General features: G+C 72.8%; 53 protein-coding genes (1 of these 53 only partly in view). 18 read left to right on the top strand and 35 right to left on the bottom strand.

Features of this window, described 5'->3' with window-relative positions:
* The 3 genes from nrdR to QOZ86_RS15295 form a co-directional block, all read right to left on the bottom strand.
* On the bottom strand, positions 1 to 464 hold the 5' portion of the coding sequence (nrdR, locus tag QOZ86_RS15305) for a transcriptional regulator NrdR (RefSeq protein WP_284492841.1). The gene continues 91 nt to the left of window position 1, outside the view; the window shows 464 of its 555 coding nt (coding positions 1-464); it begins with the start codon at positions 462 to 464; the stop codon falls past the left edge of the window.
* Between the two features lie 389 nt (positions 465 to 853).
* Positions 854 to 1,600 carry a hypothetical protein gene (locus QOZ86_RS15300; protein ID WP_284492840.1) on the bottom strand — a complete coding sequence of 249 codons (747 nt, stop codon included), beginning with the start codon at positions 1,598 to 1,600 and terminating at the stop codon, positions 854 to 856.
* 126 nt (positions 1,601 to 1,726) lie between these two features.
* The gene (locus QOZ86_RS15295) at positions 1,727 to 2,041 is read right to left on the bottom strand and encodes a LysM peptidoglycan-binding domain-containing protein (protein ID WP_284492839.1); all 315 of its coding nucleotides are present in this window, start codon (positions 2,039 to 2,041) and stop codon (positions 1,727 to 1,729) included.
* A 390-nt stretch (positions 2,042 to 2,431) separates the two neighbouring features.
* Here QOZ86_RS15295 and lexA point away from each other — a divergent pair, with 390 nt between their 5' ends.
* On the top strand, positions 2,432 to 3,193 hold the full coding sequence (lexA, locus tag QOZ86_RS15290; protein ID WP_284492838.1) for a transcriptional repressor LexA: 762 nt from the start codon (positions 2,432 to 2,434) through the stop codon (positions 3,191 to 3,193).
* Between the two features lie 81 nt (positions 3,194 to 3,274).
* Here the strand turns inward: lexA and QOZ86_RS15285 are convergent, their stop codons facing one another.
* From QOZ86_RS15285 to QOZ86_RS15265, 5 genes are all read right to left on the bottom strand, one after another.
* Entirely contained in the window at positions 3,275 to 4,063 is a 789-nt protein-coding gene (locus tag QOZ86_RS15285; protein WP_284492837.1) for an enoyl-CoA hydratase/isomerase family protein, read from the bottom strand.
* Positions 4,060 to 5,895 carry an ABC transporter permease gene (locus QOZ86_RS15280; protein ID WP_284492836.1) on the bottom strand — a complete coding sequence of 612 codons (1,836 nt, stop codon included), beginning with the start codon at positions 5,893 to 5,895 and terminating at the stop codon, positions 4,060 to 4,062. Before QOZ86_RS15280 ends, QOZ86_RS15285 begins: the two co-directional genes overlap by 4 nt.
* Before the next feature lie 55 nt (positions 5,896 to 5,950).
* Positions 5,951 to 7,042, bottom strand: a complete 1,092-nt coding sequence (locus QOZ86_RS15275; RefSeq protein WP_284492835.1) for an ABC transporter substrate-binding protein — start codon at positions 7,040 to 7,042, stop codon at positions 5,951 to 5,953.
* Between the two features lie 62 nt (positions 7,043 to 7,104).
* Positions 7,105 to 8,289 carry an ABC transporter ATP-binding protein gene (locus QOZ86_RS15270; RefSeq protein WP_284492834.1) on the bottom strand — a complete coding sequence of 395 codons (1,185 nt, stop codon included), beginning with the start codon at positions 8,287 to 8,289 and terminating at the stop codon, positions 7,105 to 7,107.
* Positions 8,286 to 9,566 carry a CaiB/BaiF CoA transferase family protein gene (locus QOZ86_RS15265; protein ID WP_284492833.1) on the bottom strand — a complete coding sequence of 427 codons (1,281 nt, stop codon included), beginning with the start codon at positions 9,564 to 9,566 and terminating at the stop codon, positions 8,286 to 8,288. Before QOZ86_RS15265 ends, QOZ86_RS15270 begins: the two co-directional genes overlap by 4 nt.
* 106 nt (positions 9,567 to 9,672) lie before the next feature.
* Between QOZ86_RS15265 and QOZ86_RS15260 the strand changes: the two genes are divergently transcribed.
* Positions 9,673 to 10,428 (top strand): IclR family transcriptional regulator, encoded by a 756-nt coding sequence (locus tag QOZ86_RS15260; RefSeq protein WP_284492832.1) that lies wholly within the window; start codon positions 9,673 to 9,675, stop codon positions 10,426 to 10,428.
* A 3-nt stretch (positions 10,429 to 10,431) separates the two neighbouring features.
* Here QOZ86_RS15260 and QOZ86_RS15255 read toward each other — a convergent pair whose 3' ends face one another.
* From QOZ86_RS15255 to QOZ86_RS15230, 6 genes are all read right to left on the bottom strand, one after another.
* A complete protein-coding gene (locus tag QOZ86_RS15255) occupies positions 10,432 to 11,499 on the bottom strand; it encodes an NHL repeat-containing protein (RefSeq protein WP_284492831.1) in 1,068 nt (355 codons plus the stop codon).
* Complete coding sequence (locus QOZ86_RS15250) at positions 11,471 to 12,193, bottom strand: phosphatase PAP2 family protein (RefSeq protein WP_284492830.1); 723 nt, start codon at positions 12,191 to 12,193, stop codon at positions 11,471 to 11,473. Before QOZ86_RS15250 ends, QOZ86_RS15255 begins: the two co-directional genes overlap by 29 nt.
* A 57-nt stretch (positions 12,194 to 12,250) precedes the next feature.
* Positions 12,251 to 13,714 (bottom strand): GTPase HflX, encoded by a 1,464-nt coding sequence (hflX, locus tag QOZ86_RS15245; protein WP_284492829.1) that lies wholly within the window; start codon positions 13,712 to 13,714, stop codon positions 12,251 to 12,253.
* 139 nt (positions 13,715 to 13,853) lie between these two features.
* The gene (gene dapF, locus QOZ86_RS15240) at positions 13,854 to 14,726 is read right to left on the bottom strand and encodes a diaminopimelate epimerase (protein WP_284492828.1); all 873 of its coding nucleotides are present in this window, start codon (positions 14,724 to 14,726) and stop codon (positions 13,854 to 13,856) included.
* Positions 14,723 to 15,649 (bottom strand): tRNA (adenosine(37)-N6)-dimethylallyltransferase MiaA, encoded by a 927-nt coding sequence (miaA, locus tag QOZ86_RS15235; protein ID WP_284492827.1) that lies wholly within the window; start codon positions 15,647 to 15,649, stop codon positions 14,723 to 14,725. The genes dapF and miaA overlap by 4 nt, the downstream gene beginning before the upstream one ends.
* A 143-nt stretch (positions 15,650 to 15,792) precedes the next feature.
* Complete coding sequence (locus QOZ86_RS15230; protein WP_284492826.1) at positions 15,793 to 16,518, bottom strand: class III extradiol ring-cleavage dioxygenase family protein; 726 nt, start codon at positions 16,516 to 16,518, stop codon at positions 15,793 to 15,795.
* Positions 16,519 to 16,558: 40 nt separating this feature from the next.
* On the opposite strand from QOZ86_RS15230, the gene QOZ86_RS15225 reads away from it, so the two are divergent.
* Positions 16,559 to 18,019 carry a DUF349 domain-containing protein gene (locus QOZ86_RS15225; protein WP_284492825.1) on the top strand — a complete coding sequence of 487 codons (1,461 nt, stop codon included), beginning with the start codon at positions 16,559 to 16,561 and terminating at the stop codon, positions 18,017 to 18,019.
* A 73-nt stretch (positions 18,020 to 18,092) separates the two neighbouring features.
* On the opposite strand, the gene miaB is transcribed toward QOZ86_RS15225, so the two are convergent.
* Together miaB and QOZ86_RS15215 are read right to left on the bottom strand one after the other, a co-directional pair.
* Positions 18,093 to 19,571: a tRNA (N6-isopentenyl adenosine(37)-C2)-methylthiotransferase MiaB gene (gene miaB / locus QOZ86_RS15220; RefSeq protein ID WP_284492824.1), complete on the bottom strand. Its 1,479-nt coding sequence runs from the start codon at positions 19,569 to 19,571 to the stop codon at positions 18,093 to 18,095.
* A 96-nt stretch (positions 19,572 to 19,667) separates the two neighbouring features.
* On the bottom strand, positions 19,668 to 21,623 hold the full coding sequence (locus QOZ86_RS15215; RefSeq protein ID WP_284492823.1) for an Ig-like domain-containing protein: 1,956 nt from the start codon (positions 21,621 to 21,623) through the stop codon (positions 19,668 to 19,670).
* Positions 21,624 to 21,857: 234 nt separating this feature from the next.
* Here QOZ86_RS15215 and QOZ86_RS15210 point away from each other — a divergent pair, with 234 nt between their 5' ends.
* From QOZ86_RS15210 to QOZ86_RS15190, 5 genes are all read left to right on the top strand, one after another.
* Positions 21,858 to 22,613 carry an amino acid ABC transporter ATP-binding protein gene (locus QOZ86_RS15210; RefSeq protein WP_284492822.1) on the top strand — a complete coding sequence of 252 codons (756 nt, stop codon included), beginning with the start codon at positions 21,858 to 21,860 and terminating at the stop codon, positions 22,611 to 22,613.
* A 23-nt stretch (positions 22,614 to 22,636) separates the two neighbouring features.
* Positions 22,637 to 23,530, top strand: a complete 894-nt coding sequence (locus QOZ86_RS15205) for a glutamate ABC transporter substrate-binding protein (protein ID WP_284492821.1) — start codon at positions 22,637 to 22,639, stop codon at positions 23,528 to 23,530.
* 150 nt (positions 23,531 to 23,680) lie between these two features.
* Positions 23,681 to 24,331 (top strand): amino acid ABC transporter permease, encoded by a 651-nt coding sequence (locus QOZ86_RS15200; protein WP_284492820.1) that lies wholly within the window; start codon positions 23,681 to 23,683, stop codon positions 24,329 to 24,331.
* Positions 24,328 to 25,236, top strand: coding sequence for an amino acid ABC transporter permease (locus QOZ86_RS15195; RefSeq protein WP_284492819.1), 909 nt, complete (start codon positions 24,328 to 24,330; stop codon positions 25,234 to 25,236). The genes QOZ86_RS15200 and QOZ86_RS15195 overlap by 4 nt, the downstream gene beginning before the upstream one ends.
* Positions 25,237 to 25,293: 57 nt before the next feature.
* Positions 25,294 to 25,896 (top strand): hypothetical protein, encoded by a 603-nt coding sequence (locus tag QOZ86_RS15190; RefSeq protein ID WP_284492818.1) that lies wholly within the window; start codon positions 25,294 to 25,296, stop codon positions 25,894 to 25,896.
* A gap of 102 nt (positions 25,897 to 25,998) precedes the next feature.
* Here QOZ86_RS15190 and QOZ86_RS15185 read toward each other — a convergent pair whose 3' ends face one another.
* The 4 genes from QOZ86_RS15185 to QOZ86_RS15170 form a co-directional block, all read right to left on the bottom strand.
* A complete protein-coding gene (locus QOZ86_RS15185; protein ID WP_284492817.1) occupies positions 25,999 to 26,652 on the bottom strand; it encodes a regulatory protein RecX in 654 nt (217 codons plus the stop codon).
* A 4-nt stretch (positions 26,653 to 26,656) separates the two neighbouring features.
* Positions 26,657 to 27,694 carry a recombinase RecA gene (gene recA, locus QOZ86_RS15180; protein ID WP_284492816.1) on the bottom strand — a complete coding sequence of 346 codons (1,038 nt, stop codon included), beginning with the start codon at positions 27,692 to 27,694 and terminating at the stop codon, positions 26,657 to 26,659.
* 175 nt (positions 27,695 to 27,869) lie between these two features.
* Positions 27,870 to 28,064 carry a DUF3046 domain-containing protein gene (locus QOZ86_RS15175; RefSeq protein ID WP_284492815.1) on the bottom strand — a complete coding sequence of 65 codons (195 nt, stop codon included), beginning with the start codon at positions 28,062 to 28,064 and terminating at the stop codon, positions 27,870 to 27,872.
* A gap of 181 nt (positions 28,065 to 28,245) precedes the next feature.
* A complete protein-coding gene (locus QOZ86_RS15170; RefSeq protein WP_284492814.1) occupies positions 28,246 to 29,523 on the bottom strand; it encodes an MFS transporter in 1,278 nt (425 codons plus the stop codon).
* Between the two features lie 87 nt (positions 29,524 to 29,610).
* Here QOZ86_RS15170 and QOZ86_RS15165 point away from each other — a divergent pair, with 87 nt between their 5' ends.
* The 4 genes from QOZ86_RS15165 (at position 29,611) to QOZ86_RS15150 (ending at position 36,254) form a co-directional block, all read left to right on the top strand.
* The gene (locus QOZ86_RS15165; RefSeq protein WP_284492813.1) at positions 29,611 to 34,227 is read left to right on the top strand and encodes an ATP-dependent helicase; all 4,617 of its coding nucleotides are present in this window, start codon (positions 29,611 to 29,613) and stop codon (positions 34,225 to 34,227) included.
* 135 nt (positions 34,228 to 34,362) lie between these two features.
* Positions 34,363 to 34,593: a hypothetical protein gene (locus QOZ86_RS15160; RefSeq protein ID WP_284492812.1), complete on the top strand. Its 231-nt coding sequence runs from the start codon at positions 34,363 to 34,365 to the stop codon at positions 34,591 to 34,593.
* On the top strand, positions 34,583 to 34,900 hold the full coding sequence (locus tag QOZ86_RS15155) for a type II toxin-antitoxin system PemK/MazF family toxin (RefSeq protein ID WP_284492811.1): 318 nt from the start codon (positions 34,583 to 34,585) through the stop codon (positions 34,898 to 34,900). The genes QOZ86_RS15160 and QOZ86_RS15155 overlap by 11 nt, the downstream gene beginning before the upstream one ends.
* Positions 34,901 to 35,396: 496 nt before the next feature.
* Complete coding sequence (locus tag QOZ86_RS15150) at positions 35,397 to 36,254, top strand: DNA-formamidopyrimidine glycosylase family protein (RefSeq protein ID WP_284492810.1); 858 nt, start codon at positions 35,397 to 35,399, stop codon at positions 36,252 to 36,254.
* Positions 36,255 to 36,314: 60 nt separating this feature from the next.
* On the opposite strand, the gene QOZ86_RS15145 is transcribed toward QOZ86_RS15150, so the two are convergent.
* Positions 36,315 to 37,151, bottom strand: coding sequence for a PspA/IM30 family protein (locus tag QOZ86_RS15145; RefSeq protein ID WP_284492809.1), 837 nt, complete (start codon positions 37,149 to 37,151; stop codon positions 36,315 to 36,317).
* Positions 37,152 to 37,279: 128 nt separating this feature from the next.
* On the opposite strand from QOZ86_RS15145, the gene QOZ86_RS15140 reads away from it, so the two are divergent.
* Together QOZ86_RS15140 and QOZ86_RS15135 are read left to right on the top strand one after the other, a co-directional pair.
* Positions 37,280 to 38,293 (top strand): PfkB family carbohydrate kinase, encoded by a 1,014-nt coding sequence (locus tag QOZ86_RS15140; protein WP_284492808.1) that lies wholly within the window; start codon positions 37,280 to 37,282, stop codon positions 38,291 to 38,293.
* The gene (locus QOZ86_RS15135; RefSeq protein ID WP_284492807.1) at positions 38,290 to 38,784 is read left to right on the top strand and encodes a GNAT family N-acetyltransferase; all 495 of its coding nucleotides are present in this window, start codon (positions 38,290 to 38,292) and stop codon (positions 38,782 to 38,784) included. The genes QOZ86_RS15140 and QOZ86_RS15135 overlap by 4 nt, the downstream gene beginning before the upstream one ends.
* Before the next feature lie 30 nt (positions 38,785 to 38,814).
* Here QOZ86_RS15135 and QOZ86_RS21250 read toward each other — a convergent pair whose 3' ends face one another.
* The 7 genes from QOZ86_RS21250 to nthA form a co-directional block, all read right to left on the bottom strand.
* Entirely contained in the window at positions 38,815 to 39,666 is an 852-nt protein-coding gene (locus QOZ86_RS21250; RefSeq protein WP_284492806.1) for a helix-turn-helix domain-containing protein, read from the bottom strand.
* A gap of 6 nt (positions 39,667 to 39,672) precedes the next feature.
* Positions 39,673 to 40,335 (bottom strand): CDP-diacylglycerol--glycerol-3-phosphate 3-phosphatidyltransferase, encoded by a 663-nt coding sequence (gene pgsA, locus QOZ86_RS15125; RefSeq protein WP_284492805.1) that lies wholly within the window; start codon positions 40,333 to 40,335, stop codon positions 39,673 to 39,675.
* Positions 40,336 to 40,340: 5 nt separating this feature from the next.
* Positions 40,341 to 41,807 carry a MiaB/RimO family radical SAM methylthiotransferase gene (locus tag QOZ86_RS15120; protein WP_284492804.1) on the bottom strand — a complete coding sequence of 489 codons (1,467 nt, stop codon included), beginning with the start codon at positions 41,805 to 41,807 and terminating at the stop codon, positions 40,341 to 40,343.
* A 135-nt stretch (positions 41,808 to 41,942) separates the two neighbouring features.
* On the bottom strand, positions 41,943 to 44,456 hold the full coding sequence (locus tag QOZ86_RS15115) for an FtsK/SpoIIIE family DNA translocase (protein WP_284492803.1): 2,514 nt from the start codon (positions 44,454 to 44,456) through the stop codon (positions 41,943 to 41,945).
* Between the two features lie 380 nt (positions 44,457 to 44,836).
* Positions 44,837 to 45,199, bottom strand: coding sequence for a nitrile hydratase accessory protein (locus QOZ86_RS15110; RefSeq protein WP_284492802.1), 363 nt, complete (start codon positions 45,197 to 45,199; stop codon positions 44,837 to 44,839).
* Positions 45,199 to 45,831: a nitrile hydratase subunit beta gene (gene nthB / locus QOZ86_RS15105; RefSeq protein WP_284492801.1), complete on the bottom strand. Its 633-nt coding sequence runs from the start codon at positions 45,829 to 45,831 to the stop codon at positions 45,199 to 45,201. Before nthB ends, QOZ86_RS15110 begins: the two co-directional genes overlap by 1 nt.
* Positions 45,828 to 46,475, bottom strand: a complete 648-nt coding sequence (gene nthA / locus QOZ86_RS15100; RefSeq protein WP_284492800.1) for a nitrile hydratase subunit alpha — start codon at positions 46,473 to 46,475, stop codon at positions 45,828 to 45,830. Before nthA ends, nthB begins: the two co-directional genes overlap by 4 nt.
* Before the next feature lie 339 nt (positions 46,476 to 46,814).
* Here nthA and QOZ86_RS15095 point away from each other — a divergent pair, with 339 nt between their 5' ends.
* Positions 46,815 to 48,752, top strand: a complete 1,938-nt coding sequence (locus QOZ86_RS15095) for a S9 family peptidase (protein ID WP_284492799.1) — start codon at positions 46,815 to 46,817, stop codon at positions 48,750 to 48,752.
* Positions 48,753 to 48,879: 127 nt separating this feature from the next.
* Here QOZ86_RS15095 and QOZ86_RS15090 read toward each other — a convergent pair whose 3' ends face one another.
* The 5 genes from QOZ86_RS15090 to thyX form a co-directional block, all read right to left on the bottom strand.
* Positions 48,880 to 50,580 carry a ribonuclease J gene (locus tag QOZ86_RS15090; RefSeq protein ID WP_284492798.1) on the bottom strand — a complete coding sequence of 567 codons (1,701 nt, stop codon included), beginning with the start codon at positions 50,578 to 50,580 and terminating at the stop codon, positions 48,880 to 48,882.
* 14 nt (positions 50,581 to 50,594) lie between these two features.
* Positions 50,595 to 51,491 (bottom strand): 4-hydroxy-tetrahydrodipicolinate synthase, encoded by an 897-nt coding sequence (gene dapA, locus QOZ86_RS15085; RefSeq protein WP_284492797.1) that lies wholly within the window; start codon positions 51,489 to 51,491, stop codon positions 50,595 to 50,597.
* Positions 51,488 to 52,021 carry a dihydrofolate reductase gene (locus QOZ86_RS15080; protein ID WP_284492796.1) on the bottom strand — a complete coding sequence of 178 codons (534 nt, stop codon included), beginning with the start codon at positions 52,019 to 52,021 and terminating at the stop codon, positions 51,488 to 51,490. The genes dapA and QOZ86_RS15080 overlap by 4 nt, the downstream gene beginning before the upstream one ends.
* A 73-nt stretch (positions 52,022 to 52,094) precedes the next feature.
* The gene (locus tag QOZ86_RS15075; RefSeq protein ID WP_348637982.1) at positions 52,095 to 52,901 is read right to left on the bottom strand and encodes a thymidylate synthase; all 807 of its coding nucleotides are present in this window, start codon (positions 52,899 to 52,901) and stop codon (positions 52,095 to 52,097) included.
* Between the two features lie 77 nt (positions 52,902 to 52,978).
* Complete coding sequence (thyX, locus tag QOZ86_RS15070; RefSeq protein WP_284492795.1) at positions 52,979 to 53,731, bottom strand: FAD-dependent thymidylate synthase; 753 nt, start codon at positions 53,729 to 53,731, stop codon at positions 52,979 to 52,981.
* Positions 53,732 to 53,770: 39 nt separating this feature from the next.
* Here thyX and QOZ86_RS15065 point away from each other — a divergent pair, with 39 nt between their 5' ends.
* On the top strand, positions 53,771 to 54,202 hold the full coding sequence (locus tag QOZ86_RS15065) for a YkvA family protein (protein WP_284492794.1): 432 nt from the start codon (positions 53,771 to 53,773) through the stop codon (positions 54,200 to 54,202).
* Here the strand turns inward: QOZ86_RS15065 and QOZ86_RS15060 are convergent.
* Entirely contained in the window at positions 54,165 to 55,388 is a 1,224-nt protein-coding gene (locus QOZ86_RS15060; RefSeq protein ID WP_284492793.1) for a winged helix-turn-helix domain-containing protein, read from the bottom strand. The genes QOZ86_RS15065 and QOZ86_RS15060 overlap by 38 nt on opposite strands.
* Before the next feature lie 65 nt (positions 55,389 to 55,453).
* On the opposite strand from QOZ86_RS15060, the gene QOZ86_RS15055 reads away from it, so the two are divergent.
* Both QOZ86_RS15055 and QOZ86_RS15050 read left to right on the top strand, forming a co-directional pair.
* Positions 55,454 to 56,023, top strand: coding sequence for a GNAT family N-acetyltransferase (locus QOZ86_RS15055; RefSeq protein WP_284492792.1), 570 nt, complete (start codon positions 55,454 to 55,456; stop codon positions 56,021 to 56,023).
* Complete coding sequence (locus QOZ86_RS15050) at positions 56,020 to 56,712, top strand: DUF2461 domain-containing protein (protein ID WP_284492791.1); 693 nt, start codon at positions 56,020 to 56,022, stop codon at positions 56,710 to 56,712. Before QOZ86_RS15055 ends, QOZ86_RS15050 begins: the two co-directional genes overlap by 4 nt.
* On the opposite strand, the gene QOZ86_RS15045 is transcribed toward QOZ86_RS15050, so the two are convergent.
* A partial coding sequence (locus QOZ86_RS15045; RefSeq protein WP_284492790.1) for an IS1634 family transposase occupies positions 56,686 to 57,186 on the bottom strand: 501 nt, incomplete at its 5' end. The genes QOZ86_RS15050 and QOZ86_RS15045 overlap by 27 nt on opposite strands.

The raw sequence follows: 57,186 nt of genomic DNA, 5'->3' as shown, positions 1-57,186 counted from the left end.
GGCGGCGTGCCGGCGGTGATGTGCCGGTCCCGGAGCTCGGAGATCTCCTTCTCGAAGTCCTCGAGCGAGGTGAAGGCGCGGTACACGCTGGCGAAGCGCAGGTACGCCACCTCGTCCAGCTCGCGCAGCGGCCGCAGGATGGCCAGCCCCACCTCGTGGCTGGGCACCTCCGCGGCGCCGGTGGCGCGGATGGCGTCCTCGACCTGCTGGGCGAGCAGCTTCAGCTGGTCCTCGTCGACGGGGCGCCCCTGGCAGGCGCGCCGTACGCCGGCGACGACCTTGCTGCGGTTGAAGGGCTCGCTGACGCCGTTGCGCTTGACGACGGCGAGCACCGCCTCCTCGACGGTGGTGAACCGCCGCCCGCAGCTCGGGCAGGACCGGCGGCGCCGGGTGGTGGCGCCCTCGTCAGCCTCCCGGGAGTCGATGACCCGGCTGTCGGGGTTGTGGCAGAACGGGCAACGCACGGTGGTTCACCTCCCTCCGGGTGCCCCGCCCACCGGCCGGCTGTGGACCCCCCTGGGGACATCCGGTGGATGCTCGGGGGAGAACCTGAGGAACGGCCTGTGGACGGGCTTACAGCTCTGTAACTACTAGATGTAGGGGAACCCTAGGACGGCCTACACAAGATGTGCAAGTGATCGTTTTATCGGCGTGTTCCGCCTCGACCCGGCCGTACGCACGCGGAACACCGGTCCCCACCAGTCACAGGACACGCCGGGACGACGCGCCGAACAGTCGCCGGAGAACGGGCCTGGTCCACATCTCGCGCCGGTCGCGCCCGGGCACGCCGACGGCGCCGGACCCCGCGGGGTCCGGCGCCGTGGAGATGCTCCAGGGGCGGCGCCGCGTGGCGTCAGACGCCGCTGAAGGAACCGTTCAGACGGGGCCGGCGGGAGTGCGGCAGCTGGTCGCCCAGCCGCATGGGACGGGTCAGCAGGTCCGCGTCCAGATCGGCCGGCGGCGTCCAGCCGCGGCCCCCCGACGCCGTCTCGGGGGCCGGCGTCGGACGAGCTGACGGGACCGACCAGGCGATGGTCTCGGGGAACTCGTCCCGCGGTACGGCCGCCACCTCGGCTCCGCCCCCCACGGCCGGGAACATTCCCGTGTCAGCAGCCCGGTGCCGCCCGGCGGCACCGTCCACCGCCTCGTTGCGGGCGCGGTGGCGACCCGGTGCGGGGGCCTGCACCGAGGCGGCCAGGACCATCTGGACATCGGCGCTCTCCGGCGCACGCCGGCGACCGCCGGCGCGGGCCGGAGCGGGCCGCCGGAGGTGATCCCGCTTCAGGGGGAGGCTGGCGGTGGTGTCGGGGTCGTGTGCCGAACCGGCGCCGCACGGGGTGGGCGCCGCCCGCGGCGCCGTGGCCACCGGGACACCTCGAGAGGCAGGTGAGCGCTCGGGCAGCCGCAGCGTCGCGAGGTCGGTCCACGACGTCTCCTCGGCCCCGTCCACGACCATTCGCACCCATACCTGGCAGGCGCCGGTGTCGTCGTGCCGCCATCCCAGCAACTCTCCCGCCGACCAACCCCCCGCCTGGTACACCTCGACGACCTGGGGCTGACTGGTGAACACGGCTGCTCGGTTCTCCATGACGCTCGACACGGGACGACCGTATGTGGCCCTTCACAACGGAGGGTGAACGTGCCCACACTCAGGGTTGACGAAGTCGGCCGGGCGCATTGTGAACCTGTTGTCGCGAGGCCCAGCCACTGCTCATCGGCCGGGATCTCACGGAAGCTCGAGCACCTGACCCGGCTCGATGGATGCACTGTCCAGACCGTTGAGCAACTGGATCCTGTCGATCACCTCGCGCACGTCCCGCTCCCCCGCCATCCCGCTCGCGATGGACCAGAGCGTGTCGCCCGGCACCACGACGACGCTGCTGGTCCTCATGAGGTCCAGGCCCTCCGCGCCGTGACCCAGAAGCGCGTCGACTCCCGCAGCCACGCCCATGGCCACCAGGAGCAGCAGGACCACGACCACGCGCCGACCCCGTGCGGTCAACCGCAGCGGCGCCGGCGAGCCGGCCTCCCGCCGTGGCACCGGCCGGACTATCTCGGAACCCGACGACAGGGAGGGTGCACGACCAGGTGGTGCCGCGGCGACCGCGTACGCCTGGGGCGGCGGCAGCACCCGGAGGTGACGCGCCGCGGGGGCGCAGCCCGCTGTGCCGCCGCCCGCCCGCACCTCACCATCGCGTGCCGACAGTGCAAGATTGCTCGCCATCGCTGCCCACCCCTCACCGGCCGGCGCCTGCCGACCCGAACACACGTTCGATTCGAACGCTTGTCCGATGTCTACCCGATGCCACCGACAGAAGCGACGCGACACGGTCATCTTCGAACACGTGTTTGAACTGGCTGGCGATCGGCGCTACGGTTCCTCCGACGAACAGGGCTGAGCAGCTGCACGGGCAGCCGGCGAGGAGGAGACGTGACGGACTCGAGCGGGACGTCCGGCGGCCGACGCGGCACCGCGGGCACCACAGCGGACCCGGCCGGTGATTCGGCGTCGGTGCGCACGTTCCCCGACCGGAGCCCCGACGGTGACGGCCTGACCCAGCGGCAACGCCGGGTGCTGGAGGTGATCCGCGACTCGATCGAGCGCCGCGGTTACCCGCCGTCCGTCCGGGAGATCGGTGAGGCCGTCGGCCTCTCCTCCGCCTCCTCGGTCGCCCATCAGCTGTCGGTCCTGCAGAAGAAGGGCTGGCTGCGCCGCGACCCCAACCGGCCTCGAGCCCTCGACGTACGCCTGCCCGGCGAGGCCGGGCGCACCGCGGTCGCCGAGCCGCCGGCCCTCGACGAGGGCGAGCGGGCGTCGGCCCCCGCCTACGTGCCCCTGGTCGGGCGGATCGCGGCCGGCGGCCCGGTCCTGGCCGAACAGGCGGTGGAGGACGTCTTCCCGCTCCCGCGGGAGCTCGTCGGCGAGGGCACGGTCTTCATGCTCAAGGTGGCCGGTGACTCGATGGTCGAGGCGGCCATCTGCGACGGCGACTGGGTCGTGGTGCGTCAGCAGCCGACGGCGGAGAACGGCGAGATCGTGGCCGCGATGATCGACGGCGAGGCGACGGTGAAGACGTACAAGCGCCGGGACGGGCACGTGTGGCTGATGCCGCACAACCCCGCCTACGGGCCCATCCCGGGCGACGAGGCGACGATCCTCGGCCGCGTCGTGTCGGTGCTGCGCCGGGTCTGATACGGCAATGCCCACGTCGGGCACGATCAGCAATCGTCGTGCCCGACGTGGGATGCGCGTCGGCGTGACGCCGGTGACCGGTCAGCGGCGCTGGTAGTCCCCGTCGCGCTTCTCGAAGAACGCGCGCAGCGCCTCCTGGTGGTCCTCGGTCCGGAACATCTCCAGGAATCGCTTGGTCTGCAGCGCCTGCCCCTGGGCGAAGTCCATCTCGAAGGCCCCCGTCACGGCCGCCTTCGTCACCTCGACCGACAGCGGGGCGCGCGTGGCGATGCGCTGCGCCTTCGCCAGCGCGGCAGGCATCAGATCGGCCGGCTCGTGGACTTCGGTCACCAGTCCCCAATTGAGCGCCTGCTGGGCGGTGTAGCGGGCGCCGGTCAGCAGGATCTCCTTGGCCGGCCCCAACCCGATGACGCGCGGCAGGCGCCAGAAGCTGACGATGAGACCCACGTTCACGCCGGCGGCCACGAAGAACGCGTCCGTGGACGCGATGCGGATGTCGCAGCAGAGGGAGAACTCCAACCCACCGCCGATCGTCGCCCCGTTGATGGCCGCGATGACCGGGGCACGGAAGTTCTGCACGCCGTTGAGCACCCGGCTGAACTCGGCGAGGTAGTCGGTCAGCTGCTCGTCGCTCATGGACTGGTCCTCGCCCAGGTGTGCTCCCGCGGTGAAGGCGCGGCCCTCACCGGTGATCACCAGGCACCGGACGTTCTCGTCGGCGTCCAGGATGTCCAGCGCCTTCATGAAGGACCGCCGGCTCTCCCAGCTGAAGGTGTTGGAGGGAGGACTGTCCAGGGTGAGGACAGCGATGTGCGGGGTCTCGTAGCGCAGGTGGACGCCGCTACCGACATCGGTGGTGGTCACGGTCATGCTGCTTCCTCCGGGGGTGTGTTGAGTGCGACGGACGGGGAACGGCGGGACCGCCGGGGGGACTCGCCGGGTTTGCGGTCGAGCAGCCGCATCGCGACCACGGTCACCACGATGTTGATCAGGAGGATCACCACGGAGAGCGCGCCGACCCGCTGGTACAGCGACTCGCTGGCCAGGTTGTAGAGCACCGTGGCGACCGTCGGATTTGCGCCGGTGTAGAGGAACACCGACATCTCGAGCTCCCTGAAGAGGAGCACGAAGTTGAGCAGTCCCGCGGCCAGGAGGGAGGGTCGCAGCAGCGGGACGGTGATCCGCCGCCAGGTGCGCGCCCAGGAGGCGCCCAGGCTGCGGGAGGCCTCCTCCACCTCCGCACCGATCTGACCCATGCCGGCGTGGACGTAGGCGAACGTCAACGGCAGTGCGCTGCCCGTGTAGGCGATCAGCAGGATCGTCAGCGTCCCGCCCAGCCCGAACGGCTGGGCGGCGTAGGCGATGATCAATCCGATGCCGAGGACCGCCCCCGGGAAGGCCAGCGGCGCGGCCATGGCACCGACGATCACCGCGTTGCTGCGTGCCTTGGTGCGGTGCACCAACCACGAGGCGAGCAGCGCCACGGCCAGGGCCAGCAGGGTGCCGCCGATCGCCAGCGCGAAGCTGTTGCCCATGGCGGCAGCGATGAGGGGCCGGCCGAAGACCTCTTCGTAGTTGCCGGTCAGGGTGAAGTTGTCCCACCCGAGAGGACGGCCCAGGGCCTTGCGGAAGGACGTCACCAGCAGCATGCCGAACGGCATGACCAAACTCAGCACCACGACGGCCACGCAGAACGCCACCGCCGGGTAGCGACCGGCTCCCAGGTGCGTGACGTCCTGCCGGCCCGGCTTGCCCCCGATGACGGTGAACTTCCTGCCGCCCACGAGCTTTCGCTGGATGAGCAGCAGCGCCGCGATGATGACGAGGATCGGCACGGAGATCACCGCGGCCACCTCGATCCGCGGCGGGAACTGCATGAGGCTCAGCAGCACGGTCGGGATGGTCTGGAAACCGGTCGGTGCGCCGAGGATCGCCACCGGGCCGAAGATGATCGCCGAGGAGACGAACACCAGGATCGAGCCGGCGATCAGGGCCGGCGCGATGACGGGGAACGTCACCGTCCGCAGCACCCGCCAGCGTGAGGCGCCGAGGCTCGCCGCGGCCTGTTCCAGTGCGGGGTCGATGCCCTCGAGGGCCGCTGACACGGGCAGGAAGACCAGCGGGTAGAGGAACAGCGACAGGACGAAGATGATCCCCCACGGGGTGAAGATGTCGAACGGTGACTCCTCCAGGCCGAAGATCGACATCAGCGTGGTGTTCAGGACGCCGTTGCGCGGCCCGAGCAGGAGCACCCACCCCAGCGCGGCGATGAAGCTGGGTGCCGCGAAGGTGAGGACGGCGCTGCCGCGGAAGAACCGCCGCATCGGCATGTCCGTGCGCACGGTGAACCAGGCCAGCGGCAGGCCGATGAGGAGGCTGCCCAGCACCGTGCCGCAGGCGATCCAGAGCGAGTTGCGGATGGCCTCGAGCAACAGGGGTTCGGTGCCCAGCAACGCGTAGTTCGACAGGGTCAACCCGCCGTCGTCGGCCACGAAGCTCTGCCCGAACACCTGCGCGATCGGGTAGCCCACCAGGGCCAGCAGCGCCAGCACCCACACCAGGCGCATGGCGCGCTCGAAACCGGTCGACCGACGTCGGCGCGGCGCCCGGCCGGGGGGTGGCCCCCCGGCCGGGCCGGACGCCGACCGCTCGCGCGGATCGGCGCCCGGCACCGTCGACGTCGCGGGGCCGCTCAGGGTCACGGCCCGCTCCCTTCGCGCGGGCCGGCGAAGGCGCCGGCCCGTACCGCGTCCGCGCTCACCGGTTGAACAGTTCGGCGAAGCGGGCCACCACCTGGTCTCCCCGGGCAGCGATCTCCTCGAGATCGGCGGGAAGGAGCGTGGCGTCGGAGAGGTCGGCCCCTTCCACCGGCTGCGGAGCACCCTCCAGCACGCTGCGCCCGCCGAGCTCGACCAGCGCGTTCTGGAAGTCCTCGCTGAGCTGGTACTGCATCAGGAGCTTCGCGGCGTTGGGCCGCGGGGCGTCGGTCAGCATCGCCAGCTCGCTGGTGAAGGTCGGCACGCCGTCCTCCATGAAGGCGATCTTCAGCGGCTCGCCCTCCGCGGCCGCACTGAGCACCGCGGACTCGATCGCCGGGACACCGATGTCGGCCTCGCCGGTGAGCACCAGCTGCGCGAGGGCCAGGCTGCTGTCGGTGACGATCACGTCGCGTTCGGCCAGCTGCGCGAGCCACTCCTCCCCGTAGAGGCCGGTGAGCGTCGTGTAGAACGCGAGCGCGGTACCCGACGCCCCCGGGTCGGAGCTCACGATCGTGCCCTCCGTCGAGGAGGCGAACTCCTCCCACGTGGTGGGCAGGTCTGCGGGGTCGGTGCTGGCGCCGTTGTACATGATCCCGAGCGGCACGAGGCTGTAGGGCACCTGCGGGTTGTCGGGGTTGTCCAGGCCGTCGATGATCTCGTCGGCGTTGGGGATCTCGGGCTCGGTGATGATCCCCTCGTCCGCCCACTGCTGCAGCGTGTCGGGATCGGTGAGGCTGACCACGTCGGCGTTGAGAGAACCGCTCGCCAGTTCGGCGGAGATGGAGTTGGCGACCGAGCCGGAGTCCTCGCGAGTGAAGGTCACGTCGATGCCGAAGAGTTCCTGCATCCGCTCCTGGAGCAGTTCGACCCCCGGACGGGTGTGCCCGCCGGCGTAGATGACGACTCCACCCTCCTCCTGGGCAGCGGCGATCAGGTCCTCGCTGATGCCTTCGATGCCGGCGGCTTCGCTCACCCCCTCACCGCCCTCGGCGGCCGGCTCGGAGCCGTTGCCGCACCCGGCGAGAAGGACGGCGGACAAGGGAACGGCGAACAGGGCGTTCCTGCGGCGGGCGGTGGGACGAATCGACACGGTGCCTCTTCTCGGACGGACGTGCGTGGACGGTGGACGAACGGTGGAGCGACGGATCCCGGTCACGCGGCGGACCGCCCGGCCGGAGCTGGGGCGGGCGAGGCGCCCGCGTTGGCCGATGGCCCCGGGTGGTGGCCGTCATCGCCGGGAACGGAGGCCGCCGGTCCATCGCCGACGATGGCGACCGCGGTGCCGTCCACCTCGATCACGACGTCCTGGCCGACGTCGAAGCGGCCCAGGCTGGGACCGGTCGCCTTCAGCGGCTCGGCGAGCCCGGGCAGGTCGACGGCGTACTGCACGTGGTCCCCGAAGAACAGCGCCTCGCTGACCCGAGCGGCCCCCGCGGCGCTGGAGGTCCCGGAGGTGAGCCGGAGATCGACGGGACGGATCGACACGGCCACCTCGTCCCCCGCCTGCACGGCCACGTCCGCCGGCGGTGGGGCGGTCACCGTGATGCCACCGGGCAGCCGGAGGGGCACGCCGTCGGGGGACGGCGGACCGCACACGGTGGCGGGCAGCAGGTTCGTCGCGCCGAGGGCCCGGGCGACGAAGCTCGTCCTCGGGCGCCGGTAGACCTCCTCCGGGGCGCCGACCTGCACCACCCGGCCCGCGTGCATGACGACGAGCCGGTCCGCGAGCGACAGCGCCTCGGCCTGGTCGTGGGTGACGTAGACCATCGTCACCCCGAGCGAGCGGTGGATGCGCTTGATCTCCGAGCGCATCTCCTCCCGGAGCCGGGTGTCGAGGTTGGACAGCGGCTCGTCCAGCAGCAGGAGTGCCGGGTCGTTCACCAGGGCCCGGGCCAGCGCGACGCGCTGCTGCTGGCCACCGGAGAGCTGGTGGGCGTAGCGGTCGGCCAGACCGTCCAGCTGCACCATGGCCAGCGCCTCGTCGGTCCGGCGCCGGACCTCCGCACGGCTCGCCTTCGCCGTCGTCGGCCCGTAACCGACGTTCTCCCGCACGCTGAGATGCGGCCAGAGGGCGTAGCTCTGGAACACCACCGACATCTGACGGCGCTCCGGCGGGACGAACATGCGCGGCCCGGCCAGCACCTTGTCCCGCAGCCGGATCTCCCCTGCGTCCGGGCGCTCGAAGCCGGCGATCATGCGCAGGCAGGTGGTCTTGCCGCAGCCGCTGGGCCCGAGCAGGACGACGGCCTCCCCCTCCTCGATGGAGAGATCGACGTGGTCGACCACCGGTGCGGCGCCGAAGCTCTTGGTCAGTCCGGACAGGACGAGGTGGGTCACGCGGGGACCTCCGTCGAATCGAGGGGGCTGGCTGCCGCACCGGTCGTGCGGGCGTGGTCGTCAGGCGTCACCAGGACGCCGGCGGAGACGAGTTCCTCGATCTCCGCGGCGGACATCCCGGCCTCCGCCAGCACCTCGCGGCTGTGCTCGCCGAGCAGGGGCGCCGGGCGACGGATGGCTGACGGGGTGCCCGACAGCTTCACGGGGGCGCCGATGTGGCGGACGGTGCCCATGCGGGGGTGCTGCGTCTCGACGAGCATCTCCCGTGCCTGCACGTGCGGGTCCGCGTAGACCTGCTCGATGTCGTAGAGCGGCCCGCTCGGCACCCCGGCCGCGTGCAGGGCCTCGAGCCACTCGGCCGTCGTCCGCTGCCGCAGCGTCGCCGCCAGCTCCCCGGCCAGTTCGAACCGGTACGTCATCCGGGCGGGGTTGTTCTCGAACCGCGGATCCTGCAGCAGCCGCTCCATCCCGAGGCCGGCGCACAACCGCGCCCAGTTCCGGTCGTTGGCTGCCCCGATGGCGATCCACCCGTCGGCCGTGGGCAGCGCCTCGTAGGGGGCGGACAACCGGTGCGCCGATCCCATCGGGCTGGCCACGTCCCCCAGGCTGAAGAACATCGCCGTCTCCCAGACCGTGTAGGCGATCCCCGCCTCGAGCAGCGACGTGTCGACGAACTGCCCCTCCCCCGTCTTCAGCCGGTGGATGTAGGCCGACAGCACGCCGTAGGCGCCGAACACGCCGGCGTTGAGGTCGCAGATGGGGACGCCGACCTTGGCCGGCGGCCGTCCAGGCTCACCGGTCATGCTCATCAGGCCGCTCATCGCCTGGGCGATGAGGTCGTATCCGCCGCGACCGGCGTACGGACCGGTGGCGCCGAATCCGGAGATGGAGCAGTAGACGAGAGCCGGGTTCGCCGCCCGGAGCGCCTCCTGTCCCAGTCCGAACCGGTCCAGCAGGCCGGGACGGAAGTTCTCCACGAGCACATCGGCGTCCTCGGCCAGCCGCCGGACGACGTCCGCGCCGCGTGGGTCCTTCAGGTCGACGGCGATACCGCGCTTGTTGCGGTTCATGGCGTTGAACGCCGGCGAGTGCTCGACGTCCGGGCCGCGGGACATCCGGCGGGTGTCGTCCCCGCCCTCGGGCCGCTCGATCTTGATCACGTCGGCACCCATGTCGGCCAGCAGCATGGAGCAGTACGCCCCCGCCATGACCTGGGTGAGGTCGAGGACCCGCACGCCGGTGAGAGCGCCCTGGGGGACCTGGTCTGACACGTACATCTCCCGACTGCCTTGCCGCCTGTGCCACTGTGTGGCACGCTTTGCCGTGCAATGGCACGCTGTGGTGCGCGCCACAGTAGGGGCGGCGAAAGGTGACGTCAACCACATGAGGTCGGTTTCCGTGGCACTGGCCGTGCTGGAAGCGGTCTCCGAGCAGCAGCCCGTCGGCGTGAGCGACCTGTCCCGGGCGATGCAGCTGCCGAAGTCCACGGTCCAGCGGATGCTGTTGACCCTCGGGGAGCTGGGCTGGATCCGGGCGGGTGCCGAGGAGCCGACGCGGTGGTCGCTCACCGCGAAAGCGCAGGCGATCGGTTCCCGGCACCGAGCGGACGAGGAGATCCGCCGCGTCGCGCTACCGGCCATGCACCGGCTCTCCGCGGCGACCGGCGAGACGGTCCACCTCTCGGTACCGGAGGAGCGGCGGATCGTCCTGCTCGACAAGATCGAAGGCGCCCACCCGGTCCGGACCCATGCCTCCGTCGGGAACGGCGCCCCCCTCCACACGACGGCGTCCGGGAAGGCCGTGCTGGCCGCCATGCCCGAGCCACGAGCCGCCGCGCTGCTGCGCGCCGCCCCGCTGGAGGCGCTCACCCCCCACACCGACACCGACCCCGAGGGCGTGCTCCGTGAGCTACGACGGGTGCGCCGGCAGGGCTACGCCGTCTCCGTGGGCACGCGGCACCCGGACATCGCCGCGGTCGGGGCGGCGATCCTCGACCGCGGGGGCATGCCCGTGGCCACGTTGAGCCTCTCGCTGCCCACTTCCCGGCTCCCCCGGCGCCTCTGGGCCGGCTACGGGGCGCAGGTCACCGCAGCTGCCGAGGAGTGCAGCCGGCAGCTGGGATGGCGGTCCGCTCCCTGATCCTCAGGGCCGGCGGCGCAGCCGGCCGCCGAGCCACACGACGAGGGTGGCGACCGAGGCGGCGATGAGCGCGGCCGGGAAGGGCGATCGGTCCGAGCGGGTGAGGTCGGCGAAGGTGGGCAACGGCTCGCCGGGCGGCGGGGCGGTGGTCGCCGGCACGGCCGCGGACGGGAGCGGGACGACGGTGACCTCGCTGGGCAGGCCCTCACTGGCGATCACGAGCCCCCGCGAGTCCGCGGCGAAGCTGATCGCCTCACCCTGCGGCGACTCCGGCAGCGGGAGACGCACGGGGTCCGCGGCCAGTGCGCCGGCGACGTCGGAGCCCTCCAGCGGCCAGACGTAGGCGTCGGTGTAGGTGCGCAGCGCCAGCGCGCTGCCGTCCGCGGCGACCGCACCGCCGGTGATCATCAGCTGTCCGGCCCGGCCGACCGGGCCGCCCGGCGTACCGGTGAGCGTGACGTTCACGCTGCCGACCCGCTCCAGCGGCACCGTGCCGCCGTCGACCAGGGCACCGGCGGGCCGGTACACCCCGCTGGCGCCGAGGACCTCCTTGGTCACCACGTAGGGACTGCCGTCCGGCGCCATCAGCAGGGCTTCGGCGTCGTGCGCACCGTCGGGGTAGGTCAGCCGGTGCAGCGACGCCGTGCCGTCGGGCCGCAGCACGTGCAGGGCCACGGTCGCGCGATCGCTGTTGTTGTCGCCGATGTCCGCGACCCACACGGTGCCGTCCACTCCGACGGCGAGGTCCTCGGGGTCGTAGGGATCGACCGGAGCCGTCTGCACGTCGGCCACCGCGCACGTCCCGTCGAGACCGAAGACGGCCACCTGGTCGCCGCCGTCGTTCAGCGCCAGCATCTGCTCGCCGACGACGACGAGCCCGGACAGCTCGGCGAGACGCGCGTCGGTGACGGCACAGCGGACGGTCGGCGCGGCGGCCCCGGAGGCCGCTTGCTCCGCAGCCGCCGGGTCGGCGGCGACGACCACGGCCGCCAGCCCGCCGGCCAGTGCGGTCGCCGAGGTCAGCCGACGCGCGCGGGCGTGGCTAAGCGGTCGGTCGGCCTGCTCGGGCACGAACCCAGCGTGACAGAACCAGTGCGTCCAGTGCGTGAACCACGCCCAGCAGCAGAATCCCGACGGCTGCCCCCATGACCGCATCGGTGATCCAGTGGAAGTCCAGCGACACCATCGCCACGCCGGTGCCGATGGGCCCGGCCACGCTCAACCACCAGAAGGTGCGCTGGGCCGCGGCCGGCAGGCCGTACTCGACCGCCTGCCAGCGGGCGACGCCCCACATCAGCACGGCGTTGGCCACGTGCCCCGAGGGGAACGAGGCGCCGTCGGCATGGAAGAAGTACGACCCCGGGAACGCCGGCGCCGTCCGGCCCACGCCGTGCTTGAGGGCATAGACCCCGGCGGTGAGGACGGCGACCGCCAGCACCACCCGGGCGATCGGCAGCCAGGTCCCCCGCCGCCACAGCAGGTACCCCACCAGCCCGGCGAGGACGACGAGGATCGTCACCCGGCCACCGAGCTGGGTGAACAGCCAGACCACCGGGTAGGCGGCGGACTCCTGCAGCCCCCAGTCGCTCACGATCTCCGACAGCCGCAGGTCCAGCCGCTCCAGGGCCCCGCGGGCCAGCAGGTCGGCGGTGACCAGACCACCGACCAGCGTCGCCACGACGAGCAGCCACCACGGGGGGCGGCCCACCGAGACGACCGGCGGGGAGCCGGGCAGACCGGTCTCCCGCACCGCTCCCCTGGTCACGCCGTCACCGTACCGGCCCGTGACCGGATCGTGATCCGGCCGACCGGGCCGGGCACCTCAGCCGACCGGAACCGCGAACTCCTCGAGCGCCGCCGCGAGCGCGCCGTCCACCCGCGCGGTCAGCCGGGTCCCGCTGCCCTCGTGCTGCTCGGCGAGGACCTCGCCGTCCCGGTGGACCCGGGCCACGAGGTCACCCCGCTCGTAGGGGACGAGCACGTCGACCTCCACGTCGGGGTGCGGCAGGCGCTCGGCGATCATCCGGCGCAGGGTCTCCATCCCGGCTCCGGTGCGGGCCGACACCCAGACCGCGCCGGGCAGGGCCTGGCGGAGGGTGAGGATGTCCTCCTCGGTCATCGCGTCGACCTTGTTGACGACGATGAGCTCGGGGACCGCGGCCGCGTCGATCTCCGACAGCACGATCCGGACGGCGTCGATCTGGCCGAGCGGGTCGGGGTCGGAGCCGTCGACGACGTGCACCAGCAGATCGGCGGCGGCCACCTCCTCCAGCGTGGAGCGGAACGCGTCCACGAGCTGGTGCGGCAGGTGGCGCACGAAGCCGACCGTGTCGGTCAGCGTGTACTCCCGGCCGTCCGGTGACTGCGCCCGGCGCACCGTCGGGTCGAGGGTCGCGAACAGCGCGTTCTCCACCAGCACCCCGGCACCCGTGAGCTGGTTGAGCAGGCTGGACTTGCCCGCATTGGTGTAGCCGGCGATCGCCACGCTCGGCACCGCGTTGCGGCCCCGGCTGGACCGCTGGGTGGCCCGCGCCGTCGCCATGCCGGTGATCTCCCGGCGGAGCTTGCTCACCCGGGCGCGGATCCGCCGCCGGTCGGTCTCGATCTTCGTCTCACCGGGGCCACGGGTACCGATACCGCCACCGCCGGCGACGCGACCACCGGCCTGTCGGGAGAGCGACTCACCCCAGCCGCGCAGGCGCGGCAGCATGTACTGCATCTGGGCCAGCTCGACCTGGGCCTTGCCCTCCCGGCTGGTGGCGTGCTGGGCGAAGATGTCCAGGATCAGCGCCGTCCGGTCGACGACCTTCACCTTGAGGACCTTCTCCAGCTGGTTGAGCTGGCCGGGGGTGAGCTCACCGTCGCAGATGACGGTGTCGGCGCCGCTCGCCGCGACGATGTCGCGGATCTCGTTGGCCTTGCCCGAGCCCACGTAGGTGGCCGCGTCGGGCTTGTCGCGGCGCTGGCTGACCGCCTCCAGCACCTCGGAGCCGGCGGTCTCGGCCAGGGCGGCGAGCTCGGCGAGCGAACGGTCCGCATCGGCCTGGGTGCCCTCGGTCCAGACCCCGACGAGCACGACGCGCTCGAGTCGCAGCTGGCGGTACTCGACCTCGGTGACGTCGGCGAGTTCGGTGGAGAGCCCCGCGACGCGGCGGAGCGCGCCACGCGCCTCCAGGGCGTAGGAGCCGGTGGTGTCGTCGGTCTCGTCCCGCTGCGCGGCGGGCGTGCGGCGGGGATCGGGCTCGGTCTGCTCGTCGAACGGCAGGGCGTCGGGGGCGGTCGTCATCGTGCCCAGCGTGGCACGGTCCTGCAGGGAAGGCACCTGAGTTGTCATCGCCGGGTACAACACCGGCACCGCGCCGGTGCATCCCGTTCCGCGCCACGGGCAGAGCGAGGCTGGCACACCCGACCACCCCTGAGCGGGTTCAGCCGGCGAGCCACTCCGGGCACAGCGTGCCGGTGGACACCAGGACCGCCGGCCCGCTGAGGATCGTCGTCCCCGGGGTCACCTGCACCGACAGGCGGCCCCCGGGGACGTCGACGACGACGGTGCCCTCGCGTGCGCCCTCGGACCGCAGCGCGGTGTACGCCGCGGCGCAGGCGCCGGTTCCGCACGACCGGGTCTCCCCCACCCCGCGCTCGAAGACCCGCAACCGGATGTGCGCACCGGGTTCGAGCACGTTCACGATCTCCACGTTGACCCCCTCGGGGAAGAGGTCGGCGTCGAAGCGCGGCGCCCGGGTCAGGTCGAGGATGTCGACGTCGACGTCGGTGAGCGCGGCCAGGTGGGGGTTGCCCATCGATACGGCCAGCCCCGCGAAGCTCCGCCCGTCCAGCTCGGCGGCGCCGCGGCCGAACTCGCGGGCCGGCCCCATGTCCACCCAGTAGCCGCCGTCCGCGGCGGCGCCCACCCGCCGGGGACCGCCACGGGTGCCCACGAGCACGCCGTCCGCGCAGGCGTCCCGGTCCAGCAGGCCCTCGGCGATCAGCGCGTGCAGGAACAGCCGGATGCCGTTGCCGCACATCTCCGCGTAGGAGCCGTCGGCATTGCGGTGGTCCATGAACCACTCGCAGCGGTCGAGATCCTTCCCCAGCACCTGGGTCGCGTCCGGCACGTGGGCGCTGGGCACCAGCCGGAGGACGCCGTCGCCACCCAGCCCCGCGCGGCGCTCGCACAGCCGGCGGACGGTGGCCGGGTCGAGCCGGTCCCCCGCCCAGACCGTGCCGTCGGGGTCGGGCAGCACCACGAAGTCGTTCTCGGTGCCGTGCCCTTTCAGCACGCGCGGGAAGGTGGTCACGCCCCGATCGTACGGCCGGTGATCTCGCCCAGGACCGCGTCGGCCAGGTCGGCGCGGGCGGCGTCGAACCAGGTCATGGCGGCGTCGCGGCGGAACCACGACCGCTGCCGCCGGACGAAGCGCCGGGTGGTCGTGACCGTCCGTTCCCGCGCCTCCTCGGCAGTCAGCGTGCCGTCCAGCTGGGCGAGCACCTGGGCGTAGCCGAGCGCCCGGGACGCCGTCGGGCCCTCCCGCAGCCCGTCCGCGGCCAGCGCCGCCACCTCGTCGACGAACCCGGCGGCCCACATCCGGTCGACCCGCGCCGCGATCCGCGCGTCGAGCTCGGCCGGCTGGCGGTCCACGCCGATGACGACGGCCGGGTAGTGCGGGGCGGGCGCGGGCAGCTGGGCCCGGAACGGGCCGCCGGTGAGCTCGATGACCTCCAGCGCCCGCACGATCCGCCGTCCGTTGCTGGGGAGCACGGCCGCGGCCGCGGCCGGGTCGAGGGCCGCCAGCCGGGCGTGCAGCTCCGCAGGGCCGACGGCGACCAGTTCGTCCTCGAGACGGGCGCGCAGCGCCGGGTCGGTCCCCGGGAAGTCCAGCTCGTCGAGCACGGCGCGGACGTAGAGCCCGGAGCCGCCGACCAGGAAGGGCACCACCCCGGCGGCCCGCAGCCGGTCGATCTCGGCGCGGGCCCGCTCCCGGTACTCCGCCACCGACGCCGGCTGCTGGACGTGCCACAGGTCCAACAGGTGGTGCGGCACGCCACCGCGCTCGTCGAGGCCGGGCTTGGCGGTGCCGATGTCCATGCCGCGGTAGAGCTGCATGGAGTCGGCGTTGACGACCTCCCCGCCCAGCCGCTGCGCCAGGGTCACCGCCAGCGCCGTCTTGCCCGTGGCGGTCGGCCCGACGACGGCGACGACCGGCGGCGCGCTCGTCTCCACCGGTTCGCTCCCGCGGGCCGCTCCGCTCCTCGCTCCGAGGTCCCGGCCGTCTCCGCGGTCGGTCCGCTCCTCGCTCGTCCCTCGCTGCGATGCTCCCTCCCTGTCGACGGCCGCCTCGCTGCGATGCTCACGCCCCTGTCCGCTCACGCCACGATCCACTCGGCCACCGGGTAGGCCACGCCGAGCGGCGCGGCGTCGTGCCGCAGCCGAGCGGTGACGTGCCGGCCGGTGAACGCGGCACCGACCGCCCGCCAGGTGAGCACGCCGGCGGCGAGCAGCCGGTCGCCCTCCACGGCGTCCAGCCCGGCCAGTGCCGCGGCATCGCCCGCGGCCAGGGCAGCGCTCACCACGGCGTCGAAGGGCTCGGCCGCGGGGTCGAGGTACCCGGGCGCCTTCACGCTCCGGCGGGCCGAGCCGTCACCCATCGCCAGGACGCCGACGGGTGCGGGCAGATCCCGCAGCAGCTGGCCGAGGTCGGCCGGACCCACGCCGATCCGGGTTCCGGCGAACGACGCCTCGTCCAGCAGCCAGGCACCGACCGTGTGCGCGAGCGGCAGCCGGCGGCCACCGGGGCGCACCCGCCCGTCGAAGCCCAACTCCAGGTCAACGCCGTGGCCGCGCAGGTCGCCGCCGTCCCCGGGCCCGTACCGCTCGCCGGGGGCGGCGCCCGGGCCGACGACGACCACCACCTCGGAAGCCGCCGTGAGCAGCTCGGTGACCGCCTCGGCGCAGGCCGCGCGCAGGGCCTGGGTCTCCGGCGCCGGCCGCCCCTCCACCGCCGGGAGCAGCAGTGGCGGGCACGGGCAGAACGCGACGGCGGCCGACGGGCGCGCCGTCCGGACCGGGAGGCCGCCGGGGACGATGGTCACCGCAGCAGTGTCGCCGATGCGACGTGGAACACTGCGGGACGTGTCGAGCACGGACGACCCCGGCAACGGGGTGCAGCAGGCCGCTCCGCCGATTGCGGAGACCCCCGAGACCACCGCCCCCGAGGCGGCGCAGCCTTCCGGCAGTTCGGACGCGGTGACCCCCGCGGCCGGCACGCCGGCGGCGCCGACCCCCGGGGAGGCGGCCCTCGCCGACCCCACGGAGGGTGCACCGGGAACCGCGGCGCCGGTGTCGCCGGCGCCCGTCCCCGCGCCGCCCGCCGCCCTCGTGGTCAGCGACCCCGCGCAGTGGGGACGGGTCGACGACGAGGGCACCGTGTACGTGCGCACCCCCGACGGCGAGCGCGAGGTGGGTTCGTGGCAGGCCGGTGACGCCGAGGCCGGGCTGGCCCACTACGGCCGCCGGTACGACGACCTCGCCACCGAGGTGTCGCTGCTGGAGGCCCGGCTCAAGGCGCACACCGGCAACCCGGCCGAGATCAAGAAGAAGGCGCAGGAGCTGGCGGGGTCCGTTCCCTCCGCCGCCGCCGTCGGTGACCTCGAAGGGCTCGCCGCCCGGGCGCGGGCCATGGTCGAGACCGCCGAGGCCGCGAACGCGGAGTTCCGCGCCGAGAAGGCCGCCGCGCGCGCGGCCCAGGTCGCCCGCAAGGAGGCGCTGGCCACCGAGGCGGAGCAGATCGCCGCCGAGTCGACGGCGTGGAAGGCCGCCGGCGACCGCCTCAAGGCGATCGTCGAGGAGTGGAAGACGATCCGCGGTATCGACCGGAAGACCGACGAGGCGCTGTGGTCCCGCTTCGCGGCCGCCCGCGACGCCTTCGGCCGGCGCCGCGGCACCCACTTCGCGCAGCTGGACGCGCAGCGCGGTGAGGCCCGCGCCGCCAAGCAGGAGCTGATCAAGGAGGCGCAGCAGCTGTCGACGTCCACCGACTGGGGTCCGACCAGCGCCGCCATGCGTTCGCTGATGGACCGCTGGAAGGCCGTGCCCCGCACCGGCCGGGACGGCGACGACGACCTGTGGAAGGAGTTCCGCGCCGCCCAGGACGCGTTCTTCGCCGCCCGCGCCGAGCAGGACAAGGCGCGCGACGCCGACCAGGAAGCGAACCAGCGGGCCAAGGAGGAACTGCTGGCCGAGGCCGAACAGCTCGACCCGTCGAAGGACCTCCGCGGCGCGCAGAACGCGCTGCGCAAGATCCAGGAGCGCTACGACGCGATTGGCCACGTGCCGCGCGGGTCCATGCGGTCGCTGGAGGACCGCATGCAGGCCGTCGAGCAGAAGGTGCGCGGCGCCGCCGACGCCGGCCGGGTGCGCACCGCGCCGGAGAACCCGATGGTCACCTCGATGCGGGCCGCCGTCACCAAGGCCGAGGAGCAGCTGGCCAAGGCGGAGGCCGCCGGCGACCAGCGCCGGATCGGCGAGGCCACGGCGAACCTCGCCACCCGGCGGGAGTGGCTGGCCGAGGCGGAGAAGTCCGCCCGCCGCTAGCCCCCCAAGGCATAGGAAGCTATGCATACGGTTTGCCGCGCAATTCCGTATGCATAGCCTCCTATGCCGTGGTTCAGCAGCCGCTGGTGAGGACCGGCAGCGGCTCGGGGACGCCGATCCGCGGCATGCCCAGCGAGACCCCCGGGGTCGTCGGCCGAATGCCCGCCTCGCTCGCGTCGCCGGCGCGGGTGCGCCGGTGCGACAGCAGCGCGCCGTCGGCGACCAGGTGGTGCGGCGCCACCTCGGTGATCACGGTCTCGACGACGTCGCCGGGCCGCACGCCGTCGGCTCCGACTCCCCCGCCCGCCCGAAAGTGAACGAGCCGGCCGTCGCGGCCGCGTCCGGAGAGCCGTCCGCGCTGGGCGTCCTTGCTGCCCTCCCCCGCCGCAACCAGCAGTTCGACCTTCCGGCCGACCAGCTTCCGGTTCTCGTCCCAGCTGATCTGGTCCTGCAGCGCGGTCAGCCGCAGGTACCGCTCCTGGACGACGTCCTTGGGCAGCTGACCCGCCATCTCGGCGGCCGGGGTCCCGGGGCGCTTGGAGTACTGGAAGGTGAAGGCGCTGGCGAACCGGGACTGCCGGACGACCTCGAGGGTCTGCTCGAAGTCCTCCTCGGTCTCGCCGGGGAAGCCCACGATGATGTCGGTGGTGATGGCCGCATCCGGCATGGCGGCGCGCACCCGGTCGATGATGCCGAGGTACCGGTCCTGCCGGTAGCCGCGGCGCATCCGGCGGAGCACGTCGTCCGAACCGCTCTGCAGCGGCATGTGCAGCTGGTGGCAGACCGCCGGGGTCTCGGCCATCGCCTCGATCACGTCGTCGGTGAACTCGCGCGGATGCGGGCTGGTGAAGCGGATCCGCTCCAGCCCCTCGATCCGGCCGGCGGCGCGCAGCAGGTCTGCGAAGGCACCGCGGTCGCGGAACTCCACGCCGTAGGCGTTCACGTTCTGACCGAGCAGGGTCACCTCGAGCACGCCCTGGTCGACCAGCGCCTGCACCTCGGCCAGGATCTCGCCCGGCCGGCGGTCCTTCTCCTTGCCGCGCAGCGCCGGGACGATGCAGAACGTGCAGGTGTTGTTGCAGCCGACGCTGATCGACACCCAGCCGGAGTAGGCCGAGTCCCGCTTGGCCGGCAACGTCGAGGGGAAGACCTCGAGGGACTCGACGATCTCGACCTGCGCATCGGCGTTGTGCCGGGCCCGGTCCAGCAGCGCCGGCAGCGAGCCGACGTTGTGCGTGCCGAAGACGACGTCCACCCACGGAGCCCGCCGGACGATCTCGCCGCGGTCCTTCTGCGCCAGGCAGCCGCCGACGGCGATCTGCATGCCGGGGTGGGCGTCCTTGACCGGCCGCAGGTGGCCGAGGTTGCCGTAGAGCCGGTTGTCGGCGTTCTCCCTGACCGCGCAGGTGTTGAGGACGACGACGTCGGCGTCGTCGCCCTCCGCGGCGGCGGTGTAGCCGGCGTCCTCGAGCAGGCCGGACAGGCGCTCGGAGTCGTGCACGTTCATCTGGCACCCGTAGGTGCGCACCCGGTAGGTCCTCGCCGCTGACACCCCTGCATCGTACGGAGCGCCGGCACGCGCCCCGGCCGATCGCGCGGGCTCCCCGCCTCCTGCCCGCCCCCGTCGGTGCGGGCAGGAGGCGGCAGCTCACCGCAGGACGGTGAAGCCGTCCACGAGGACGGCGGACGTGCCGTCGGGGTTGATGACCGCGACGTCCCAGGGCCGGTCCTTCCGCGGACCGGACGTCCTGCCGATCTGGAAGGTCGCCGTGAGCGACGTGCCGTCCGAGGCGACGCTCACGCCGGAGACCACCGGCTCGGTGCCCTCCCCGTTCCGGAGGTCGACCGTGGCGCCCGAGGCGAAACCGGTGCCGGTGATGGTGACCTGCACCGTCGTGTTCTGGTTCCCGGAGCTGGGGGTCACCGAGGCGACGGTGACGTTGTCCACCGTCACCGACCGGGAGTCGCTGCTCTGCTGGCCCGCGGTGTCGACCACGGTCGCGGTCAGGATGTGCGCCCCTTCCGCGTCGCCGACGGTGTCCCAGGACCAGGTCCAGCCGTCCGCCGAGGTCGTGTCACTGACGGCCAGTGCCCCGTCCAGGAAGAAATCGACGCGCGCCACCCCCTCGGTGCCGGTCGGGTCCGCGGTGACGTCGACAGGCCCCGTGAGGGTGGCCCCGTCGGGCGGATCGGTCAGCGAGACGACGGGATCGGCGACGTTGTCCACGGTGACGGCGATGCTGTCCGTGGCGGTCGACGTCCCATCGGTCGAGGTGGCGGTGATCGTGTGGGATCCCTCGGTCGCGGTCAGCGTGTCCCAGCTCCACGACCAGCCGTCGCCCGCCGTGGTGTCCGTTGCGGCGACGTTCCCGTCGAGGGAGAAGGTGACGCCGGTGGCGCCGGGCGCGTCGGCGGCCACGGTGACGCCTCCGGTCACCACCGCGCCCTCGGCCGGGCTCGTGACCGACACCGCCAGGGTCGCCATCTGCGCCGCGACGGCGTCCCGGATGGTGGGGAGCTGGGCGTAGAGGCGCTCGCCGGGGCACTCCGTCGACGTCCAGTCCCGATGACCGGAGATCATGTCGACCTGCTTGCTCGCGCCGTCCACCGGGTTCACGTAGTCGATGACGGCGTGCGGGTCCAGCTGATGGCGGGAAGCGAACTCCGCGAGCAGGCTCTCCAGGGCGCCGACGGCCGGACCGGCCGGCTCGGCGCCGTTCTTCCGGTGCGTCGTGAAGTCCCCGAGCAGGGCGGCGCCCATGTTGCCGGAGTTGTAGCCGCCGGTGTGCCCGGCGGTGACCAGCCCGTTCCCGCCGTCGTGGGCGAAGTCGCCGCCGTCCCCGCCCGTGGCGCACGGCTCGGAGCCCGTCTGCGGATCCGCCCCGGACCAGCGCCCCTCGTACACGAAACCCGCCTCGTCGATCAGGTAGTGGTAGCCGATGTCGCCCCACCCCCGGTCGACGGCGTGGTACCGGTAGATGGCCCGGACGGTGGCCGCCGGGTCCGGGTCGTCGTTCTTCGTGGCGGTGTGGTGCACCGTCATCGTCTGGACCGGGTAGAACTCCGTCGGCCAGATCTCGTTCCCCTGGTCGTCGAACCGCAGGTTCTCGTCCGCCAGCCATTCCGCCCGGGAGACGCAGTCGTCGACGGCGGACGCGGCGCCCGCCGGGCGCCGCCCGATCTCGACGAGGGGACCGTCGGTGGTGTTCAGGGCGACGGCCCGCGGGGCGACGGCACCGGCGGGGATGCCCCGAACCTGGTATGCCTCGGCGTCACCACCCGGGACGAGCGCGCTGGCCCACTGCCCCTCGGCGTGCGCGCCGTCCTCGGCCAGCGGCTGCCACGCCGTCCAGACGCCGTCGACGCGGAAGCGTGCCGCGCCGTGCTCCTCGGCCTCCTCGTCGGCATGGCCGACGTCGCCCCGCGTCTCCCACAGGACGCCGAGGTGGTCGATGGGGAACCCGGGTTCCACCGGGCCGACGCCCACCGGGCGCCGGTCGGCCAGCGTCTCGGGGACCTCGAGGGCCTGTGACACCGGCAGGTGGACGACGGTCACGCCGAGGAAGACGGCTGACACCGTCGCCAACCGGAGGAGGGAGCGCATGGGTGGATTCCTGCTGTTCCGTGTTCACGGTCCCCGGCCCGAGGACATCCGCGCCGTCCGTCGACGGCCGCGCCAGCATCGTGGATGCGAGCCTTCCGGACAAGGCTGCGGCGGGTCGGCGCGCCGGGGCCCTCGCCGGTCGGATGCCCGAACGAGGGATCCCGGACCTGTTCGTTACGCCTTCGTGATCCCACGGTGCGGGAACTGCGACCTCGGGCCCTTAGTGTCGCCGGAGTGACCAGCCGCCCGAACGGAGAGCCCCTCGTCCGCCTGTCCGGCGTCAACAAGTGGTTCGGCGATCTGCACGTGCTGCAGGACATCGACCTCTCGATCGACCGCGGCGAGGTCGTCGTCGTCATCGGACCGTCGGGATCGGGCAAGTCCACGCTGTGCCGCACGATCAACCGGCTGGAGGGCGTCGACAAGGGCGAGATCACCATCGACGGTGAGCGGCTGCCCGAGGAGGGGAAGGCGCTGGCCCGCCTGCGCGCCGACGTCGGCATGGTGTTCCAGAGCTTCAACCTCTTCGCGCACAAGACGATCCTCGAGAACGTCACCCTGGGTCCGGTGAAGGTCCGCCGGAAGGCCAGGGCCGACGCCGAGAGGCGCGCCCGGGAGCTGCTCGACCGCGTCGGCATCAGCGCCCAGGCCGACAAGTACCCGGCACAGCTGTCCGGTGGGCAGCAGCAGCGGGTCGCGATCGCCCGAGCGCTGGCCATGGACCCCAAGGTCATGCTCTTCGACGAGCCGACGTCGGCCCTCGACCCGGAGATGATCAACGAGGTCCTCGAGGTCATGACCTCGCTGGCGCGCGACGGCATGACGATGGTCGTCGTCACCCACGAGATGGGCTTCGCCCGCCGGGCGGCCAACCGGGTGGTCTTCATGGACGGCGGGCGGGTCGTCGAGACGGCGACGCCCGAGGACTTCTTCACCCGCCCGGAGTCGGAGCGGGCCAAGGACTTCCTCTCCAAGATCTTGAACCACTGATCGTTCCCAACGAAAGGACCACCATGCGCATCACCCGCTACGCCGCGACCTTCGCGGCCTTCGGCGTCGTCCTGGCCGGCTGCTCCAGCGAGGCCGGCAACGAGGTCGAGGACGCCGCCCAGGAGACCCAGGACGTCGCCGAGGACGTGCAGTTCGACGAGGGCACCACGATGGCCGAGCTGGCCGAGTCCGGCGAGATCACCATCGGCACGAAGTTCGACCAGCCCGGGTTCGGCCTGCTGAACCCGAACACCGAGGCCCCCGAGGGCTTCGACGTCGAGATCGCCGAGCTGATCGCCGCCGAGCTCGGCATCGCGCCGGAGTCGATCAACTGGGTCGAGACCGTCTCGGCCAACCGCGAGCCGTTCATCCAGAACGGGCAGGTCGACATGGTCGTGGCCACCTACACGATCAACGACAAGCGCAAGGAGGTCGTCGACTTCGCCGGGCCGTACTACGAGGCCGGGCAGGACATCATGGTGGCCGCGGGCAACCCCGAGGGCATCGAGGGCCCCGAGGACCTCGCCGGCCAGAAGGTCTGCTCGGTCGAGGGTTCGACGCCGGCGCAGAACATCCGGGACAACTTCCCCGAGGCCGAGCTCATCACCTACGACGTGTACTCCAAGTGCGCCGACGACCTGGCGAACGGCAACGTGCAGGCCGTCACCACGGACAACGTCATCCTCACCGGCCTGGTGGCCGGTAGCCCCGACGAGTTCGAGCTCGTCGGCAACCCCTTCACCGAGGAGCCCTACGGCATCGGCCTGGAGAAGGGTGACGAGGAGTTCCGTTCGTTCATCAACGACGTCCTCGAGGAGTCGTTCGAGAACGGCGAGTGGGCGGCGGCCTGGGACCGCACCGCCGGTGCCATCACCGGCGAGGAGGCCCCCGAGCCCCCGTCGGTCGACCGCTACTGATCGCCGGCGGGGGGGGGGGGGGGGGGGGGGGCGCCCCCCCCCCCCCCCCCCCGGGGGGCCCCCGGCTCTGCGCGGGGGGGGGGGCGGGGGGGGGGGGCCCCCCCCCCCCGCGCCCCCGCCGCTCCCGTCCGGACCTCGGAAGGAGGCACGGTGCAGTTCCTGATCGACAACTTCCCGCTGCTGCGCAGCGCCTTCCTGACGACGCTGTCGCTGGCCGTCGCCAGCGGGCTCTTCGCGCTGGTGCTGGGCACGATCCTCGCCGGCATGCGGGTGAGCCCGGCCCCGACGCTGCGCGGACTGGCCACCTTCTACGTCGAGGTCTTCCGGAACACCCCGCTGACCGTCGTCTTCTTCTTCCTGTTCTTCGGCATCGTCGAGATCGACCTGCAGTTCCCCAGCCGGTTCATCGCCGCGGTCGCCGCCCTGGGCCTGTACACCGCGGCCTTCGTCGCCGAGGCGCTGCGGTCGGGGATCAACGCGGTGCCCACCGGCCAGGCCGAGGCAGCCCGCGCCATCGGGCTGGACTTCGGGCAGAGCCTGCGCACCGTCGTGCTGCCGCAGGCATTCCGCACCGTGGTGCCACCCCTGGGCAACGTGTGGATCGCGCTGGCGAAGAACACCTCCATCGCCGCGGGCTTCGCCGTCACCGACCTCACCGCCGCGCTGCAGCGGCTGGCCAACGTCAACGCCGACCAGATCCTCATGGTCTTCTTCGCGATCGTCCTGGGCTACCTCGTCATCACGCTGCCCTCCGCGTGGGCGTTCCGGGCGATCGAGACCCGGGTGGCGATCGTCCGATGAGCACCTCCACCGTCCTGTTCGACCTGCCCGGCCCCCGGGCACGCCGGCGGCAGCGGATCGGCACCGTCCTCGGTGGCCTGCTGATCGCCGCGCTCGTCGGCCTCGCCCTGTGGCGGCTGGGCATCAACGGCCAGCTCGACCCGGCCCGCTGGGCCGTGCTGTTCGACCTGCGCGCCGGCGTTCCCCAGGCACTCGGCGAGGCGCTGCTCAACACGCTCGAGGTGGCGGCCGTCGGCATGGTGGCGGCCACGCTGCTGGGGGCTCTGCTCGCAGCCGGGCGGCTCTCCGACCACATCTGGGTCCGGATCCCGGTGACGGCGATCATCGAGTTCTTCCGCGCCGTGCCGCTGCTGGTGCTGATCCTCTTCGCGTTCCTCTTCCTGCCCACCGTGGGCGTGCCGATGACCGCCTTCCGCGCCCTGGCGATCGGCCTGACCCTCTACAACATGGCCGTGCTCGCCGAGATCTTCCGGGCGGGCATCCTGTCGGTCGACCGTGGCCAGCGCGAGGCCGCCTTCGCCCTCGGCATGCGCAAGACCCAGGTGATGACCCTCGTCCTGCTGCCGCAGGCCGTCCGGCGCATGCTGCCGGTGCTGGTGGCCCAGCTCGTGGTCCTGCTCAAGGACAGCTCGCTGGGCTTCATCGTGGGTTACCTGGAGCTGCTCCGGCAGGCCCGCGCGCTCGTCGAGTTCTTCAACTTCCGCTTCGGCGATCTCTACACGTTCCAGCTCTACGTCGCAGCCGGCCTGATCTACATCGTCGTGAACGTGCTGCTGTCCCAGCTCGCGCGGTACGTGGAGAAGCGCACGGCCCGCAGCGCCAAGACGGCGGCGACCGAGCAGGTGGAGGAGCCCGTCGACGTGCAGATGGGGCAGGGTGGCGGCGGCGTGGGAGCCCCGCGCTGATACCCGTCCGCCCCATCTGACCCAGCCCGCGAGTCACGGGCACTCCGTCGGGGGACCGTGGCGAGACTGATCGTCACGATGGAGACGATGCACGCGGTGGGGCGCCGCAACCTGCCCCCGGTCCCCCGGGCCGCCGCCGAGACGATCACGCCCGCCACGGTCGGCACCATCACGGCCGCCGAGACGGTCGCTGTCGTCCCCACGATCGCGCTCGACTCGAGCACCCCCGTCGAACCCGAGGTCGACGCCCAGGTCGACGCCCAGGTCGACGCCGTGGCCGAGCCGGCGACCTCCGGCGCCCTGGACGCCATCGCCCGCATCGATGCCGGCCAGGCTTTCGTCGCCCGGCTGCGGGCGGCCGGCCCGGCGTTCGCCGAGGCCGCCGGAGCCGACAACGCTCTCGTCCGGGAGGTCGTGCCGCCGGCCCGGCACCGCCGTTCCCGTTGCCGGGTGGTGTTCCGCTACGTCGACGGCACGGAGGCGGACCTGACCTTCATCGGGGAACGTCGCCGCCCCGGCACCTCGTCGCAGGGGCTGGGCGAGGAGATCACCCGCTGGCTCGCCAGCGGCCAGCTCCGGGACCCGGCCTGGCTCGTGCCCGACCCGGATGCGCCGGACGGCCTGGCGGTCGACGTGACGGCGTGGCTGGCCACCGGCTGACCACCGGCTGACCACCGTGACACCAGCAGGGACCGGTCCGATCCGGACCGGTCCCTGCGGCGCGTCCGGGCACCTCCGAGCCAGCGGGCACCCGCGAACTTCTCAGGGCAGCGCGCTGTCCTCGTCGAACTCCGGGACGTCGTCGGCGTCCCCGGCGAGGTCGGCCTCGTCCAGCGCCTCCCGGACCACTGCCGCCGCCAGCCCGCCGTTGTAGCCCTTGCGCGCCAGCATCCCGATCAGCCGCCGGGCGGCCGTCGCTCGATCCAGCCTGCCCATCCCACGGGCGCGCCGCTCCACCAGCCGGCGGGCGGCCTCGCGCTCGTCGTCGTCATCGACGACCTGCACCGCCTCTGCGGCCGTCTCGGGGTCCACGCCCTTGGCCCGCAGTTCAGCCGCGAGCGCCCGGCGGGCCAGCCCGCGCCCGGCCTGCCGGCTGCTCACCCAGGCGCGGGCGAACGCCGCGTCATCGATCAGCCCGACATCAGTGAACCGGTCGAGCACGGCCTCGGCCGCCTCGTCCGGCACCCCTCGTCCGGCCAGCAGATCGGCGAGCTGCTGCCGGGTCTTGGGGGCGCCGGTCAGCGCCCGCAGGCAGAGGGCCCGGGCGACCTGCTCGGGGTCGCCCGCTTCGTCCTCGGAGGAACCGGGGGCGACGTCCGGGGTCAGGGGATCGTCGCTCCCGGTCGCCCCCGACCGCCGGCCGGCCCGGGCGGTGCCGGGGCCGCGCCGACGGTTCGACGCCCGATCGTCGAGCACCGGGTCAGAAGTCGGGCGCGTCGACCGGTGCCGGGGCGTCCAGCGTCGGGCCGATGCCCAGCTTCTCCTTGACCTTCTTCTCGATCTCGTCGGCGAGGTCGGGGTTGTCCCGCAGGAAGTTGCGGACGTTCTCCTTGCCCTGGCCGAGCTGGTCGCCCTCGTAGGTGTACCAAGCGCCGGACTTCTTCACGAAGCCCTGCTCGACACCGGCGTCGACGATGCCGCCCTCACGGCTGAAGCCCTGGCCCCAGAGGATGTCGAGCTCGGCCTGCTTGAACGGCGCGGCGACCTTGTTCTTGACGACCTTGATGCGGGTGCGGCTACCGATCGCGTCGGTGCCCTGCTTCAGGGTCTCGATGCGGCGGACGTCGAGCCGCACGGACGAGTAGAACTTCAGCGCGCGGCCACCGGTGGTGACCTCCGGCGAGCCGTAGACGACGCCCACCTTCTCGCGCAGCTGGTTGATGAAGATCGCCGTCGTGCCGGAGTTGCTCAGCGCGCCGGTGATCTTCCGCAGCGCCTGGCTCATCAGCCGGGCCTGCAGACCGACGTGGCTGTCACCCATCTCGCCCTCGATCTCGGCGCGCGGCACGAGCGCCGCCACCGAGTCGATGACGATGACGTCGAGCGCGCCGGAGCGGATCAGCATGTCGGCGATCTCGAGGGCCTGCTCACCGGTGTCGGGCTGGCTGACCAGGAGGGCGTCGGTGTCCACGCCGATGGCGCGGGCGTACTCCGGGTCGAGGGCGTGCTCGGCGTCGATGAAGGCGGCGATGCCGCCGGCGGCCTGGGCGTTGGCGACCGCGTGCAGGGCCACCGTGGTCTTACCGGAGGACTCCGGCCCGTAGACCTCGACGACCCGGCCACGCGGCAGCCCGCCGATGCCCAGGGCGATGTCGAGGGCGATCGAGCCGGTCGGGATGACCTTGATGGCCACCTCGGGGCTGTCGCCCAGCCGCATGACCGAGCCCTTGCCGAACTGCTTGTCGATCTGGGCGAGGGCCATGTCGAGGGCCTTGTCGCGGTCGAGCGTTGCTGCCATGGTGCGTCACCTTCGGTTCGCGAGAAGCGGGTCGGGACCGACGCTAGGGCGAGGCACCGACAGTTTTCGGATTCCGGGCGGAGTGTGGAAGATCGGCCGCCCTGTGGATGCCACAGTAGGACGAACACCTGTTCGATCGCCAGGTCGACACGCCGGTCCTCGCGACGCCCGGGACTCAGCGCTCCTTGGCGGGCACGTCGAACGCCTCGCAGACGGCCAGCCACACCTTCCGCACCGGCACGCCCGCCTCGATCGCATCGGCCGCCGTGCGACCCCCGAGGGCGGCGAAGACGTGGTCGCGGGCCACGCTCTGGGCGCGCATCGCCCCGAACTGGCCGTCGAGCCGGGACCAGAACTCCTGCAGTCGCACCCCTCGACGCTAGCGCGCCGGATCGCGGGCGCGGCGTCGTCCACCGGGACCGGGTGGGTCCCGGACCGGGCTGTCGCCTCCTAGAGTGGCCGCGTGATCCCCGGTACCGGTTCCTCGGAGCTGGACACCATCGGCCAGGTGGCGATCGTCCTGCTCCTGGTCGTGACGATCGTGCTGCTGATCAGGAACTACCGCGGGCGCTGAACCGCGCCGACACCCACACCGCGGCCAGCGGCAGCACCAGGGCCGCCGAGACGCCGGACACCAGGCCGAACCCGCCCCACGCGAGCAGCGGGCCGCCGACGACCCCGGCGAGCGCCGCGCCGAGTCCCATGAGCAGGTCGGTCCCGCCCTGCGCGGTCGGCCGCAGCTCCGCGCCCACGGACGCCGTCACCAGCGTCGAACCGGCGATGAGCCCGCACGACCAGCCCAGGCCCAGGAGCAGCAGGCCGACCCCGAGCTGCACCGAGTCCGCCGGTGCCGCCGTGCCCGCCACCGCCGCGGCGGCCAGCAGGAGCAGACCACCGAGCGCGACGACGGCAGGCGCACCCACCCGGTCGGCGAGGACGCCCACCAGCGGTGAGAACAGGTACATGCCGGCCACGTGCACGCTGATGACCAGACCCACCAGCCGGAGCACCGCGTCGTCGGGGCCGCCGGCATGGCCCATGTGCACCGGGGTCATGACCATGACCCCGACCATCACCGAGTGGGCCACCACGACCGACGTGAGACCCAGGCGCCCCGCCGTCGTCGCCCAGACGACCCGCAGCGCCGCCCCGGTGGCGTGCCGGGGCCGGACGCCGTCGCTCCCACCACCGAGACGCCGGGCCAGCAGCAGTGGATCCGGTCGGAGCAGCGCGAGGAAACCCACGGCCACGAGGGCGAACACCGCGGCCGACACGACGAACACCCCGCCCAGGGCGGGCAGCCCGAGGGCCTCTCCCAGCTCCGCGCCCGGTGCGGCGAGGTTGGGGCCCACCACGGAACCGATGGTGGTGGCCCAGACGACCAGCGCCAGCGCGCGGCCGCGCCGCTCGGGCTCCGCCAGGTCGGCGGCGGCGTACCGGGACTGCAGGCCGGCGGACGTTGCCGCCCCGAAGAGGAACAGGCCGACCAGCAGCAACGCGAGGGACGACGCCGCGGCAGCCAGGACGGTGATCACCGCACCGACGACACTGATGCCGTAGCCGGTCGCCAGACCCGTGCGCCGGCCGGCGGAGTCGCTGATCCGGGCCAGGGGCACGGCGAGGACGGCGGCACCGAGCACCCCGGCGGTCTGGCCGAGCCCCGCGGCGCTGTCGGTACCGGCGACGTCGCGGGCCAGCAACCCGCCGGCGGTGATGCCCACGGTGACCCCGAGCCCGGCCAGGGCGACTCCGCCGCTCAGGACGCCGACGGTGCGGCGGTGGACACGGGCGACGTCGACCGCCGGCTCGATCTGCTGCGGCGCTGCCACGTGCGCTCCTGTCCCCTGCGGGTGGTTCGGACGGCGGACCCCGCCGCCGGCCAGCGAAGTGTCGTACACCGCGGGGACACTGTCCTCGTGTCCGCCCGCGCGTCCGCCCCCACCCCCGGCCGGGGTGCGCTGGCCCGGTTCTCCGAGCCCACCCGGGCGTGGTTCACCGGCGCCTTCGAGCGGCCGACGGCGGCCCAGGACGGCGCCTGGCAGGCGATCAGCAGCGGCGACCACGCGCTCGTCGTCGCGCCCACCGGCTCGGGCAAGACCCTCGCGGCCTTCCTCTGGTCCCTCGACCGGCTGTCCGCCACCCCACCGGCCGACGAGCGGACGCGCTGCCGGGTCCTCTACGTGTCGCCGCTGAAGGCCCTGGCGGTCGACGTCGAGCGGAACCTGCGGGCACCGCTGGCGGGCATCGGCCAGGCCGCCGCACGGCTCGGTCTCCCCCGCCCGGAGATCCGGGTGGGCATCCGCTCCGGCGACACGCCGGCCGACGAGCGGCGAACCTTCGCCCGCCGCCCGCCCGACATCCTCATCACCACCCCCGAGTCGCTGTTCCTCCTGCTCACCAGCGCCGCCCGGGAGGCGCTGCGCGGGGTGGAGACGGTGATCGTCGACGAGGTGCACGCGGTCACCGACTCCAAGCGCGGCGCGCACCTGGCCGTCTCCCTCGACCGGCTCGACGAGCTGCTCGAGCGGCCGGCGCAGCGCATCGGCCTGTCGGCCACCGTCCGGCCGATCGAGGAGGTCTCCACCTACCTCGCCGGCGGCCGCCCCGTGCACGTGGTCGCCCCGGGATCGACGAAGCAGTGGGACCTCTCCGTCGTCGTCCCGATCGAGGACATGAGCGAGCTCGGGCAGCCCACCGGCGAGCTGGAGGGCTCGGCGGCCGGCCACCAGCCGCGCAACTCGATCTGGCCGGCGGTCGAGGAGCGGGTGCTCGACCTGGTGCAGGCCCACCGCAGCACGATCGTGTTCGCCAACTCCCGGCGGCTGGCCGAGCGGCTGACCAGCCGCCTCAACGAGCTGGCCTACGAGCGGGCCACCGGCGAGACCGTGCCGCCCGGGACCAACGCGGCCGCGCTGATGTGCACCCAGGGCGTGTCAGGCGGGGGAACACCCGGGACGGTCGAGCCGGTCGCTGCGGCTCACCACGGTTCGGTCTCCCGCGAGCAGCGGGCGATCGTCGAGGAGGCTCTGAAGTCCGGGCGGCTGCCCGCCGTCGTCGCCACCTCGAGCCTGGAGCTCGGCATCGACATGGGGGCGGTCGACCTGGTGGTCCAGGTGGAGGCGCCGCCCACCGTCGCCAGCGGCCTGCAGCGGGTCGGCCGGGCCGGGCACCAGGTCGGGGCGGCGAGCCGGGGGGTGCTCTTCCCCAAGTACCGGGGCGACCTCGTGCAGTGCGCGCTGGTCGCCGAGCGGATGAAGGCCGGCGCCATCGAGTCGATCCGTTACCTGCGCAACCCGCTCGACGTGCTCGCCCAGCAGATCGTCGCCATCGTCTCCGAGCGGCCGCGCACCGTCGAGGAGGTCGGCACCCTGGTGCGCCGGTCGGCGGCGTTCTCCTCGCTGCCGGAGTCGGCGCTGCACGCCGTCCTGGACATGCTGGCCGGGCGCTACCCGTCCGACGCCTTCGCCGAGCTGCGCCCGCGGCTCACCTGGGACCGCGTCACGGACACGCTCACCGCCCGGGCCGGTGCGCAGCGGCTGGCGGTGACCAGTGGCGGGACGATCCCCGACCGCGGCCTGTTCGGCGTCTTCCTCGTCGGGGGCGAGGGCCCGGGCGGTCGGCGGGTCGGCGAGCTCGACGAGGAGATGGTCTACGAGTCCCGGGTCGGTGACGTCTTCCTGCTGGGCTCGTCGTCCTGGCGGATCGAAGAGATCACCCACGACCGGGTGCTGGTCACCCCCGCGCCCGGGCAGGCCGGGAAGATGCCGTTCTGGCACGGCGACGCCCCCGGGCGCCCGCTGGAGCTCGGCCGAGCGCTGGGCGCCTTCCTCCGCGAGGTGGGCTCGGCGACGCCGGAAGCCGGACTGGAGCGGGCACGCGCCGCCGGTCTCGACGAGTGGGGCGCGGCCAACCTCGCCGCCTACCTGGCCGAGCAGAAGGCGGCGACCGGCCACCTGCCCGACGACCGCACGCTGCTGGTCGAGCGGTTCCGCGACGAGCTGGGCGACTGGCGGCTGGTCGTGCACTCCCCCTTCGGCGCTCAGGTCAACGCCCCGTGGGCGCTCGTGCTGGCTGCCCGGCTGCGGGAGCGCTACGGCGTCGACGTCGCGGCGATGCACTCCGACGACGGCATCGTGCTGCGGCTACCCGAGACGACCGGCGAGCCGCCGGAGGCAGACCTCGCCGTCCTCGATCCCGACGACGTCGAGCGCGAGGTCACCGCCGAGGTGGGCAGTTCCGCGCTCTTCGCCAGCCGGTTCCGCGAGTGCGCCGCCCGGGCGCTGCTCCTCCCCCGGCGCGACCCGCGGCGCCGGACCCCGCTGTGGCAGCAGCGGCAGCGGGCAGCCCAGCTGCTCTCGGTGGCCAGCGAGTTCGCCTCGTTCCCGATCACGTTGGAGGCCGCCCGGGAGGTGCTGCAGGACGTCTACGACGTGCCGGGCCTGATCGAGCTGATGCGGGACGTGCGGGCTCGCCGGGTCCGGGTCGCCGACGTGCAGACCGAGACCGCCTCGCCGTTCGCCCAGTCGCTGCTGTTCGGCTACGTCGGCCAGTTCCTCTACGAGGGCGACGCGCCGCTGGCCGAGCGGCGGGCCCAGGCGCTCGCGCTGGACACCGGGCTGCTCGCCGAGCTGCTTGGGCGCTCGGAGCTGCGGGAGCTGCTCGACGCCGAGGCGATGGCCGAGATCGAGGGGGAGCTGCAGCGGCTCCCCCAGCAGCGGCATCCCCGCGACGTCGACGGCGGCGGCGACCTCCTGCGCGTCGTCGGCGACCTGACCGCCGCCGAGGCCGCCCGGCGCGGCCTGCCCCAGCAATGGCTCGACGAGCTGGTCGCGGCCCGCCGGGCGCTGCAGGTGCGCATCGCCGGCGAGGAGCGCTACGTCGCCATCGAGGACGCCGGCCGGTTGCGCGACGCGCTGGGGACCGCGCTGCCCGTGGGGGTGCCCGAGGTGTTCACCGAGCCGGTGGCCGACCCGCTGGGTGACCTCATCGGCCGGTACGCCCGCACCCACGGCCCCTTCCAGCCGGGCGAGGTCGCCGCCCGGCTCGGCCTGGGCGTCCCGGTGGTCACCGCGACCGTGCAGCGGCTCACCGGCACCGGGCGGCTGGTCACCGGCGAGTTCCGCCCCGGCGGCAGCGGGCAGGAATGGTGCGACGCCGACGTCCTGCGCTCGATCCGGCGGCGGAGCCTGGCCAGGCTGCGCCAGGAGGTGGAGCCGGTCCCGATCGGCACGCTGGCCCGGTTCACCCCGTCCTGGCAGTCGGTCGGCAGCCGGCTGCGCGGTGCCGACGGCGTCCTGGCGGTCGTGGAGCAGCTGGCCGGTGCGCTGGTGCCAGCCAGCGCCCTGGAGTCGCTCGTGCTGCCGTCCCGGGTGCGCGACTACTCCCCCGCGATGCTCGACGAGCTGACCAGCGCGGGTGAGGTGCTCTGGGCCGGCGCCGGTGGCCTGCCCGGGGGCGACGGCTGGATCAGCCTGGTGCCCGCCGACCTGGCGCCGCTGCTGCTGCCGGAGCAGCTGGAGACCCCTGCGGAGGGACAGCCCCTCCTCGATCTCCTCGCCGGCGGCCGGGCCATGTTCTTCCGCAGCCTGTCCGACAGCCTCGGCGCCACCGACGACACCGCGCTGGCCGACCTCGTCTGGGACCTGGTCTGGGCCGGTGCACTCACCAACGACACCCTGGCCCCGCTGCGGACCCGGCTCGGTGGCGGTGGAACCCACCGGCGGCCGGCTGCGGCGCCCCGCGTCCGGCTGGACCGGGCCCGGGCCGGTCGCGGGCGGCTGGGGCGCCCCGCGATGCCCACCCGGACCGGACCGCCCACGGTCGCCGGCCGGTGGTCGCGACTGACCGAGCGGGAGCCCAACGCCACCCGCCGTGGCACCGCACGGGCCGAGGCGCTGCTGGAGCGGCACGGCGTGCTCACCCGCGGTGCGGTGATGGCCGAGCAGGTGCCCGGTGGCTTCTCCGCCGTCTACCCGGTGCTGCGAGCGTTCGAGGACAACGGCCGGGCCCGCCGGGGCTACTTCGTCGAGACGCTCGGCGCGGCGCAGTTCGGCACTCCAGGCTCCGTCGACCGGCTGCGCAGTTTCGCCTCGCCGGACCGGGTTCCCGCCGGCGCGGTGGTGCTGGCGGCCACCGATCCGGCCAACGTCTACGGCGCCGCACTGCCGTGGCCCGACCGGTCCGTACCGGTCGACGGCGACGCGGTCGACCTCGGGGAGGGCACCGGAGCCACCCGCAAGGCCGCCGGGCACCGGGCGGGCCGCAAGGCCGGTGCGCTGGTCGTCCTCGTCGACGGCGAACTGGTGCTCTACGTCGAGCGCGGCGGGAAGACCCTGCTGTCCTGGACCGAGGACGAGCAGCTGCTCAAGGAGGCGGCGACGGCTCTCTCCGGTGCGGTGTCCGCCGGGGCGCTGGGCCGGATGGTGGTGCAGAAGGCCGACGGCGCCTCGGTGCACGAGTCCACCCCGCTGTCGCAGGCGCTGCAGGCGGCCGGCTTCGCCGCGACACCCCGCGGCCTGCGCCTGCGCGGCTGACCCCACGGGCCACCCTGCGGGACGAGGTCGAGCAGCCGGCCGGGAAAACCAGCGGCACCAAGCACAGGGACACCCACTGGCGACCACTGCGGCAGCGGACCTTGAGTCAGTGCGTTTTGTCGCACGATATGCCATATGAGTACGCTGACTATTCACACCGACCCGGCGGTCGAGCGGGCGCTCGAGGCACTGACTCGCGAAGGCATGTCCCGCTCGGAGGCGGCCCGGGCCGCCATTCTGGAAGCTGAGCGGGCGCACCGCCGAGCCCGACTGCGCGCCGAGGCCGACTCGCTGCGAAAGGACCCCGACGACGTCGCGGCCTCTCGTGCGCTGGCGGCAGAGATGGACGCCCTTCGTGCGTGGTGACCTCTACCGACTCAAGGCACCCGAGGCCGCCCGCGGCCATGAGCAGGCCGGGGAACGGTTCGCCGTGGTGGTGCAGTCGGACGACCTCCCCTTGTCGACATGGCTCGTCGCCCCGACGTCGACCGGACGGCGAGAGGCATCCTTTCGGCCGGAGATCGAGGTCAACGGCGTCAAGACCAGGGTCATGGTCGAGCAATTGGCCGTCGTCGACCCACAGACCCGGTTGGGGGAGTTCGCCGGCCGGTTGGACGCCGCCGAACTGCGTGCCGTCGACGTGGCGCTGCTGGCGTTGCTGGGTCTCGACTGACGACCACCCGACGGGCGCGCCAGTGCCAGCCTCATCGCCCGCCAGCCCGTTGCCGAATCGTACGGGAACCGGCCCGACCAGAATCGGAGAGCCGCGACGGGTCGCCAGTACCGATTGCCGTGGTGTCCGTTAGACGTCGCTCACGTGCAGCAGCCGCTGAACGACGTCGACACTGGTCAGGGCGCTGCGATGCGACTGCCGCTCCGGGTCCGCCATGTAGGACTCGTAGCCCGACTGCGCTCAGCGATTTGCGAGCGACACGCTCCGACCGATCCGACTGCTGGCCGCACGAACTGGCGGAGGTCCTCTGGGAACTTTGTCGGTGTCGCCTCCGTCCCGGTTCAGGGTGCAGTCCAGCGCTCGGTGCGAGGCCAATGCGGACGGGGGCCTCAGGCTCGAAGATTGCCGTCCGGGGACTCACGACTGCCATGCTCATCCCGTTGCCAACCGTCTCACCCAAGGTGAGCGACGCCGATTCAGCGGAGACACTGGAGAGGTGCCCGAGGGAGACACCGTCTGGCTGGCGGCCGAACGCATGCGCACCGCGCTGGCCGGCGCCACCCTGCGCCGCGGCGAGTTCCGACTTCCGCAGCTGGCCACCGTCGACCTCACCGGCGCGACGGTCACCGAGGTCGTCCCCCGCGGCAAGCACCTGCTGGTCCGGCTGGCCGACGGCCGCACGCTGCGCACGCACTTCCGGATGGACGGCAGCTGGCACATCTACCGGTCCGGCACCCGGTGGCAGGGCGGGCCCGCCCACGACGTCCGCATGGTGCTGGCCACTGACGAGTGGGAGTGCGTCGGCTACCGGCTGCACGACGTCGAGCTGGTCCCGACGGCCGAGGAGGGCCGGCTCGTCGGCCACCTGGGCCCCGACATCCTGGGCCCCGACTGGGATCTGGAGGAGGCGCTGCGCCGGCTGCGCAGCCACCCCGCCGACCAGGTGGGCGTCGCGATCCTCGACCAGCGGAACGTGGCCGGGATCGGGAACCTCTACAAGGTCGAGTCGCTGTTCCTGCTGGGCGTGAACCCCTGGGCGCGCGTCGCTGACCTCGACGCTCGGCTGCAACCGCTGATCGAGCGCGCGCAGCGGCTGATGCGCGCCAACCTGCACCACCCCGAGCAGAACACCACCGGCGACCGGCGGCGCGGCCGCGACCACTGGGTCTTCGGCCGGCAGGGCAAGCCGTGCTTCCGCTGCGGCACCGCGATCCTGCTCGGCGAGCAGGGGCCGCCACTGCAGGATCGGGTCACCTGGTGGTGCCCCCGCTGCCAGGCGGCCCGCTCCCCCATCGACCCGCAGGCGCGGACCGGGGAGCCGGGCCGCCCGCAGCCGGTGACCGTCTACCGCTGACGGCCCTCCTGCAGGGTCCCGCCACGAGCCTGCGAGTGGTGGGGGGCCAGGAGGGTCCTTCTACTGCTCCGGCCTGTCGGCCGGCTGCGCCTGGCGCTGCTCGGCGGTCATGTCCGGCGCCGCGGCACCCTGCTCGATCGCGCCGGCGGTGGACGAGCCCTCGACGGCCGGCGTGCCACCTCCCATGGAGGCACGGATCTGATCCAGCCGGGAGGCGCCGGCGACGTCGAGGGTCGCCTTCTGCACCTCGAGCATCCTTCCCTCGACCGAGGTCTGCGCCAGTTCCGCCTGGCCCAGCGCATTGGCGTAGCGAGACTCGATCTTGTCGCGGATCTCGCCCAGGTTCGGGGTGTTGCCCGGCGCGGAGAGCTCGTTGACCTGACGCATCGAGGCGGCGACGTGCTCCTGCATCTTGGCCTGCTCGAGCTGGCTCATCAGCTTGGTGCGCTCGGCCAGCGTCGTCTGCAGCCGCATGCGGGACTGCTCGACCGCACCGCGGGCCTGCTCGGCGGCCTGCAGCGCCTCGTCGTGACTGCGCTTGAGGTCCTCCATCGACTGCTCGGCGGCGACCAGCTGAGTGGCGAACGCCTGCGCGGCCTGCTCGTACTCGGCGGCCTTGGTGGCGTCCCCCTTGGTCCGCGTCTGGTCGGCCAGCGTGAGCGCCTGGCGGGCGGATGCCTGCAGCTTCTCGACCTCGCCGAGCTGCCGGTTCAACCGCATCTCCAGCTGGCGCTGGTTGCCCAGCACCGCGGCGGCCTGGTTGGCCAGGGACTGGTGCCGCTGCTGTTCGGCCTCGATGGCCTGCGCGATCTGGATCTTGGGGTCCGCGCGCTGGTCGATCTGCGCGTTGGCCGATGCGGTGAGGTACTTCCACAGCTTCACGAACGGATTGGGCATGGGGTGGGTCCTCCTGCTCCGGCGCACAGCCGGCCCGGCAATGCTCGTCACCAGGCATCGTCCCAGGTGATCGCCCCCCGGAGCCAACGCGGGCGTCCTTGCGGGCGAGCGCGGCTAGGGTTCGAGGCGTGCAGACCCCTGCTCGGACCCTCTGCGTCCTCGGCGAGCTGGTCGTCGACCTGCTGCCCGTGCCGGAGGCCGGCGTGGGACCGGAGGGCACGTCACCGCACTACGTCGCCCGGCCCGGGGGCAACGCGCTCAACGTCGCCGTCGCCGCCGGCCGGCTGGGTGCGCCGGTGCGGCTGCTGGCCCGGCTCGGCACCGGCCCGCTGGCCGGCCACCTGCGGCGGCACGCCGAGCTCGCAGGTGTCGACACCGCCGGGTTCGTCGACGCCGGGGAGCCGGTCAGCCTCGCCGTCGTCGGCCTCGGCCCGGACGGCAGCCCGGACTACGGCTTCCACGTGGTCGGCGCGGCCGACTGGCAGTGGACCGACGAGGAGCTGGACCGAGTCCTCCCGGACGAGGTGGGGGCCCTGCACGTCGGCTCCATCTCCAGCTGGACGGAGCCGGGCAGCGCCGCCATCGCCCGCCTCGTCCCGCGGCTGGCCGGCACCGCGCTGATCAGCGTCGACCCCAACATCCGGCCGATGCTCGCCGACGGCCCGGTCGGGGCCTCCCTCGGCAACGACCGTCCGGCGGTCACCCGCCGCCTCATCGAGCTCGTCGCCCACGCCGACCTCGTCAAGGTGAGCGCCGAAGACCTCGCCTGGCTGGAGCCGGAGACCACGGACTTGGACGAGGCCGCTCGCCGCTGGGCGGAGCGGGGACCGGCGCTGGTGGTGCTCACCGATGGCGGTGCACCACTGCGGATCGCCCGTCCCGGCCGGCCCCTGCTGCACCGGGAGAGCCCGCGTGTCGACGTCGTCGACACCGTCGGCGCCGGCGACTCGCTCGCCGCGGGCCTGCTCACCGGGCTGCTCGCCGTGGGCGTCGCCGACCGCACGTCGCTGGAGCGCCTCCCCGACGACGAACTGCTCGCCCTGGTGGACGACGCGGCGCTCGTCGCGGCACTGAACTGCACCCGGGTGGGCGCCGATCCCCCGACGCGCGACGAGCTGAGCGCCGCCCGGGCCCACCGGTGACCGACGACGGTCTCCGGCTGGTCGGCTTGGAGGAGCTCTCCGCCGGCGCGCTGCTCGGCCGGCTGCTCGCCCGCCAGGCCGAGTTCTGGGCCGGCTCGCCGCTCGGCGACGTCGCGATCACCGCGCTGCACGACCCGGTCTTCTTCCACCAGCTCGGCGGGTTCGGTGCGCTCGCCCTCACCGCGGACGGCGAGGACGCGGGTTACCTGCTGGGCGTCGTGAGCGCCGACCGCCTCGGCGTCGTGCAAGCGGTCGCCGTCCATCCCGCCCACCGCGGCCGTGGGATCGCGAGCCGGCTGCTGGAGCGTTTCGCCGGCCTGGCCGCCGGCGTGGGCGCCCGCGTCGTCCAGGGCGTGGCGCTCCCCGGTGATCCGGCTGCCGCGGCGCTCGCCGCGCGGTTCGACGCGCACGTGGCGCCGTCGCCCGGCCACGCCGGTCCGGGCGCCGACCGGGTGGTCGTCACACGCGTCCTGCCCCTGCACCGAGGCTGATCGCAGCCAGCCGGTGCGGTGTACGCCTGCTCAGGCGGCGAGCGACACCGTGTCGCGCGACCGCGACGTACGTCCCTGCTGGCCCGCGCCCACGAGGGCGAGAGCCGGCTCCGCACCGGCGTCGGTCTGCTGCGACGCAGCCGTCTCGGCGGCCGGCGTCTCGGAGGACGCACCCAACGGGCGGACCTCGGCGCCGGCGGTCGCGCCGCGCAGCTCCAGGCTCACCTCGGCCAGCAGGTCGGCCAGCTCGAGCTCCAGGGCATCGCAGATGGAGGCCAGCAGCTCCGAGGATGCTTCCTTCTGCCCACGCTCCACCTCGGAGAGGTATCCCAGGCTGACCCGGGCGGCGCCGGAGACGTCGCGCAACGTGCGGTGCTGACGCAGCCGGTGGCCGCGCAGGGTGTTCCCGAGCTGGGTGCGCAGCAGCATCATGGCCGTCTCCTGTCCTGCGAGCGGGGAAGCGGCGGTGCCATCGAGCACCGTGCGCTCACGGTACGCGGCGCCCGCACCGGTAGCCTGCCGACGGGCCCGAGTCCGCTCATGGCGTAACGCCGGCCCCCGGCCCGGCGTTCCCGCACCCGGGCTCGCGCAGCCGGTCGACGAGCACCGCCGGCGGATGCCCTCGGCCAGGGCCCGGGCCGTCCGGGGGCTGACCGGACCGTGGGCTGCGAGCAGGTCCTCCGGCACGTCCGCGAGGGTGGCCTTGAGGTCGGTGGCGTAGACGACGGCGCCGCCACGGAACGTGGCGCTGACGCCGGGCACGGCGGCCGAGGTGGCGCAGAACAGCCCGGCGGTGAGCGACTCGGCGGCCGCCACCGTCTCGGCGCGGGCGAGCAGCGCGCGGTGCACGTCCCCGGCGAGCGCCTCGGACGTAGGGCTCACGGAGGGTCAGGCGGCCCGGTCGGTCCGGGAACCGGTGCTGGTACCCGCGGCGCGACGTGCGGCGGCGGCACGCATGGCCCGGGCGCTGGTCTGACGCAGCGTCACGGCACGGTACACGTAGTCCAGACCCGACAGCACGGTCAGCAGCACGGCCGCGGCCATCACCCACCACCGCGTGGTGGCCAGCGCCCCGGTCAGCGGCAGGATGTAGAGGGCGATCGCGAGGGACTGCGCCACGGTCTTGGCCTTGCCGCCACGGCTGGCCGCGATGACCCCGTGCCGGATGACCCAGAACCGCAGGATGGTGACGCCGACCTCCCGGGCCAGGATCACCGCCGTCACCCACCAGGGCAGGAAGGCCAGGATCGACAGGCCGATGAGCGCGGTCCCGGTGAGCGCCTTGTCGGCGATCGGGTCGGCCAGCTTGCCGAACTCGGTCACCTGGCCGGTGCGCCGTGCGATGAGCCCGTCGTACCGATCGGTGATGATCGCCAGGCCGAACACCAGCGTCGCCCAGTAGCGCCCGGTGTCGTCGAGGCCGTGGTCCTGCAGCAGCAGTACGGCGAACAGCGGCACGAGTGCGAGCCGCAGGACGGTGAGCGCGTTGGGCAGGTTGACCAGCCTGACCGACTGTGGCGGCGTCGCGACGGGTTCGGCGGCATCGGTCATGGCGGTCACCGCCCCGCCGGGGCGGCGACGGGCACGAGCGCGCGGGCGACGAGGTCGACGCCCTCGGTGTCGACGACCTCCGCGGCGACCAGCCGGCCGGCCACCGCATCGGCCGGTACCCCGGTGACGGTGGTGGTGCCGTCGGCGTCGGGATCCTGGTGAGCGGCGTGCCCGAGCCACGTCCCGGGCCCGTCGGTGCCCGACAGGTCCTCGGTGAGCAGGACCTCGACCCGCTCGCCGATCCGGTCCTCGGCCCGCTGGGCGGTGAGCTCCTCGACCAGGTCGGTGATCCGCCGCACGCGAGCGTCGATCTCGTGCTGCGCGAGCTTGCCGTCCAGCCGCATCGCCTCGGTGCCCTCCTCGTCGGAGTAGCCGAACACACCGACCGCGTCCAGGCGGCCCTCGGTGAGGAAGCGCTCGAGTTCAGCGACGTCGTCCTCGGTCTCCCCGGGGAAACCGAGGATGACGTTGGTGCGGAAGCCTGCGCCCGGTGCCAGGCTACGGGCCCGTTCGATGGTGCGCAGGAAGTCATCGGTGCCGCCGAACCGCCGCATCCGGCGCAGCAGCGTCGGGGAGGAGTGCTGGAACGACAGGTCGAAGTACGGAGCTATGACTCTCCCGTGGCCCCCCGCGCCGGCGATGACCTCCAGCAGCCCGGGACGGAGCTCGGCCGGCTGCAGGTAGGCCACGCGGACGCGGTCGATCCCCTCCACGGCGGCCAGCTGCGGCAGCAGCTTCTCCAGCGAGCGAAGGTCGCCGAGGTCCTTGCCGTACGACGTGGAGTTCTCGCTGACCAGCACCAGCTCGCGGACGCCCTGCGAGGCGAGCCAGGCGGCCTCGGACAGCACCTCGGCGGGCGGGCGGGAGACGAAGGCGCCCCGGAAGACCGGGATCGCACAAAAAGCGCAGCGCCGGTCGCAGCCAGAGGCGAGCTTGAGCGCCGCCGTCGGGCCCGAAGTCAGCCGGCGCCGGCGGAGCCAGTCGTGTCCCGGGATGACCGGCGCGCTGTCCTCGACTCGCCCTCCGGCGCCGGCGAGGACGGCGGAGCGCTGGACCGGGCTGATCGGCAGCAGGGTGCGGCGGTCACGAGGGGTGTGCGGTACGAGGGGGCGGCCGGACAGGACGTCGTCGAGCCGCTCCCCGATCGCGGCGTAGTCGTCGAAGCCGAGCACGGTGGCCTCCGGCAGCGCCCCGGCCAGCTCGGAGCCGTATCGCTCGGCCATGCAGCCGACGGCCACGACGGAGGCGCCGGAGTCGGTGGCGGCCAGGATCGCGTCGACCGAGTCCTTCTTCGCCGTCTCGATGAAGCCGCAGGTGTTGACCAGGACGGCATCGGCGCCGTCGGCGTCCTCGACGAGCTCGTAGCCCTCGGCGGCCAGCCGGCCGGCCAGTTCCTCGGAGTCGACCTCGTTGCGGGCACATCCGAGCGTCACCACGGCCACGGTCCGGGCAGGGCGGTGCGTGGCTGTCACCGGGCCATCGTAGTCGCCGGACCGGCGGTTCCCACCTCCCGACGGAGTGATCCCGCCCGTAGCCGTGTCAGCCCTCGCCGCCGCGGATGGTGAGCCCGGCGACGACCTCGCCACCTCGCGCGGCCGTCAGCGCGATCAGCCCTCGCCGCCGCGGATGGTGAACAGCGTGGCCTCGAGCTCGTCCGGCTTGATCAGCACGTCGCGGGCCTTGGAGCCCTCGGAGGGCCCGACGATGCCGCGGCTCTCCATGAGGTCCATGAGCCGGCCGGCCTTGGCGAAACCGACCCGCAGCTTGCGCTGCAGCATCGACGTCGACCCGAACTGGCTGGTGACGATCAGCTCCACAGCTTGCAGCAGCAGGTCGAGGTCGCCGCCGATGTCCTCGTCGATCTCCTTCTTCTCGGCGCTGGCGCCGGCGGAGAAGACCTCCTCGCGGTACTCCGGCTCGGCCTGCCGCTTGCTGAACTCGACGACCGCCTCGATCTCGGCGTCGGACACGAAGGCGCCCTGGACGCGCATCGGCTTTCCCGCACCGATGGGCATGAACAGTGCGTCGCCCATGCCGATGAGCTTTTCCGCACCGGGCTGGTCGAGGATGACCCGGCTGTCGGTGAGGCTCGAGGTGGAGAACGCCAGCCGGGAGGGCACGTTCGCCTTGATGAGGCCGGTGACGACGTCGACCGACGGGCGCTGCGTGGCCAGGATCAGGTGGATGCCGGCGGCACGGGCCTTCTGGGTGATCCGCACGATGTGTTCCTCGACGTCGCGCGGAGCCACCATCATGAGGTCGGCGAGCTCGTCGACGATCGCGAGGATGTAGGGGTAACGGCGGTAGACCCGCTCGCTGCCGGGCGGAACCGTGATCTCGCCCTTGTCGACCTTGCGGTTGAAGTCGTCGATGTGCCGGACTCCGGTGGACTTCATGTCCTGGTAGCGCTGCTCCATCTCCTCGACCAGCCAGGCCAGCGCGGTGGCGGCCTTCTTGGGGTCGGTGATGATCGGCGTGATCAGGTGCGGGATGCCGTCGTAGGGCGTCAGCTCGACCATCTTCGGGTCGACCAGGATCATCCGCAGCTGGTCGGGCGTGGCCCGGAGCAGCAGCGAGGTCAATATCGAGTTGACGCAGCTGGACTTGCCGGCGCCGGTGGCACCGGCGACTAGCAGGTGCGGCATCTTCGCCAGGTTGGCGCAGACGAACCCGCCCTCGATGTCTTTGCCCAGGCCGACCAGCATCGGGTGCGGGTCCTGCTTGGCCGCCTGCGAACGCAGGACGTCGCCCAGGCTCACCTTCTCGCGGTCGGTGTTGGGCACCTCGATGCCGACGGCGGACTTGCCGGGGATCGGCGCGAGGATGCGGATGTTGTCGTTGGCCACCGCGTAGGCCATGTTGCGGGTCAGCGCGGTGATCTTCTCGACCTTCACGCCCTGGCCGAGCTCGACCTCGTAGCGGGTGACCGTCGGGCCGCGGGTGAACCCGGTGACGGCGGCGTCGATGTTGAACTGCTCCAGCACACCGCTGATCGCCTCGATGGCGACGTCGTTGGCCTTGGAACGGGCCCGCGGCGGGTCGCCGGGACGCAGGGTGGACAGCGCCGGCAGCACGTAGTCGCCCTCGACCGGCTGGATGGACAGCTGCTCCGGCTCGGTGATCGGCGGCAGGTCCTCCGGCGGAGAGGTGCGGTCCACGATCGGCGGCCGGGCGGCCGGAACAGGCGGCGGCGAGGCGAGGACCGTGTGCTCCGGGTCGGTGGTGCGAGTGGCCTCGGGCGCCTCGGCGTAGGCGCCGTGGTCGATCGGGCCGGTGGTGAGCAGGTCCTCGGACAGCGACTTCCGGCGGGATCGGCGGCCGACCGGCGCCTCCTCGGGCTCCTCCTCGTCGTCGTAGGCGTCGTAATCGCCCTCGTCGTACTCCTCGCGGCCGAGCAGCCGGTCGGTGAACTCGCGCAGCCGCTCGGGGATCTGGTGCACCGGGGTGGCGGTGATGACCAGCAACCCGAAGAAGGCCAGCAGCGTGAGGAGGACGATGGTGACCACGGCGCCGAGCCCCGCGACCAGCGGAGTGCCGACGGCCCATCCGACGAGCCCACCGGAACCCGGCCGTCCCTTCTGCGGGTCGGCCGCCGTGCCGACGATGTGCGCGATGCCCAGCACCGAGGCCACGGTGCACAGCCAGCCGATGGCCAGCCGCCCGCGGGCCTCGGGCCGGGGCCCGCGACGCAGCAGCCGCAGCGACGCGAAGAAGAGGACGACCGGCAGCACCATCACCAGCGAGCCGACGACCCAGCGCACGCCGTCGGTCAGCCCGGCCCCGACCGGTCCGATGCCGTTGCTCCAGGCGGCCGCACCGAGGACGATCGCCAGGCCGAGGACGGCGAGGCCGACGCCGTCGCGCCGGTGTTCGGGCGCGAGCGGCTCGGCCTCGGCCGGGCGGGCCACCGAGCGGGCGAGGCCACCGGCGCCGCGAGCGAGCAGGTTCCAGCCGCCGCTGGCGATCCGCCAGAGGCTCGGGCCGGCGGAGGCCTGTTTCTTGGCGGGCGGACGACGGTTGGGCGCCCGCTTGCTGGGGGGCCGCTTCTTGCTGGCCGCCGTCGAACCCGATCGGCTGCGGGTGGCGGCCGGCCGGCGGGTCGACGTGGTGCGGGCAGGCATGCGTCAGACCGTAAGCCCGAGCCGGGTCGTCGCCGGGCAGGCCGGCCGTCGTGTCCCGCACCGGGTGTCGCTCTTCCTCACCCGGGGCTTCCACGCTGAGGCGCGCCATGACCGGTTGTTGATCGACGGAGTAGTGCTTCCGACGAGCGAGGAGTGGCTTGCCGGGAGTTCCTCGGTCGCCGATCGAGGAGCCCCTTCCGCGTGGAGAGGCGCAGCCCGTCTCGTTCCCGGGTCCAGGTCGTCACGGCCGACGTGTCGGCGGCCGGTCAGGCCGGCGGTGTGCTGCTGACCCGACACCGTGGCCACTGTCAGCCTGGACCCGACGCCCGGCTTCTCGGCAGAGCTCGAGCGCATCGAGTCCTTGTCGACACCCAGGTCCATCAGAGCTCGATCGGCATCCCGTGCGGCGTGCGGGCCGCGGCCTCATGCCAGGCCCGAGTCCCGTGCTCGATGTCCTTCTCGGTCGCTATCCCGTGCGTCCGCAGCATCTCTGCCAGAGCGTCGGCCCAGCGCTCGTAGTAGTCGCTGCCGTCGGGCATGCCGTCGGACACGTGTCGCCCCAGAGCCCGAGCCCACTCCCGCCAGGTGAAGAGGCCCCTCTCGTTCAGGCTCACGGTCATCGCGAAGAGCTGCGCCTGCCAGGGAGCGGCGAAGACCTGTTCGCTGCTGGGCGGTGGTAGCGGCAGCTCACCACCGCCGGCTGCGGCGATCTGCGCCAGCGTCTCAGCGGCAGTTGCATCCATCAGGCCGCCTCCAGGTACGGCTCCCAGGCGTCGATCGAAACAGTGACGGTCGGGTCGGCGCCGTCGCCCCAGAGTTCACGTGCGCTGAAGTCGACGGTGTACAGCCACTCGGGCGCATGGTTCGACTCCTGGCCAAGTGGCACAGCATTGCGATCGGGGTAGACGTGGGCTCCGCGGATCGCGATCACAGTGCCGACATGGCCTCGCGCATAGCGGGGCAGGCGCGTGTGTCCGCGTGGGTTGATGTTGCGGGCACGCACCCGTTGACCCGGTTGGAAGATCGGCTCGGTGGTGATGGGGCGTTCGTAGCTGGAGCGCGAGGAGAACATCCCTATGAGCTCCTCGGCGGTGCGCGCCCTCAGGCCTTCGCGGTTCGGTAGACCAAGCCTGCGAACAGCGTTCTCCAACGCGAGGAACCAGATGCGGTAATAGCTGCTGGACAGGTACTCGGCCGGGGGTAGGGACTCGCGCTCGTGCCGCATCTGGTCGATGTTCCACAGCCCGAGTGCGCCTGTTGCGAGCGTGATGGCGAAGGATCGCCTCTCCCACTCCGCGTGGAAGGGTGGCTCGTCGGTCTCGGGGAGAACCGGTCCGAACCCCTGCATGCCGCCCACGTCGTGCACGCCGTTCATCGGGCGGTGTCCGTGGGTGCCTGGATCAGCCCGGTGCCGATCATGCTGTCACGGGTGACGAGCTCGGCGAGTTGTTCCTCGCTCATGCCGCTCGTTCCTTCGGGGCGCATGGGAACGACGAGGTAGCGCACCTCCGCCGTCGAGTCCCAGACCTTTATCTCGGTGTCTTCGGGAAGCGAGACGCCGAAATCGGCCAGCACCCCGCGCGGGTCGATCACTACCTTCGAACGGTAGGACGGCGACTTGTACCAGACCGGCGGGAGACCCAGCACCGGCCATGGGTAGCAGGAACACAGCGTGCACACCACCATGTTGTGGCGCTGCGAGGTGTTCTCGAGGGCGACCATGTGCTCACCCTGGCGCCCCACGTGCCCCAGCGATTCGATGGCAGCATCTGCGTCCTCGAAGAGCCACCGCCGATACTCGGGGTCTGTCCATGCCTTGGCGACGACCAGGGCGCCGTTGTGCGGCCCCACTTCTTTCTCGTAGCGCTCCACCACGGCACTCAGGCCGGCTTGGTCCACCAGACCCTTCTCGGTCAGCAGAGTCTCGAGCGCGCGAACCCTCGCGTCCATCTCGGAGAGTTCGCTGTACTCAGGATGGTCGTGCTCGTGCTCGTGCTCGTGCTTGTCGTCGTACCCCATGGACAGTCAGGGACGCAGAGACCGCGCGGCGGCCTGCTTCCCATCCCCCCTTCGATTCGCACGTACGGTCTGCCCGCATACGGCTTACCGCCGGTCTTGCGCCGCCACGTGACGCGCTGACTCGGGCCGGGTGGCGCTACGGCCCGCGATCCCACTCCCTCGACAGAGGCTTGTGACACCCGGTTCGGCCCGCCATCTCCCGACGACGAACCGGAGCCTGTTACCGGGCGCTCCGGTGCCTACCCGGACAGGATGGCCACCTGCTGCCCTGGGACAGCCGGCAGGAACCATGGATCCACGCTACTAGCCGGATCTCTCGTCCGGGCTAACGTCACGGGCATGAGCTCCTCGCTCCCGTTCGGCAGCTGGCCCACCGCGATCACCTCCGAACTGGTCGTCCGCACCGCGGCGCGGTTGGGCGAGGTCCTGGTGGACGGCGAGGACGTCTGGTGGTCCGAGGCACGCCCCGACGAGGGCGGCCGGTCGGTGATCGTGCGACGGGCATCCGACGGCACGGTGGCCGACGTACTGCCCGTGCCCTGGAACGCCCGCACCCGCGTGCACGAGTACGGCGGCGGCGCGTGGACGGTGTCCGGCGGCGTCCTGTGGTTCACCGAGTTCTCCGACCAGCGGCTGTACCGACTGGACCCGGGGGCCGATGACCCCGTGGCCGTCACCGCGGAGCCCGAGGTGCCGGCCGGCGTCCGGTACGCCGACCTGCAGGTGACCGGCGACGACGTGCTCGCCGTCCGGGAGACGCATCCCGCCTCCGGCGCCGCCGCCGGCGTCGTGAACGAGATCGTGCGGGTGCGTCCGGATGGCGGCACCGACGTCCTGGTGACCGGACCCGACTTCGTCTCGGACCCGCGCCCGGGGCCGGACGGCGCGCTGGCCTGGCTGCAGTGGGACCACCCGGCGATGCCGTGGGACGCCGCGCAGCTGGTCGTTCGGTCGGGTGACGGTAACGAGATCGTCGTGGCCGGCGGCCCAGGCGAGTCGGTGGTGCAGCCGACGTGGGGCCTGGACGGCTCCCTCTGGTTCCTCTGCGACCGCACCGACGTCTGGTCGCTCTACCGCCGGCGTCCCGGCGGCGGCGAGGCCGAGCTGGTGCTGGACGTCGGCAGCGACATCGCCGGCCCGCAGTGGGTGTTCGGGCAGCGGCGGTTCAGCCTGCTCGCCGACGGGAGCGTCGCCCTGGCCTACGGGCGGGACGGCGCCGACCGGCTCGCAGTCCTCTCCCCCGGGAGTGAGCCGCGGGAGCTCGACCTGCCCTACGCGTCGTTCCTGTACGTGGGCGCGCAGGGCACCCGGGCGGTCTGCGCGGCAGGGGGGCCGGCGGCCGAGCGGGTGGTCCTCGCGGTCGACTACGGCAGCGGAGCGACGGAGGTGCTGCGGCCGGCGCGCGACCTCGGCCTGGACCCGGCGCGGTTCTCCCGGCCGGAGTTCCTCACCTTCCCGACCCCCGACGACGGCACCGGCATCGACGTCGCCCACGCCGTGGTCTATCCGCCGGCCAACCCGGACACCCATGCGCCTGACGGCGAGCTGCCGCCGCTGGTGGTCATGGTCCACGGCGGGCCGACGTCCAGCCACGACCGCGTGCTCAACCTGGAGATCCAGTACTTCGCCTCCCGCGGCTTCTGCGTCGCGCACGTCGACTACCGCGGCTCGACCGGCTACGGCCGCCGTTACCGCGACGCGCTGCAGGGACGGTGGGGCGTGGTCGACCTCGACGACGTCGTCGCGTGCGCCCGCTTCCTCGCCGACGCCGGGCGAGTGGATCCGGCCCGCATGGCGATCCGCGGCGGCTCGGCCGGCGGCTACACCGTGCTGGCCGCACTCTCCATGCGGCCGGGCGTCTTCACCGCCGGCGCCAGCCACTTCGGCGTCGCCGACCTCGCGGCCCTGGCTGCCGAGACGCACAAGTTCGAGTCGCGCTACCTCGACGGGCTGGTCGCACCGTGGCCCGAGGGCGCCGACGTCTACGCCGAGCGGTCACCGATCAACCACGTCGACACCCTCGACACCCCCCTGGCGGTCTTCCAGGGCGAGGAGGACGCCGTCGTCCCGGCCTCGCAGGCGGAAGCCATCGTGGCGGCCCTGCGGACGAGGGGCGTGCCGCACGCCTACCTGCTGTTCCCCGGCGAGCAGCACGGCTTCCGCAAGGCGGAGAACATTCGCGCGGCGCTGGACGGGGAGCTGAGTTTCTACGCCCAGGTCTGGGGCTTCGACCTGCCGCCCGAGGAAGGTATCGAGCCGATCCCCATCACCCGGTGACCCGGCCGGGGTGGGGCTCCCCCCGCCGTCCTGGCTCACCGTTCCGGGTCCTGGGTCAGCACCGACCGTGGGCCAGGACCCAAGGTGATCACTGTCACCTGATCAACAAGGAGCAGCTGCGGCCGCGTCAGACCTCGAGGACCGTTGGGATGATCATCGGGCGACGGCGGTGCTTGTCCGACACCCACTTGCCCACGGTCCGCCGGATGATCTGGGAGAGCCGGTGCGCGTCGACGCCGTCGTCGGACAGCGCTCGCTTGAGGTTGTCCTCGACCAGCTTCAGCACCTCGTCGAACGCCGACGGGTCGTCGGAGAACCCCTTGGTCGACAGGTGCACCGGGCGGACGATCGTCCCGGTCGAGGGCTCGATGACCACGGTGAGGGCGACGAAGCCCTCGTCGCCGAGGATCCGTCGCGCCTGCAGCGCCTCCTCGCCGACGTCGCCGACGTTCAGCCCGTCGACGTACACGTTGCCGATGGGGACAGAGCCGACGATCGTCGCCTTGCCGTCGACGAGGTCGACGACGACGCCGTCCTCGGCCAGGAGGATGCGGTCGGTGGCCATGCCGGTCTCCTCGGCGAGCTTGGCGTGCGCCCGCAGGTGCCGCCACTCCCCGTGCACCGGCATCAGGTAGCGCGGCTTGGCGACGTTGAGCAGCGTGCGCAGCTCACCGGCCGGCGCGTGCCCGGAGACGTGCACCCGCGCGGTCTCCTTGTGCACCACGGTCGCGCCCAGCCGGGCCAGGCCGTTGATGACCTTGTAGACGGCCGTCTCGTTCCCGGGTACCAGGGACGAGGCGAGGACGACGGTGTCGCCGGATTCGATGGTCACCTGGTGGTGGTCGCCCCGCGCCATGCGGCCCAGTGCCGACAGCGGCTCGCCCTGGGAGCCGGTGCTGACCAGCACCACCTGCTCGGGCGGCATCTTGGCGGCGTCGTCCAGGGAGACCATCAGCCCGGGCGCCACGCTCAGCAGGCCCAGGTCGCGGGCCACCCCCATGTTGCGCACCATCGAGCGGCCCACGAGGGCGACCTTCCGGCCGTGCTTGTCCGCGCAGTCGAGCACCTGCTGGATGCGGTGCACGTGGCTGGCGAAGCTGGAGACGATCAGCCGCTGCGAGGCGCGGGCGAAGACGTCGTCGAGCACCGGGCCGATCGACCGCTCGGGGGTGACGAACCCCGGCACCTCGGCGTTGGTGGAGTCGGCCATCAGCAGGTCGATGCCCTCGACACCGAGCCGGGCGAACGCACCCAGGTCGGTGAGGACGCCGTCGAGTGGCAACTGGTCCATCTTGAAGTCGCCGGTGTGCACGAGCAGACCGGCCGGGGTGTGCACGGCAACGGCGAGGGCGTCGGGGATCGAGTGGTTCACCGAGATGAACTCGCAGTGGAACGGCCCCGCCAGGTGGTCGTCCCCGGCAGCCACCTCGACCAGCGTCGCGTCCAGCCGGTGCTCGCGGAGCTTGGCCGCGACCAGCGCGAGGGTGAACCGCGAGCCGACCAGCGGGATGTCCTCCCGAAGCCGCAGCAGGTACGGGATCGCCCCGATGTGGTCCTCGTGCCCGTGTGTGAGGACGACGGCGACGATGTCGTCGAGGCGGTGCTCGATGACGCCGAAGTCGGGCAGGATCAGATCGATGCCGGGCTGCTCGGCCTCCGGGAAGAGGACGCCGCAGTCGATGACGAGCAAGGAGCCGTCGAACTCGAGCACGGCCATGTTGCGGCCGATCTCGCCGAGACCGCCCAGCGCCATGACGCGCAGGCCCCCCTCGGGGAGGGGCGGGGGTGCCTTGAGGTCCAGATGGGGCTGGGTGACCTGACCACTCACGACGTCGTCGCCTCTCAGAGCTGGACCCCGCCGGCGGCGAGGTCGGCGCGCAGCTGCGCGATCTGTTCGGGGGTGGCGTCGACCAGCGGCGGGCGCACGGGACCGGCCGGAAGGCCGAGCTCGTTGAGCGCCGCCTTGGTGAGGATGACCCCCTGGGTGCGGAAGATGCCGGTGTAGACCGGCAGCAGGCTCTGGTTGATGGACCGGGCGGTGTCCAGGTCGCCGCTCTCCACGGCCGAGATCATCTCGGCCAGCCGGGGGCCGACCACGTGGCTGACGACGCTGACCACACCGACACCGCCCAGGGCGAGGATCGGCAAGGTGAGCATGTCCTCGCCGCTGTAGTAGGCGAGGTCGGTGCGGGCCAGCGTCCACGCGATGGCACCCATGTCCGCCTTGGCGTCCTTGACCGCGACGATGCGTGGGTGCTCGGCCGCCCGCACGAGCGTCTCCACCTCGATCGGCACCACCGAGCGCGGCGGGATGTCATACAGCATCACCGGCAGATCGGTGCTGTCGGCGATCGAGGTGAAGTGCCGGAGCAGTCCGGCCTGCGGGGGGTTGTTGTAGTACGGGGTGACGACCAGCAGTCCGTCGACGCCCAGCCGTTCGGCCGACCGCGCCTTCTCGATGGAGTGCGCGGTGTCGTTGGTCCCGACGCCGGCGACGACGGTGGCACGATCGCCCACGGCGTCGAGGACGGCCTCCAGCACGGCGTGCTGCTCGGCGTCGCTGATCGTCGGCGACTCCCCGGTCGTGCCGAAGACGACCAGCCCGTCGCTGCCGCCCCGCTCGACCAGGTGCGCGGCCAGCTGCTGCGCGCCGGCCAGGTCGATCGAGCCGTCCTCGGCGAGCGGGGTGATCATCGCCGTCAGGACGCGCCCGAACGGCCGGGCAGGGTCGGTGCTCATGACGTGGAATCTACCGAGCCCCGGGACACGGCCCGGTCGCGCCCGGGGCGCGCGTACTCCGACACCGCAAAGGGCAGTCCCGCCGAGGCGGACACCGACCAGCCCTCGGCGGGCGTCCGCGACGAACGGGTCCAGCCGACGAGGTCCGGCGCCCAGGTGTCCCCCGCGAGGTCGGCGTCCACGTCGGTGACCACCACGCGGTCCGCGTGCGGCAGGAAAGCCGCGTAGACCACTCCCCCGCCGATCACCCAGAACGACTGGTGCTCGCCCAGGACCTGCTCGACGGAGTTCGCGGACCGTGCGCCGTCGGCGGACCACGCGCGGTCGGTCGTCAGCACGACGTTGTGCCGGCCGGGCAGCGGGCGGAAGCGGTCAGGCAGCGACTCCCACGTCCGCCGTCCCATCACGACCGTCGAGCCGGTGGTCAGCCGCCGGAACAGGGCCAGGTCCTCGGGGAGGTGCCAGGGCAGGCCGCCCTCTGCGCCGATGACGCCGCCACGGGCCTGCGCCCAGATCAGCGCGACCGTCACGTGTCCGCCTCGCTGGCGATCGTCGGGCCCGCTCCGGACCGTGCTGCGCCCATCGGTGACCTCGCAAGCTCGGTCACACTGCCACGGCTGCCCGGATCGCGGGGTGGTGCCGGTAGTCGCGCAGCGTGACGTGCCCGTAGGTGTAGTCGAACAATGACGGGGCGTCTGCCAGCTCCAGCGTCGGGAACGGCCGCACGTCGCGGGACAGCTGCTCGGTCACCTGGTCGACGTGGTTGTTGTAGATGTGGCAGTCACCGCCCACCCAGATGAAATCGCCCGGCACCAGGCCCACCTGGGCGGCGACCATGCGGGTGAGCAGCGCGTAGCTGGCGATGTTGAACGGCACCCCGAGGAACATGTCGGCGCTGCGCTGGTACAGCTGGCAGGAGAGCTTGCCGTCGGCCACGTAGAACTGGAAGAAGGCATGGCAGGGCGCCAGAGCCATGTCGGGCAAGGCTGCAACGTTCCACGCCGAGACGATCATCCGGCGGGAGTCGGGGTCGGTCCGCAGCGTCTCGAGCAGGTTCGCGATCTGGTCGACCTGCTGCCCGTCCGGGGTGGGCCAGGACCGCCACTGCACGCCGTACACCGGCCCGAGCTCGCCGTCGGGGGAGGCCCACTCGTCCCAGATGGTGACGCCGTTCTCCTGCAGCCAGCCGATGTTGCTGTCGCCCCGCAGGAACCACAGCAGCTCCACGGCGACCGACTTGAAGTGCACCTTCTTCGTCGTCACCAAGGGGAAGCTCTCGGACAGGTCGTACCGGAGCCGCTCGCCGAACAGGCTGACCGTGCCGGTACCCGTGCGGTCCTCCTTCGGGGTCCCATGCTCCAGGATCCGCCGCAGGAGGTCCTCGTACTGGGTGTCGATCGGGGCTGCCACGGGTCCGAGACTACGGCCGGCCACCGACGCTCCGTGAGGCCAGCGGCTGACGTGCCAGGAGGTGCCGGCGAGGCGTATCAGCCTTCGGCGACGAAGGGGCTGGCAGCGACCTCGGTGCCGTCGGCCAAGGCGCTGATCCGGAAGTCGCCGAAGACGTTGCCGGCGATCCGCTGCAGCTCGCGCAGGCAGGCGATCGCGAGCTCACGGATCTCGACGTCGGCGTGCTCGCTCGCCCGCATGGCGACGAAGTGCCGCCACGCCCGGTAGTTGCCGGTGACGACGATCCGCGTCTCGGTGGCGTTGGGCAGCACCGCGCGCGCGGCCTGACGGGCCTGCTTCCGGCGCAGCGTGGCATTCGGGACGTCGGCGAACCGCTCCTCCAGCCGCTCGAGGAGCGCGCGGTACGCCGCCAGCGACGCCTCGGTGGCGGCGCGGAACTGCTCGTGCAGCTCGGGGTCCCCGGCGATGACGGCCGGCTCGACGACCGCCGCGTCGCCCTCGGGGACGTAGCGCTGCGAGAGCTGGCTGTAGGAGAAGTGCCGGTGCCGGACCAGCTCGTGGGTCAGCGACCGGGAGACGCCGGTGAGGTACATGCTGACCGTGCCGTGCTCGAGCACCGAGAGGTGGCCGACCTCGAGGATGTGCCGGAGGTAACCGGCGTTGGTCGCCGTCGCCGGGTTCGGCTTCTCCCACGACTGGTAGCAGGCCCGGCCGGCGAACTCGGCGAGCGCCTGGCCGCCGTCGGCGTCGGTCTCCCACGGCACGTCCGCCGGTGGGGTGAACCGGGTCTGCGCGATGACCTGGACCCGGAGCGGCACGATCTGGGGCACGGCCCGAGCGTACGGCCGCGGGCCCGGCACACTGGCGGTGTGGACTGGCTGCGCCTGCTGATCGCCGTCGCCGGCGGGCTGCTGATCGTGTGGCTGCTGCTGCTCGCCGTCCTCTGGCGCACCCGCCCCGACGGGCTCACCGTGCGCGACGGCCTGCGCCTGCTGCCCGACGTCGTCCGGCTCGTGCGCCGCCTGGCCGCCGACCGGTCGCTCCCGCGGCGACTGCGGATCCGGCTGTGGGTGCTGCTGGCCTACCTGCTCTCGCCGGTCGACCTGGTCCCCGACGTGGTCCCGGTGCTCGGTTACGCCGACGACGTGGTGGTCGTCGCCTGGGCGTTGCGGTCCGTGGTGCGCGGCGCCGGCGACGAGGCGCTCGCGCGGCACTGGCCGGGCGAGCCGGCCGGGCTGGCGGTCGTGCTCCGGCTGGCCGGGCTCACGCCGGGGACGACGGGATCCGCAGCGCGCGACTGAGCTCGGGCCACAGGTCGCCCCGCTCGACGACGGCGACGTCGCCCAGCCCCGTCCAGCCGGCCAGCAGCCGCAGCTCGTCGGCCAGCGCGCCGGCGACGGCAGCACGGTCGGTCCGTTCCTCGGCGTGCGCGGCCTGCACCCGCAGCACGCCTGCCTGCCGGTCCGCCTTGAGGTCGACGCGGGCGACGAGCTGGTCGCCGAGCAGGAACGGCAGGACGTAGTAGCCGTGCACCCGCTTGACCGCCGGCGTGTAGATCTCCAGGCGGTACCGAAAGCCGAAGATGCGCTCCACACGCGGACGTTCCCAGACGAGGGAGTCGAAAGGGCTCAGGAGGGCCCGTGCGCGGATCCACCGGGGACGCCGGGCCGCCGGGTCCAGCCACGCCGGGCGGCCCCAGCCCACCACCTCCACCGGCTGGAGCTCACCGGCATCGGCGAGCTCGGCGATCGCCGTCCGCGCGTCGGCCGGGCCGAGCCGGAAATAGTCACGCAGGTCGGTCTCGGTGGCCACACCCAGTGCGCGGGCGGCGGCGCGGACCAGCTCCCGGATGGCGTCGGCACGGTCCGGGGTGGGCGCGGCCAGGATCTCGGCGGGCAACACGCGCTCGGGCAGGTCGTAGACCCGCTCGAAGCCCGCCGTCCGGGCGGTCGAGGTCAGCGCACCGGTGAAGAACAGGTACTCCAGGGCGGCCTTGCCTGCGTGCCAGTTCCACATGCTGCCTGGCCGGTCGGGCCGCTCCTCCTGCAGCTGGCTGGCCCGGAGAGGCCCGTCGGAGCGGATCCGATCGAGCAGCGCGGCGACGTACTCCGGGCGCTCCCGATGGACCCGGATCATCGAGCCCCATGCCTCCTGGTCCGCAGCGGCCATGCGCCAGCGCAGGTACGGGTGCAGCCGCACCGGGAGGAAGGACGCCTCGTGCGCCCAGTACTCGAACAGCTCGTGCCGCCGGTTGGACAGCGCATCGAGCGCCGGCCGGGGGTAGGGGCCGAGGCGGCTGAAGGCGGGGAGGTAGTGCGACCGGGAGAGCACGTTGACCGAGTCGATCTGCACCACCGAGACCCGGTCGGTGAGCCGACGCAGCTGCCGCGTGCCGACCGCGGTGGCCGGTCGCGGGTCGGCGAAGCCCTGCGCGGCGAGGGCGATGCGCCGGGCCAGTGCGGCGGGCAGCCGTTCGACAGCGGTCACGTCGTCCGATCCTGCCTGCCGGGTACGACCTCCGCGGCCGGGAGCTGCGGACATACGCTGCCCGGGTGACCTCCCTCCCGCCCTTCCCGCGCCTCACGGGATCGGCGGACGTCTCCGTCCGCCCCGCCCGTCCGGGCGACGCCCCGGCGATCGCCCGGGTCCAGGCGACGACGTGGCGCACGGCGTACCGCGCCGTACTGCCCGCCGCGGTCCTCGACCAGTGGGACGACGACGCCGTCACCGCGTCCTGGCGCGAGGCGATCACGGCTCCCCCGACGCCGCGCCACCGCGTCCTGGTCGCCGTGGAGCGCGACCAGGTGGTCGGCTTCGCCGCCGTCGCCCCGGTCGCCGACGACCCGGAGGCCGCGGAACTGGGCCCCCTGCTGGTCGAGCCCCGGTGGGGACGCCGGGGGCACGGCAGCCGGCTGCTGGCCGCCGTCGCCGATCTGGCGGCGGGCGACGGCGTGCAGCGGATCCAGATGTGGCTCCCGGAATCAGATCGGGTCTCCGCGGGCTTCCTCGAATCGGCCGGCTGGGCGGCCGACGGCTGGGCCCGGACGCTCGAGACGGGCGACGCGCCCCTGCGGGAACTGCGCCGGTACACGACGATCGACGGGACGGGTGCGGACCGATGAGCTTCGGCGGCTTCCCCGACGAGGGGCTGGTCTTCTACGAGGGCCTCGAGGCCGACAACAGCAAGACCTACTGGACGGCGCACCGGACGGCCTACGAGGCGCACGTTCGCGCCCCCATGACGGCACTTCTCGAGGAACTGGCCCCGGAATTCGCCCCGGCGAAGGTCTTCCGCCCCTACCGCGACGTGCGCTTCAGCAACGACAAGACGCCCTACAAGACCCACCAAGGTGCCGTGGTGACGCCGGAGGGACGCGGAGCAGGCTCCTGGTACGTCCAGATCTCCGCCGACGCGCTGATGGTCGCCGGAGGGAGCTGGCGCCTGGAGTCCGACCAGGTGGCGCGGTACCGACGCGCAGTGGCCGACGACGTGCAGGGTCCGCGACTGGAGGCCGAGATCGGTCGCCTCCGCGCCGGCGGCTGGACCATCGAGGGTGACCGTCTGGTCCGGGTACCGGCCGGCTTCTCCACCGACGACGATCGCACCGACCTGCTGAAGCACAAGTCGCTGCACGCCACCCGGCGCTGGACGCCAGAGGGCTGGTTGCACACGCCGGCAGTTCTGACCCGCGTCCAGGCTTCGTGGCGGGATCTGGCCACGCTGAACAACTGGCTCGCCGACAACGTGGGCGCCACGACGAAAGACCCGACTTTGATCATTTGCTTAGTGCGTGACTTCCGCCTGCAGTAGCGCATCGAGGATGGCCCGCTGAGCTGCGGGAACGGCGGGGTGGAACGTCTGGGTGGCGCCGTTGATCGCGACCGTGGCCGAGCGCAGCGGCCGCAGCTGGCGGATCACGTTGCCGATCGCCAGGCCGGTGCGGTTCTGGACCTCACGGGCCACGGCCAGGGCGGTGAACACGACGGTGAGGTGGGCCTCGATGGCGTCGCGGGTGTGGTGGAACATCGGTCTGGCCCGCAGATCGGTCTTGCTCATCCGGAAGGACTGCTCGACCCGCCACAGGTCGTGGTAGCTGCCGATCACCTCGGTCGCGGGCATGAGGTTGGCGGGGATGTTGGTGACGTAGCCCTTCAGCCCGACCAGGCTCTGCGCCCTGGCCAGCGCCTTCTCATCCAGGGATCGGGCGCCGTTGCTGGTCTTGACGAACCGCGGCGTGCGGGCCGCGCGTTCGCCGGCGACGACCTCCCGTGCCCGGGCCTCCTG

Source organism: Blastococcus capsensis (assembly GCF_030165005.1).
Taxonomy (GTDB): Bacteria; Actinomycetota; Actinomycetes; order Mycobacteriales; family Geodermatophilaceae; genus Blastococcus; species Blastococcus capsensis.
This window is presented reverse-complemented; position numbering and strand designations above follow the sequence as displayed.

What these genes read in the sequence shown, in the direction of transcription:
- QOZ86_RS15265 (WP_284492833.1), bottom strand. Translation starts at nt 9,566, where the DNA reads ATGTACGTGTCAGACCAGGTCCCCCAGGGCGCTCTCACCGGCGTGCGG.
- hflX (WP_284492829.1), bottom strand. Translation starts at nt 13,714, where the DNA reads ATGACGACCGCCCCCGACGCCCTGCCGTTCGACGAGCAGACCGAGCCC.
- QOZ86_RS15285 (WP_284492837.1), bottom strand. Translation starts at nt 4,063, where the DNA reads ATGACCGTGACCACCACCGATGTCGGTAGCGGCGTCCACCTGCGCTAC.
- QOZ86_RS15260 (WP_284492832.1), top strand. Translation starts at nt 9,673, where the DNA reads ATGAGGTCGGTTTCCGTGGCACTGGCCGTGCTGGAAGCGGTCTCCGAG.
- QOZ86_RS15110 (WP_284492802.1), bottom strand. Translation starts at nt 45,199, where the DNA reads ATGGATGCAACTGCCGCTGAGACGCTGGCGCAGATCGCCGCAGCCGGC.
- QOZ86_RS15195 (WP_284492819.1), top strand. Translation starts at nt 24,328, where the DNA reads ATGAGCACCTCCACCGTCCTGTTCGACCTGCCCGGCCCCCGGGCACGC.
- QOZ86_RS15215 (WP_284492823.1), bottom strand. Translation starts at nt 21,623, where the DNA reads ATGCGCTCCCTCCTCCGGTTGGCGACGGTGTCAGCCGTCTTCCTCGGC.
- dapA (WP_284492797.1), bottom strand. Translation starts at nt 51,491, where the DNA reads ATGAGCACCGACCCTGCCCGGCCGTTCGGGCGCGTCCTGACGGCGATG.
- QOZ86_RS15160 (WP_284492812.1), top strand. Translation starts at nt 34,363, where the DNA reads ATGAGTACGCTGACTATTCACACCGACCCGGCGGTCGAGCGGGCGCTC.
- QOZ86_RS15095 (WP_284492799.1), top strand. Translation starts at nt 46,815, where the DNA reads ATGAGCTCCTCGCTCCCGTTCGGCAGCTGGCCCACCGCGATCACCTCC.
- QOZ86_RS15115 (WP_284492803.1), bottom strand. Translation starts at nt 44,456, where the DNA reads ATGCCTGCCCGCACCACGTCGACCCGCCGGCCGGCCGCCACCCGCAGC.
- pgsA (WP_284492805.1), bottom strand. Translation starts at nt 40,335, where the DNA reads ATGACCGATGCCGCCGAACCCGTCGCGACGCCGCCACAGTCGGTCAGG.
- QOZ86_RS15145 (WP_284492809.1), bottom strand. Translation starts at nt 37,151, where the DNA reads ATGCCCAATCCGTTCGTGAAGCTGTGGAAGTACCTCACCGCATCGGCC.
- recA (WP_284492816.1), bottom strand. Translation starts at nt 27,694, where the DNA reads ATGGCAGCAACGCTCGACCGCGACAAGGCCCTCGACATGGCCCTCGCC.
- nthB (WP_284492801.1), bottom strand. Translation starts at nt 45,831, where the DNA reads ATGAACGGCGTGCACGACGTGGGCGGCATGCAGGGGTTCGGACCGGTT.
- QOZ86_RS15205 (WP_284492821.1), top strand. Translation starts at nt 22,637, where the DNA reads ATGCGCATCACCCGCTACGCCGCGACCTTCGCGGCCTTCGGCGTCGTC.
- QOZ86_RS15050 (WP_284492791.1), top strand. Translation starts at nt 56,020, where the DNA reads ATGAGCTTCGGCGGCTTCCCCGACGAGGGGCTGGTCTTCTACGAGGGC.
- nthA (WP_284492800.1), bottom strand. Translation starts at nt 46,475, where the DNA reads ATGGGGTACGACGACAAGCACGAGCACGAGCACGAGCACGACCATCCT.